Here is a 40,497-nt window from a genome sequence, read left to right as displayed (position 1 = left end):
GGCCAGGCCAGACACGCAACTGGGAGCCGATAGGCACGGTGCTGCTGAACCCGGATCGGGAGCAGCCAGCCGAGAAAAGAGCAGCATAGTTAGACGGTGACGCGACAACTACCTTGAAAAACGCCGTTAGTGCCAAGACTCACTTCTGGCATTAACTGGCGCAGATCTGTGGCATTGCTGTTTTGGTATAGAAATAGGTCCTCGGTTACTGCCAAGCTTTGTAAGCATCTGGCTGCAAAAGCATCATCGTGTGACTTGTCTCTTGCGGCATTCTCGTCTTTCAGGCCGTCCTGAACTCCTTCAATGTTCTCCATCAACGCCAGATGCTCCTTCTATCGAGTCAGCAAACCCATTTGGCATCTGGGCAATCCCAAGACTATGAACGCCCCCACAAAAATCACGCAATAGATTGATGCGCAGGCCAATTCCCAACGATATGTAGGACCTTTCTGTAGCCCCACCCCCCATTTTCGCCTTTCATCCCCCATTTGCCCCTCGACGCATCCCACAATCCAATCGCGCATTCCCATCCGGCGCGGGATAATACGGTTCTGCTTGGGGTCACAAGCTTTCCCCCTCGTTGGTATCGGCGTATCAGAAGGATCGAACGCAATGACAGATTGGCTCCAGAGCTATGGAGAAATGGCTGGGCGGGTTCGCCGCCATCCTTGGGAGGACACGCCGCTCGGGCCGCCTGCGCAGTGGCCTGACGTATTGAAGACCACCGTGGCGCTGAGCCTCGCCTCGCATTTTCCCCAGGCCATTGTATGGGGACCGGACCTGATCACGTTGTACAACGATGCGTTTCTGCCGATCCTCGGCAACAAGCCAGAGGCGCTGGGCCGGCGGTTCGATGAGGTGTGGCAGGAGGCCTGGAGCGATATCGGGCCGATCGTGCAGGGCGCCTTCGATGGGCAAGCGACTTATATAGAGAACTTTCCCTTGGTCATCGAGCGCGGCGGCGGTCTTGAGCAGGCTTATTTCACGTTTTGCTACAGCCCCATCCGTGACCAGTTCGGCAAGGTCGTGGGCATGCTGGATACGGTCACCGAAACCACTTCCACGGTGTTCATGACCCAGCGGCTGGCGGTGCTCGATGCCATCGGCAATGCCGTGGCGAACGCCTCCGACCCGCAGAGCATCATGGCAGCCACCACACGGATCCTGGCGGCGCACCTGAACCTGTCCAATTGTGCCTACGCGGACATGGATGAGGACGAGGACGGCTTCACTATTCGTGGCGATTGGGCCAGGGTGGGTTCGCCGCATATCCTTGGGCGTTATCGGCTGACTGATTTTGGCCGACTGGCCGTCACGAATCTGCGTGCCGGCAAGCCGTTGGTGCTCAACGATAACCTCAAGGAACTGGCGCCGGAGGAAGCGGCGACGTTCCAGGCCATTGGCGTCTCGGCTACCATCTGCGTGCCGTTGATCAAGGGCGGGCGATTGACCGCGTTGATGGCGATCCATGATAAAGCGCCGCGGGTCTGGTCATCCAACGACCTGGCGCTGCTGATGGAAGTCACCGAGCGATCCTGGGCCCACATCGAGCGCGCCCGTGCCGACGCTGCCGTGCGTGAAGGTCTCGCGGCCCTGGCCGAATTGAACGCGACGCTGGAAGAACGGGTCGAGGAGCGCACCGCGCGTTTGAAACAGACCGAAGCGGCGCTGCGCCAATCGCAAAAACTCGAAGCCATCGGCCAGCTCACCGGCGGCGTGGCCCATGATTTCAACAACCTGCTGACCATCATTCGTTCTTCGGTCGACTTCCTGCGCATGCCCAGCCTGTCCGAGGAGCGTCGGCAACGCTACATGACGGCGGTGTCCGAAACCGTGGAGCGTGCCGCCAAGTTGACCAGCCAGTTGCTCGCGTTTGCCCGACGTCAGCCGTTGACGCCGCAAGTCATCGATGTGGGCAAGCAGGTGCAGAGCCTGGGGGACATGCTGCAAACCGTCACCGGGGCACGGATCCGAGTCAACGTCGAGTTGTGCGATCAGCCTTGTTACATCCGGGCGGATTTGAGCCAGTTCGAGACCGCGCTGATCAACATGGCCCTCAATGCCCGGGATGCCATGAATGGTCAAGGCACGCTGTGGCTTCGGCTCAGTTGCGGCGGTGGCATGCCGCCCATCCGTGGTCATGCCGGGGCCGGGCAACCCTTTGCCGCCATTGCCTTGGCGGACACCGGTACCGGAATTGACTCGCCAGTGCTCGAGCACATCTTCGAACCCTTCTTCACCACCAAGGAGGTGGGCAAGGGCACGGGGTTGGGCTTGTCCCAGGTGTTTGGCTTTGCCAAGCAGTCCGGTGGCAACGTCGATATTTCGACCGTGGTGGGCGAGGGCACGGTGTTTACCTTGTACCTTCCAGAAGTGGCGCCCGAGAAAAACCATGAACCTGCCCGGGAAGAACACACCCATCAGCTACCGGAAAAGGGCACGCGTCGGGTGTTGATCGTGGAAGACAACCTGGAGGTGGGGCGTTTTGCCAACCAGATACTCCAGGACCTGGGCTACGAAACCGCCTGGGCGACCAACGCCGAAGAGGCGTTGGAAATGGTCGGCCCGGATGTGATGGCATTCGACGCGATATTTTCTGACGTGCTGATGCCGGGGATCAGCGGCATTGCCCTGGCCAGGGAACTGCGCCAGCGTCGCCCGGATTTGCCTGTGGTGCTGACCTCTGGTTACAGCGAAGAGTTGGCCCACAGCGGCCACGAGGGCTTTGAGTTCTTGTCCAAACCCTATTCGGCCGATCAGGTTTCCCGGGTTCTAAACCGGACGATACTGGGGGCCGAATGAGTGTTTCCATGTTTTTGAAACAGTGAGTTCCATTCGTCGGGCAAGGGCTTTGTTGAATCAGCAGTCTGTTGATGACCGACTAGTCTAACTGTCGTGAAGGCCGATATTGTCAGGCAACCGGTTGTTGCCGGTATGGGCCTCGATGAAAGGGGAAAGGCAATGGGTGCACCGTATAGCGAGGAGAACACAGCTGCGTATCCGATCAATGAAGGGTTGCAGTGTGGCCAGTCGACCTATCATGCGGACTTTGGTGAAGAACCGATCAAGTCCATCAAGACGAAGGTGGCCAAGGTGCAGCGAGGCGAGAAAGCCAAGTTCTTGCCCAGGGTCCCGGTCAGAAAGTGACGGCGGACGGTGGCCAGAGTTTGCTCCCACCGGACTGGTGGGAGCTGTGTAGGAGCTGTCGAGTGCAACGAGGCTGCGATCTTGTTCCAGACAATTGAATCGAGAGCGAAAGATCAAGATCAAGATCAAAAGATCGCAGCCTTCGGCAGCTCCTACAGGGGCATTTCGGCTCTTGCGTAAATTTTCTCAACTGGCGTTTTCTTTCACGTTTCTTTCACAAGCAGGTACGTACTCTGAGCTCATCCGTTAGAAAGCAGTACCTGCCCGTTTCCCCAGCGGGCTTTTTTTTGCCTGTCATAAAATAAATCGCCGTTTCGTTGTCCAACCATCATGGCTGACGCTGTGTGGCGCAAACTCGCGCCCGCGTGCACCGGCCATTTTTCTCCGATGCGGCATTTTTGAGGTTTTTATCATGCGTTTGACTTTGTCCACCTTGGTACTGGGATTGGTGGTTGCCCAGGGCGCGATGGCTGCCGGCGACGGTACTGCCGCGGTCGGCGGTGGTCTGGGCGGTGTATTGGGCAACGTGGTCGGTCAGCAGATGGGCGGCAGCACCGGTGCCGCGATTGGTGCGGGCGTTGGCGGCGCAGCCGGCAGTGCGGTGGGCGCTCGCAAGGGCAGCCGCACCGAAGCGGCCATTGGCGGTGGCTTGGGTTCGGCCGGTGGTTCGATTGTCGGTAACCGTTTGGGCGGCTCCACCGGCTCGACCATCGGCGCAGGCATCGGCGGCGCGGCGGGCGGCGCGTTGGGCAGCAACCTGTCCAATGACAACGACCGTCACTCCGGAGGCAAGAAGCACAAGCACAAGAGAAAACATCGTTAAGCGCAAGCTTGGATGAATAGGTCCGGCCTTGTGCCGTGATGCTGTTTACTTGGAAAAAACGGCGCTTCTTTCAGAAATGGGAAGCGCCGTTTTTTTAGGCCTCTTTTGGTTGAAGACGCGTCGAGCTCAAGAGCCCAAAGCAAGAGCAACAGACAGATCCAGCCGCTATGCAACGGCATCACCGCTTTCGCGAGCAAGCCCGCTTCCACAGGAGAAACGCGGTCTCCACCAAGAACCAGGCCGGCTATCAGGCCGCCTCGCGGCGGACGTTGATCGCGGCGGACCCACGGAGCAATGCATTCGTTCTGGCACACCGAGCCTAAGCGAGGTGCCGAGTGGTGGGGCATAAAGCGTTTTGCTGACTTTTGACTGGGCCGGCTCCTGGGCTTCTCAAAAGTGAGCCGCCGTTAAGGGCGGAACCCTAAGCCGCCGTTACCACAAAAACGGATATACACTCCAATCCTGAGGCCCCCAAAAAAACGGCAAATCAAAATCTTCGGAACGATTGCCATCCCCCCGCTTCGAACTCATACATCCATCAACAATTGCGAGGTGTACCATGACGCCGCAAACGCAAGACAAGGAAGAGAACGACTCCTCGGGTGCACCTGTCGTCAATGATCCGGGCAATGAAGACCCCGGTTCCCTGATGGATGACGCCCAGGTTCCCTTGATCGAGGAGGATGAAACCCCGGAGTACCCGCTGCCTTCGCCCACCAACTCGCTGAGTCGCGACCAGCGTCCACCCGATGATGAGGCGGGCGTCGAGCAGGTATCGCGCGACGATGAGCATGTCGAGGCGTCCTCGGAAGATCCGGACATCGCCGGTGACGATGCCTCTGGCAAGCCGAGCTGATCGGCAGGCCCGCCTGTCGATTCAGCGGCACCATCGTCCCGCCACGCGTGCCACACATCAGGTAAGGATCTTGAAAAGGAGACTCACCATGATGAAGTCCAACATGACAGCGCTGACACTCGCCGGAATTCTTTCGCTCAGTTCACTGGCTGCCTTGGCAGAATCTTCGGGTGGTACGCCCCCCGTGGACAAGGGCGGGATGCCACCTTCCACAGAAATGCAGGCCGGCTCCAATTCCGGTGCCGACGGTAACGCCTTGCCCCCGGGCTCTGTGAGCGGTGGGAACGGCGGCGATGCCAGCGGCAGCAGCACCAGCCCCGGTACGGGCAGTGGTTCGATGAGTGGAGGCAGCACGATGGGCGGTGCCGACGCCGGCGGTGGGACCAATGGCGGAGGCGGTACCAGCGACAGCGATGGCAGCTCGGGCGGCAGTGGCTCGGGGTCGGGCGGCTCCGGCAGCTCGGGTCAATAACCGCTGCGTCCCCAATCCACCGCTGTGGCGAGAGAGCACGCTCCCTCGTCACGAGACCTCTTCCACCGATTTCCCATTGCCGCCTCAAAGCCCCCTCGTTATCCTGCTGAATCCTTTAAGGCGAACACGCTGCCCTGGCTGCACCTGAGCCATCTCTGGCATGTTGTGTTGATAACGGATCAGATGCGATGAATGCACCGCTGAAAGAGTTTGGCCCGATCAAAGCTGTGATTTTCGACATGGATGGGCTGTTGCTGGACACCGAGGGGATCTACACCGAGGTCACGTCCATCATCGCTGAGCGCTACGGGCGCACGTTCGATTGGAGCGTCAAGCAGAACATCATCGGGCGTGGGGCCACGGACCTGGCCAATTACGTCGTCCAGGCGCTGGAATTGCCGATCACCCCCGAAGAGTTCCTGGTCATCCGCGAGCCCTTGATGCGCGAGCGCTTTCCTCACGCGCTGGGGATGCCCGGCGCCGAGGAGCTGGTGCGGCATTTGAAAGCTCACAACGTTCCGATTGCGGTGGGCACCAGTTCGTCGAGCCCCACGTTCGCACTGAAAACCACCTTGCACCGGGACTGGTTCGCGCTGTTCGACTTCATCGTGACAGCGGATGACCCTGAAGTCGGTGCGGCGAAACCGGCGCCGGATATCTTCCTTACTGCTGCCCGGCGTCTGGGTGTTGCGCCGCGCGATTGCCTGGTGTTCGAGGATTCGCCGTTCGGCGTGACGGCCGCAAAAGCCGCCGGCATGACCGCCATTGCTATTCCGGATTCGGCCATGGCGGATGAAAAATACGCCCATGCCGACGGGATCATTCGCTCTTTGACAATGTTCCAGCCGAGCCTTTGCGGTTTGCCGGAATTGGAGAGGGCCTGACACAGTCACGCGGCACGGCAAAACGCCGGTCACGGTTAAAGCCATGACCGGCGTTTTTTCATGCCCGGATCAGGCGCCGAAACCACCGTCGATGGTCAGGCTGGCACCGGTGATGTAACCGGCTTCCGGCCCTGCCAGGTAAGCGACGAAGCTGGCGATTTCCTCTACGTTGCCGTAGCGCCCGACAGCCATCAACGACAGCAAGCTGGGGGCGAAATCGCTGTCGGCCGGGTTCATGTCAGTGTCCACCGGGCCGGGTTGCACGTTGTTGACGGTGATGCCGCGCGGGCCGAGGTCACGGGCCAGGCCTTTGGTCAGGCCCACCAGCGCGGCCTTGCTCATGGCGTAAGGCCCGCCGCCGGCGAAGGGCATGCGGTCGGCGTTGGTGCTGCCGATGTTGATGACCCGACCCCCTTCGCCCATGTGCCGCGCTGCCGCCTGGGTGGCGATGAACACGCTGCGCACGTTGACGGCCAGGGTCTGGTCGAAATCTTCGAGTTTGAATTCATCCAGCGGCCCCATCGCCAGCACGCCAGCATTGTTGACCAGGATGTCCAGCCGGCCAAAAGCCTCGACGGTGGACGCGACTGCGTTACGGATGGCATCGGCGTCGGCACTGTCCGCCTTGATCGCCAGGGCTTTGCCGCCTGCTGCGGTGATGCTGTTCTGCAATTCTTCAGATTTTGCGCCAGAGCTGACGTAGGTGAAGGCCACGGCGGCGCCTTCTGCTGCAAGGCGTTTGACGATGGCGGCACCAATACCGCGAGAACCGCCTTGGATCAAGGCGACTTTACCGCTCAGTGCTGGGTTACTCATGATGTTCTCCAAAAAGTGCCGGGGCGAGATACCGCGGTGATGGAGCGAGTATCAAGAAGGTACCGTAGGCTGTGTAGACCGTCATTGCTATAGTCTGTCTAAACCAAAAGTTTAGAGTGGTGCCCATGGAGACCTTCAACAGTATCGAATGCTTTGTGCGCAGCGCCGAAGTCGGCAGCTTTGCCGAGGCGGCGCGACGTCTGAGCGTAACCCCGGCAGCGGTCGGTAAAAGCGTCGCCAAGCTGGAGGCGCGAATGGGTGTACGCCTGTTCCAGCGCAGCACCCGCAGTCTGAGGCTGACCGAAGCCGGCCAGTTGTTCTTGAGGGAGGTCGGCAGCAGTTTCAACACCATCCAGAACGCCGTCGCCAACCTGGCCAGCGCCGGAGGGCAACCCACGGGGACGCTGAAGGTGAGCATGGGCACGGCGTTCGGTCGATTGTATGTCGTGCCGTTGCTGGGGGAATTTCTGCGACGCTACCCGGCGATCAACCCGGACTGGCATTTCGATAATCGCCAGGTGGACCTGATCGGTCAGGGCTTCGATGCCGCCATCGGTGGCGGTTTCGAGCTGCCCCAGGGGGTGGTGGCGCGTAAATTGACGGTGGCACATCGGGTGCTGGTTGCCTCAACCGACTACCTGCAAACCCATGCCGCGGTGACAGAACCGGAAGATCTGTCACAGCATCAAGGCATCCTGATTCGGTCACCACAAACCGGGCGCGTGCGATCCTGGCAACTGACCAACCGCAATCGGGAACACAGCCCACTGATGCTCAAGACGCGCATGACCATGAGCGATTCGGAGGCTGACTGCGCGGCCGCCGCCCAAGGGTTGGGCATCGGCCTGGTGAGCATGCCGATCGCCGTTCCCTTCCTGGAAACCGGAGTGCTGCAGCGGGTGCTGCCGCAGTGGTATGTCGACGATGGCAACATCTCCATCTACTACGCCGAACACAAACTGTTGCCGGGCAAGACCCGGGCGTTTGTGGATTTCATCATCGAGCAGTTTACCGAGCAGGGGTTGGCGCGGCGGTTCAGTGCGGTATGAGCTGGGGCTCCAGACCGAGCTGGGCCCAATCGCGAGCAGGCTCGCACATTGGATTGTGTTGATCAGAAGATTTTTGACACAGATATCCAGTGGGAGCGGGCTTGCTCGCGAAGGGGGCGATGCGGTTTGAAGCCATGAACTCATCGCCCAAACCGCCCCGGCCAGCCAATGATGGTCTTGGGCCGGGGCGTCGCGTAGGTGCGCACTTTCGACGTCGACAACCCCAGCCGCACCAGCGACTCGGCAATGGTCACCGCCGCCGTCACCCCATCGACCACCGGCACGCCGGTGCGCTGGCGGATCTGCTCATCGAGCCCGGCCATGCCGCCGCAGCCCAGGCAGATCACTTCGGCCTTGTCCTGGCTCACTGCCAGTTCGGCCTGTTGCACGATGGCTTCAACCGCCCGTTGCGGGTCTTGCTCCAGCTCCAGCACCGCCAGGCCGCTGGCCCTAACTGAGGCGCAGCGCTCGAACAGGCCGGACAGCTTGAGCCGGTCTTCGATCAGCGGCACGGTGCGGTCCAGGGTGGTGACCACCGAGTAAGCATGGCCGAGGAACATGGCGGTGCTGGCGCCGGCATCGGTGATGTCCACCACCGGCACGTTGAGCAGTTCCTGCAAGCCTTCGCGGCCATGTTCGCCGTAACCGGCCTGGATCACCGCGTCGAACGGCTGATCGTAGGACATCACCCGGTCCATCACCGCGATGGCCGCCAGGTAGCTTTCAAAATTGCCTTCGATGGAGTCAGCACCGAAATGCGGCGTGAGCCCGACGATCTCGGTGCCCGGCGCGGCGACGGCCTGGGCCTGTCGGGCGATGGCCTGGGTGATGGATTCGGTGGTGTTGACGTTGACCACAAGAATTCGCATGAACGGTCCTCCTTAACACATAAAAGTCAGCGGCCCGAACCTGGCGGGCCGTTCGCGCAATCAATGATTGACGTTATCCACCGCGATGGATTCGCCGCTGACGTCCTCGTAATGCGCTTGGCGCTTGGCGATGATCAGGTATAGCAGCCCTGCAATTGAAGCGCCAATCAGCCAGGAGAACGGTGAAACGCTGTCAAAACCAGGCACCAGCGCCAGGACAATCGCGATCAGCGCCGCCGGAATGAACGCCGCCACCGCGCGCAGGTTGATCCCATTGCTGTAGAAATACGCACCGTTTGGATTCTCGCTATACAGTTGCGGCACGTTGATGCGGCCTTTTCGCAGCAGCCAGTAGTCGACCATGATCACCCCATACAGCGGCCCGAGCAGGGCACCGAGGCCGGACAGGAAGTACACGATCACCAGCGGGCTGTTGTAGAGGTTCCACGGCAGGATCAGCACGGCAATGGCGGCGCTGATCAGCCCGGCGCGGCGGAAGGTCAGGTACTTGGGCGCCAGGTTGCTGAGCACGAAGGCCGGGGCGACGAAGTTGGCCATGATGTTCACCGCCACAGTGACGATCAGGAAGGCCAGGCAACCTAACACGAGGAAGAAAGTGTTGGGGATCGAGGCAATCACCTGGGTCGGGCTTTCAATGATTTGCCCATTGATCTGGAACTGCGCACCGCAGAGCAGGATGGTGATCCCGGCAAACACCAGGATGTTCACCGGCAGGCCCCAGAAATTGCCGATGATGATGGTTCGGCGGCATGGCGAGGAGCGGGCGAAGTCGCAGAAATTAAGGATCAGTGTGCCGTAGATCGACAGCCACAGAGCGCCACCGGCAAAGATATTGCGCCACATATCGCCACCGGTCAGCGGCTCGCGGATCGACCAAGCAATGGTGGCGTCGACCTGGGTGTACATCCAACCGGCCAGGGCCGCGACGGTCACCAGGATCACCGGACCGGCAAAACCTTCGTAACGGCGCACCGTTTCCATGCCGTAGGCCAGGATCACCAGTTGCACGAACCAGATCGCCACGAAGCACACCCAGCCCAGGCTCGACAGGCCGAGGATCGAGTCGTGGTCGTAGTCGGCGAAGCCCGGGTGGATCGCCACCAGCAACACGCGCAACACCACCGACGCCAGGTAGGTCTGAATACCGAACCAGGCAATGGCGATGACCGCCCTGATCAAGGCAGGAATCTGCGCGCCGTGGATCCCGAAGCTGATCCGGCTGATCACCGGGAACGGCACCCCGGTTTTCTGGCCCATGTAGCCGGACAGGTTCATGAAGCCATACACCAGCACCGCGCCTATCCCTAGGGACAGCAAGATCTGCCAGCCACCCAGGCCCAGCGCATACAGGCCGATGGCGAAGGAGTAGTTGGCGATGTTATGCACGTCGTTGGTCCACAGGGCAAAGATGCTGTAGCGGCCCCAGCGTCGACCTTCGGCCTTGGTCGGCGCCAGGTCCTTGTTGTGTAGTCTCGGGCTCAGGGCCAGGGGCAAGGCAGTGTTGTCATCGAGGGCAGTGGAGGAGGAGGGCAGATCCAGCGCGATGTTATTGGAGAGACTTGTACGCATTCCGGCAGGCTCCTGATTCTCGGCGCAGCGATGACTGTGCTTGAGCGCGGGGCTCGACAAATCTTCGTCGCGGCGGGCGAGCATCATTGATTACGGGGCATCTGCAGCCTGTACGGGATAGGGCGCTTCAGGCTTGCGGATCTAAAGTGTGTGTATGTTTTATATAAGTTGTATACAAAACATAAGTCGACTAAAGCCAAATTTATGCCACTTACGGATCTATCCAATGAAGCACTAATTTCGTTTCGTTATGGTCTTTGGATAACTAACTGAAATACCGTGATTTAAAACTGACCGTTTAAACAGGTATTTACTTTTTGGCGAATGCCAGTGGAGTTAGGAGGGCAGGCAAGGTGGGAAGGTGTGTGTAACTTTTAGGGGCGGTAACGTGGTAATTGAACACAAAAATGCCACTTGTGGTGACATTTTTGTGTACAAAGGTGCGGCGGGCGCTTAGACGGTCTTGGATTTAGCGATGATGTTCCCGGCGTGCAGCCCGCATTCTTTCTGCGTGGCTTCTTCCCACCACCAACGGCCTTCGCGCTCGTGCTGGTTTGGCAGTACCGGGCGGGTGCAGGGCTCGCAGCCGATGCTGATGAAACCGCGTTCATGCAGGCTGTTGTAAGGCAGCTCCAGCATGCGGATGTAACCCCAGACTTCTTCGCTGGTCATCTGCGACAGGGGGTTGAACTTGTACAGGGTGCGCTCCGGGGTGGAAAACGCCGTGTCGATTTCCAATACCGCCACCTGGCTGCGGGTGCCGGGACTCTGGTCGCGGCGCTGACCGGTGGCCCAGGCGCGGACATCGGTCAGCTTGCGGCGCAGCGGCTCGATCTTGCGGATGCCGCAGCATTCGCCGTGACCGTCCTTGTAGAAGCTGAACAGGCCTTTTTCCTTCACGAAGGGTTCAAGTTTCGTGTGGTCCGGCGAAACCAGCTCGATGTCGATCTTGTAGTGCTCGCGCACCTGGTCGATGAAACGATAGGTCTCCGGGTGCAGGCGACCGGTGTCGAGGCTGAACACCTTGACGTTCTTGTTCAGTTTCCAGGCCATGTCCACCAGCACCACGTCTTCGGCGCCGCTGAAAGATATCCATAGCTCGTCGCCGAATTCGGCGAAGGCCAGTTTGAGGATGTCCTGTGGGGACTTGTTGGCATAGGTCGTGGCGAGTTCCACGACGTCAAACGATGGGCTCATCAGGGCGGTTTCCTACAGGTCGGTGGCGCTGGGCGCTCTATATGGGGCTGATGGTAACAAATGCTGTCGGGGCTGGCGCGTTCCTGTGCGTTGCGCAGGCTTCGACGAATGGCTAGAGTCGGTAAGCCTTTTATTCGCTCAACCGATAAACATCAGAAAAAATGGGAGTGTCTTGTGGAAATTGCCTGTCTCGACCTGGAAGGTGTACTGGTCCCGGAGATCTGGATCGCCTTCGCTGAAAAAACCGGGATTGACGCCCTCAGGGCAACCACTCGGGACATTCCCGACTACGACGTGCTGATGAAGCAACGGTTGCGCATCCTCGATGAACATGGCCTCAAGCTTTCCGACATCCAGGAAGTCATCGCCACCCTCAAGCCGCTGGACGGCGCCATCGAGTTCGTCGACTGGCTGCGCGAGCGCTTCCAGGTGGTGATTCTTTCCGACACGTTCTACGAATTTTCCCAACCGTTGATGCGCCAGCTGGGTTTCCCGACGTTGCTCTGTCATCGCTTGATTACCGATGATAGCGGGCGGGTGACTGGCTATCAGTTACGTCAGAAAGATCCCAAGCGCCAGTCGGTTTTGGCTTTCAAGAGCCTGTACTACCGGGTGATTGCGGCGGGGGATTCCTACAACGACACCACGATGCTGAGTGAAGCCGACGCCGGGATTCTGTTCCATGCGCCTGAAAACGTGATCCGCGAATTCCCGCAATTCCCGGCGGTGCACAGCTTTGCAGAGTTGAAGCAGGAATTCCTCAAGGCTTCGAACCGCAATCTGAGCTTGTAAACCAGTTAGATCTGGACAGGCACAGGATCTGTGGGAGCGAGCCTGCTCGCGATAGCGTTGGTTTAGCCAGCATTGATGTTGACTGACACGACGCCATCGCGAGCAGGGGGTATAGCGTCAACCTGTGGGAGCTCGGCTTGCCCGTGATGCCTTAAAGGTTCTGCAAGGTTTCCAGCAGTACCTTCACCTTGGTAATCGACTCCTGATACTCGGCTTCCCAGTCCGAGTCCGCGACAATCCCGCCGCCGCCCCAGCAGCACACCTGCCCATCCTTGACCAGCAAACTGCGGATGGCGATGGAGCTGTCCATTTCCCCGCGCACGTCCAAGTACAGCAACGAGCCGCAATACAGGCCGCGTCGGGTCGGTTCGAGTTCGTCGATGATTTGCATGGCGCGAATTTTCGGCGCGCCGGTGATCGAGCCGCCGGGAAAGCTGCCGGCGATCAGGTCCAGGGCGTCCTTATCCATGGCCAGTTCGCCGGTCACGCTGCTGACCAGGTGATGCACGTTCGGGTAGCTTTCCAGGCTGAACAACTCCGGCACCCGCACCGAGCCGATGCGGCAGGTGCGGCCCAGGTCGTTGCGCAGCAGGTCGACGATCATCAGGTTCTCCGCCCGGTCCTTGGGGCTGGCCAGCAGCTCGGCGGCGTGGGCCGCGTCTTCGCTGGGTGTTGTCCCGCGGGGCCGGGTGCCCTTGATCGGCCGGGTTTCCACATGGCCTTCGCTGACCTTGACGAAGCGCTCGGGAGACAAACTCAGTACCGCGCCACCCTCGGGCAGGCTCTGGAAGCCGGAAAACGGTGTCGGACACGCCGCCCGCAGCGCCTGGTAAGCGGCCCAGGCATCGCCTTGGCAGGTGGCGCGGAAGCGCTGGGCAAAGTTGACCTGGTAGCAGTCGCCGGCCTGGATATACGCCTGGATACACTCGAAGGCCTGTCGATAGGCTTCGGCGCTGAGGTCGGGGGTCATCGGTCCTTCGAGGCTGAAGGCGCCAACGGATGCCGCAGTCGGCTGGCTGAACAGCGCGATCAGGCGCTGGCGTTCGCCTTCGCCACAATGGGGGTGGAAGATCAATTGGCTGGTGCCGGCCTGGTGATCGCTGATCAGCGCCCAGTCGTACACGCCAAAACGAGCGTCGGGTAGTTGCAGGTCGTCCTTGGCGTGGGATGGCAGGGCTTCAAGGTGTCGGCCGAAGTCATAACTCAAGTAGCCGATCAGGCCGCCGGCGAAGGGCAATTGCACCGTGGCCGGCAGTTCTGCGTCACCTAGCTGTGTCAGCTGAATGCGCAGGCGTTGCAGGAAATCGCTGCCGCTTTCGTCCGGCAACACTGCCAGTTGCGCCAACGGCCAGGCGCTGAGCAGGTCGTAACGGCCGCGCTCGGCACTCGGCCGGCCACTGTCGAGCAGCACGCTGCCGGGGGCATGACGGATCGCCGCGAAATATTCGGCGGGGTTGGTGCGGTAGGGCAGCGGGTGTACGGAGCAGGTTGGCATGGGCGGGGGTGGGTCAGCCGTTCAGGCGGGGGAGCGATTGTAATCCCTCTGTAGGATTTGCTCCTAGAGGGATGTCGGAGATGAGTACGTCTGTGGCTATCAAAGCTACTGGTTGTGGCGCGGGAGATCCCGCTGGGTTGTGCCCGTAGGAGCTGTCGAGTGCAACGAGGTTGCGATCTTTCCACCAGCCATTGAGTTCTAAGCGAAAGATCAAAAGATCGTCCGAGCGCGGCCCGAGCCTTCGCCAGCTCCTACAGACCCCGCGGGAGCAAGCGCCCTCGCCGCAGGGTTTTACATTTCAGCCCTCAACCCTCAACCGGCGGAATATGCCCAAACAACGCCTGGACGAATGCCACGCGCTCTTCCGCGGTTTCCACGACGCCGCGGGCCTTGAGTTCTTCCAGGTGGGCTTCCACCGCGTGGGTGCGCAAGGTCAGGCCGCAGTCGTTGGCGATCTGGATGTTCAGGCCTGGCCGGGCGTTCAGTTCCAGAATCAACGGACCCTTTTCCTGGTCCAGCACCATGTCGACGCCGATGTAGCCCAGCCCGCACAGTTCATAGCAACCGGCGGCCAGTTTCATGAAACCGTCCCAGTAGGGCAGTTGCACGCCGTCCACCGCGTTGGTGGTGTCGGGGTGTTTGGTGATGATGTTGTTCAGCCAGGTGCCGCGCAGGGTCAGGCCGGTGGCGAGGTCGACGCCCACGCCGATGGCGCCCTGGTGCAGGTTGGCCTTGCCGCCGGACTGGCGGGTCGGCAACCGCAGCATGGCCATCACCGGATAGCCCATCAGCACGATGATGCGGATGTCCGGCACGCCTTCGTAACTGATGCTCTTGAAGATCTGGTCCGGCGTCACGCGATACTCGATCAGCGCCCGGTCACGGTGCCCGCCCAAGGAGTACAGGCCGGTGAGGATGCTGGAGACATGGTGCTCGATTTCCTCGTGGCTGATGATCTTGCCGGACACCGTGCGATAACGGCCTTCGAAGCGGTCGGCGATGACGATGATGCCATCGCCGCCGGCGCCCTGGGCTGGCTTGATCACGAAGTCGGTGCGCCCGCCGATGATCTCGTCGAGTTTGTCGATTTCCTTTTCGGTGGAGATCACCCCGTACAGCTCCGGCACATGAATGCCGGCGGCGATGGCCCGCTCCTTGGTGATGATCTTGTCATCGACGATGGGGTACAGGTTGCGCTTGTTGTACTTGAGCACGTAGTCGGCGTTACGCCGATTGATGCCCATGATGCCCCGGGCCTCCAGGGCCTTCCAGGTCTTCCAGAAGCCGAACATCAGGAGTCTGCCTTGAGGAAGGCCTTGAACCGCACCAGCTCGGTCAGGCGGTAGCCGCGATAACGACCCATGGCCAGCATGAAGCCCACCAGGATCAGTAGGATCGCCGGGAAAGTGAAGACGAAGTAGATCAGTTCCGGCACGCTCATGATCAGGTGCGCCAGGGTTGCGGCGAACAGGGTGCCGATGGCGACTTTCATCGCGTGGCCGGCGCCGCGCTCTTCCCAGGTGATGGACAGGCGTTCGATGGTCATGGTCAGGATCACCATCGGGAACAACGCCACCGACAGGCCGCGTTCCAGGCCCAGCTTATGGCTGAACAGGCTGATGGCGGCGATCAGAACCACCACGAACGTCAGCACCACCGAGAGTCTCGGCAGCATTTGCAGCTTGAGGTGCTCCAGGTATGAACGCAGCGACAGGCCCAGCGCGGTGATCACCGTGAACAGGATGATGCCAAAACCCAGTTGGGTCTCGCGGAAGGCCAGGGCGATCAGCACCGGGGTGAAGGTCCCGAGGGTTTGCAGGCCGATCAGGTTGCGCAGGATCAGGATGACCAGCACGCCGATCGGGATCATCACCATGATCATGAAGGTTTGCTGGGTCTGCAGCGGCAGTCCGTAGAGCGAGTATTCGAGGAAGCTGGCGTCGGTGTTCTCGTCCGTCAGCTTGGCCAGGCGAATGGCGTTCATTTCGCTGTTGTTCATGCTGAAGGTGACGGTGGCCTTCTTGCCACCATCGACGGAGATCAGGTTTTCATCGCCGGTCCACCACAGCAGGCGGTCGCTGGGCAGCCCCTGTTCGCCAGTGTCCGGGTTGAAATACAGCCAGTCGGTGCCGTTGAAACTGCGCAGCCACAGCTCAGGTGTCTGCGGCTGCCCGGTCACCAGGCGGATGGTGTGGACCTTTTCCACCGGCACGTGGGCGATGGACAGCACCAGTTCGACGATTCGCGCCTTGTTGGCCGAGGAAGGGTCGCCGGCCAGCAACAGCTTGACGTTGTCGTCGTTGAGGTTGTTGACCCGCTTGATCGCTTCGCTGATGAACGTCTCGACATCGGCCGAATGCTGGCGGATCGGCGCGAGCAGGGCTTCGGAGGCCAGCTTCTCCGGGCCTTCGACGGCGATGCTGTCGCGGAAGGTCGGGCCCTTGACCTTGGATTTTTCGGTGCTGTAGCGCTTGGTCAGCACCAGGCGGTAGTAAAGGGTCTGGTTGCCCTTGGCGCGACGGGCCGACCACGTCACCTTGCGGTTACCGTCGACCCGGTTCACCGATACGCCGTAATTATTGGAAATGAAACTCTCGTTGAGGCTCACGTAGTCGAGGCTCAGCGGTGGCACGAACATCTGGATCTTCACCGGATCCTTGGCATTGGGCACGAACTCGACCTTGGCGTCGATGTTCCACAAGTCGTCGGTGGCGTCTTCGTTGACCGGGATGCCGAGCACGAAAATCTGATAGGCCGTCACCGACAGGCCCACCGTCACCAGGATGGCGATCAGTATTTTCAGATGGAGGGTAAGAGAGCGCATTGGAAATTACTCTGCGGTATGAGCGGCATTGGTGCAGGCAGGTTTGCCGGCGGCGTATTTAAGGCTGGGGTCGACCAGTGCGTCGAAGCGCTTGAGCGCCTCGGAGCCGATCAGCAACGGATATTGGAAGGCGCTGCGGTCGGTCAGGTTCACTTCGATGCTGCGCAAGGCCGAGCCCATGCAGATGTCCAGTTCGATGACCGGTCGGGCCGTGTATTTCTTGCCCTCTTCCGGATCGTAGTCACCGGCGCGGCGTTTGATCTTGCTGACCCGGGCCAGCGGACGTTCGATGGGGTGCGAGTGGGCCGCGTCGATGGCCAGGTAAAAGCGCACCCAGGATTCGCCATTGCGCTTGAAGCGCTTGATGTCCCGGGCACTGAGGGAAGCGGTCTTGGCGCCGGTGTCCAGTTTGGCGGCGACCTCCAGGTCGATGCCCTGCAGGGCAGCGTATTCGTTGAGGCCGTACACGGTTTTTTCACCCGCCGCGGCAAGCCCCGGCAGGCACATGAAATATAGAACAGCGGTGAAGGGCTTGAGTGTCATAGATCCTGGTGCGCAGCGTTCCGTTTATCGGTTCAGGCCCTGGCATTGCTGCACAAGCTCCCTGGGTAGCCTTCCCTATAAAAGGAGAGTGGCAAATCGCGCGGCATTCTAGCACGGTGGTTTTCTGACGCCACCGCTGGCCGGACGCTACGACGCATTCAAACGAGCGGTTATGGTAGGTGGGCTTATTAGACGATTGTCGACAATGTTTATTTTTGTTTTGACGTTAACGCCGCTATTGGTTAGTTTTTGCCGTATTGATTTGCAAGGTGTCGACAATATGCTCGATCAGCTCGAAACCCCGGTGATGGCCCAGGACGATTCGGAGACCCTCTCCGAAAACGTCTTCCGACGTATCCAGGCCGCCATCGTCAAAGGCGAGATCGCCCCTGGCAGCAAGATCTCCGAGCCGGAGCTGGCACGTACCTACGGCATCAGCCGCGGGCCGCTGCGCGAGGCGATCCATCGCCTGGAAGGCCAGCGCCTGCTGGTGCGGGTGCCTCACGTCGGCGCCCGGGTGGTGTCGCTGAGCCATGCCGAGCTGCTGGAACTCTACGAAATCCGTGAGTCTCTCGAAGGCATGGCCTGCCGTCTGGCGGCCGAACGCATGACCCTGGAAGAAATTGACGAGCTGCGCCGGGTGCTGGAAACCCACGAACGCGATGCGGCGTTCCAGGCCGGTGTTGGTTATTACCAGCAGGAAGGCGATTTCGACTTCCATTATCGGATCATCCAGGGCAGCGGCAACCGCACCTTGACGCAAATGCTTTGCGGCGAGCTGTACCAATTGGTGCGCATGTACCGCATCCAGTTTTCCACCACGCCCAACCGTCCGCGCCAGGCCTTTGCCGAGCACCATCGGATTCTAGACGCCATCGCCGACCGTGACGGCGAGCTGGCTGAATTATTGATGCGCCGACACATCGGCGCTTCCAAACGCAACATCGCGCGTCATTTCCAGGACAGCGCCGCCACTGAACGAGGTGAGTCATGAGCAACAGCACTCCAGGCCAGCGTTTCCGCGATGCGGTCGCCAATGAGCATCCGCTGCAAGTGGTGGGCACGATCAACGCCAATCACGCGCTGCTGGCCAAACGCGCCGGTTTCAAGGCGATCTACCTGTCGGGTGGCGGCGTGGCGGCTGGCTCCCTCGGCGTGCCGGACCTGGGCATCACCGGCCTGGATGACGTGCTGACCGATGTGCGCCGTATCACCGACGTGTGCGACCTGCCGCTGCTGGTAGACGTGGACACCGGTTTTGGTTCCTCGGCGTTCAACGTGGCGCGCACGGTCAAGTCGATGATCAAGTTCGGCGCGGCGGCCATCCATATCGAGGACCAGGTCGGAGCCAAGCGTTGCGGCCATCGTCCGAACAAGGAAATCGTCTCGCAGCAAGAGATGGTCGACCGCATCAAGGCTGCCGTCGATGCCCGTACCGATGACAGTTTCGTGATCATGGCCCGTACCGATGCCCTGGCGGTGGAAGGCTTGGAATCAGCCTTGGACCGCGCCGCGGCCTGCATCGAGGCCGGTGCCGACATGATTTTTCCGGAGGCCATCACCGAGCTTGAAATGTACAAGCTGTTCGCCAGCCGCGTGAAAGCGCCGATCCTGGCCAACATCACTGAATTCGGCGCGACCCCGCTGTACACCACCGAACAGTTGGCCGGTGCCGACGTGTCCCTGGTGCTCTACCCGTTGTCGGCCTTCCGGGCCATGAACAAGGCCGCCGAGAACGTCTACACCGCGATCCGCCGCGACGGCACGCAACAAAACGTCATCGACACCATGCAGACCCGCATGGAGCTTTACGATCGCATCGACTACCACACCTTCGAGCAGAAGCTCGATGCGTTGTTCGCGGCGAAAAAATGAAAAGATCGCCGCCTCGCTTCGCTCGACAGCTCCAGAGTTGGACCGCGTAGGTGCTGTGTAGGAGCTGTCGAGTGCAACGAGGCGGCGATCGTTCCCCCCCATTCTCTACAAATCTAAAAAATGGAGACAGCAAATGGCCGAAGCAAAAGTACTCAGTGGCGCCGGGCTCCGTGGCCAGGTGGCCGGGCAAACCGCATTGTCCACCGTAGGCCAGTCGGGCGCCGGCCTGACCTATCGCGGCTACGACGTTCGCGACCTGGCGGCAGATGCGCAATTTGAAGAAGTGGCCTACCTGTTGCTATACGGCGAGCTGCCGACCCAGGCCCAGCTGGATACCTATACACGCAAGCTGAGCCAACTGCGGGACCTGCCCCAAGCCTTGAAAGAAGTGCTGGAGCTCATTCCCGCCGACGCCCACCCGATGGATGTGATGCGCACCGGCTGCTCGTTCCTGGGCAACTTGGAGCCCGAGCAGGACTTTTCCGAGCAACACGACAAGACTGACCGTCTGCTGGCCGCGTTCCCGGCGATCATGTGCTACTGGTATCGCTTCAGCCACCAAGGCCAGCGCATTGAGTGTATGACCGACGAAGTGTCCATCGGCGGCCATTTCCTGCACCTGCTGCATGGCAAGAAGCCGAGCGAGCTGCACGTCAAGGTGATGAACGTGTCGCTGATCCTCTACGCCGAGCACGAATTCAACGCCTCGACCTTCACCGCCCGGGTCTGTGCCTCCACGCTGTCGGACCTGTTCTCCTGCATCACCGCCGCCATTGGCTCGTTGCGCGGCCCGCTGCACGGCGGCGCCAACGAAGCGGCGATGGAAATGATCGAGCGCTTCAGCTCGCCGCAGGACGCCATCGAAGGCACCCTCGGCATGCTCGCGCGCAAAGACAAGATCATGGGCTTTGGCCATGCGATCTATAAGGACAACGACCCGCGCAACGAGGTGATCAAGGGCTGGTCGAAAAAACTCGCCGACGAAGTGGGCGACACCGTGCTGTTCCCGGTCTCCGAAGCCATCGACAAGACCATGTGGGAGCAGAAGAAACTGTTCCCTAACGCCGATTTCTACCATGCCTCGGCGTACCACTTCATGGGCATTGCGACCAAGCTGTTCACGCCGATCTTCGTCTGCTCGCGCCTGACCGGCTGGGCCGCCCACGTGTTCGAGCAACGCGCCAACAACCGCATCATCCGACCGAGCGCCGAATACACCGGCGTCGAACAGCGCAAGTTCGTGCCAATCGAACAACGCTGAGCTGGAGGGTTCTAGCCGCAGGCACTGGATAAACCCTGAACCCTGTGGGAGCGAGCCTGCTCGCGATAGCGTCGGGTCAGCAGCATCAATGTTGGCTGACACACCGCAATCGCGAGCAGGCTCGCTCCCACAAGGGAACATGTTCACTTCAGTAGCTGCGCCACCCTTCTGAAACCACCGTGACCCGAGTCCTGACGATGAACACAGAATTTCGCAAACCGCTGCCCGGCACTTCGCTGGATTATTTCGACGTTCGCGAGGCCGTGGATGCCATTCGCCCCGGCGCCTACGACGGCCTGCCGTACACCTCCCGCGTGCTGGCGGAGAACCTGGTGCGGCGCTGCGACCCGGCCACGCTGGGCGAGTCGCTGCTGCAACTGATCGAGCGCAAGCGCGACCTGGACTTCCCGTGGTTCCCGGCCCGCGTGGTGTGCCATGACATTCTCGGCCAGACCGCGCTGGTGGACCTGGCTGGCCTGCGCGACGCCATCGCCTTGCAGGGCGGTGACCCGGCGCAGGTCAACCCGGTGGTGCCAACCCAACTGATCGTCGACCACTCCCTGGCGGTAGAAAGCGGTGGGTCCGATCCCCAGGCCTTCGCCAAGAACCGCGCTATCGAAGACCGGCGTAACGAAGACCGTTTCCACTTCATCAACTGGACCAAGAAGGCCTTCAAGAACGTCGACGTGATTCCGCCGGGCAACGGGATCATGCACCAGATCAACCTGGAAAAAATGTCCCCGGTGATCCAACAGCGTGACGGCGTGGCGTTCCCCGACACCTGCGTGGGCACCGACAGCCACACGCCCCACGTCGATGCCCTGGGCGTGATCGCCATAGGCGTCGGTGGCCTGGAAGCTGAAAGCGTCATGCTCGGCCGCGCCTCGTGGATGCGCCTGCCGGAAATCATCGGCGTCGAGCTGACCGGCAAGCTGCAACCGGGCATCACCGCCACCGACATGGTGCTGGCGCTGACCGAGTTCCTGCGCAAGCAAAAAGTTGTCGGTGCCTGGCTGGAGTTTTTCGGCGAAGGCGCCAGTGCCCTGACCTTGGGCGACCGCGCGACCATTTCCAACATGGCCCCGGAGTACGGTGCCACGGCGGCGATGTTCTACATCGACCAGCAAACCATCGATTACCTGAAACTCACCGGTCGCGAAGACGACCAAGTGCGACTGGTCGAGACTTACGCCAAACAGGCCGGCCTGTGGGCCGACAAGCTCAAGGGCGCGCAATACGAGCGGGGTCTGACCTTCGACCTGTCGTCTGTGGTGCGCAACATGGCCGGTCCCAGCAACCCGCACGCCCGTGTCGCGGTGTCGGATCTGGCTGCCAAAGGCATTTCCGGGCAGTGGGACGATGTGCCCGGGCAAATGCCCGACGGTGCGGTGATCATCGCCGCCATCACCAGTTGCACCAACACCAGCAACCCGCGCAACGTGATCGCCGCCGGTCTGCTGGCGCGCAACGCCAACCGCCTGGGCCTAGTCCGCAAGCCGTGGGTCAAGTCGTCCCTGGCGCCGGGTTCGAAAACCGTGGCGCTGTACCTGGATGAAGCGGGCCTGACGTCCGAGCTTGAGACGCTGGGCTTCGGCGTGGTGGCGTTCGCCTGCACCACCTGCAACGGCATGTCCGGCGCGCTGGACCCGGTGATCCAACAGGAAATCATCGACCGCGACCTGTACGCCACCGCCGTGTTGTCGGGTAACCGCAACTTCGACGGGCGTATCCATCCGTACGCCAAGCAGGCGTTCCTCGCCTCGCCACCGCTGGTGGTCGCTTATGCCATCGCCGGGACCATCCGCTTCGACATCGAGAAGGATGTACTGGGCGTGGTGGACGGTCGGGAAATCCGCCTCAAGGACATCTGGCCGAGCGACGAAGAAATCGACGCGGTGGTCAAGGCCTCGGTGAAACCGGAGCAGTTCCGCCAGGTGTACATCCCGATGTTCGCCATCCAGGAAGACACCGGGCCGAAAGTGACGCCGCTGTACGACTGGCGCCCACAAAGCACCTACATCCGTCGTCCGCCGTATTGGGAAGGCGCGCTGGCCGGTGCGCGGCCGCTCAAGGGCATGCGCCCGCTGGCGGTGCTGCCGGACAACATCACCACCGATCACCTGTCGCCGTCCAACGCCATCATGCTGGACAGCGCCGCGGGTGAATACCTGGCGAAAATGGGCCTGCCGGAAGAAGACTTCAACTCCTATGCGACTCACCGCGGTGACCACCTGACCGCGCAACGTGCCACCTTTGCCAACCCGAAACTGTTCAACGAAATGGTCCAGGAAAACGGCAAGGTCAAGCAGGGCTCCCTGGCCCGGGTCGAGCCCGAAGGCAAGGTCATGCGCATGTGGGAAGCCATCGAGACCTACATGGAGCGCAAGCAGCCGCTGATCATCATTGCCGGCGCCGACTACGGCCAGGGTTCGTCCCGGGACTGGGCGGCCAAGGGCGTGCGCCTGGCCGGTGTCGAGGCGATCGCTGCCGAAGGTTTCGAGCGCATCCACCGCACCAACCTGGTGGGCATGGGCGTGTTGCCGCTGGAGTTCAAGCCCGGCACCGATCGCAAGACCCTGGGCATCGACGGCAGCGAAATCTATGACGTGATCGGCGAGCGCACCCCGCGTGCGACGCTGACGTTGGTCATCACTCGCAAGAACGGCGAGCGCGTCGAAGTGCCAGTGACCTGCCGCCTCGATACCGCTGAAGAAGTGTCGATCTATGAAGCCGGGGGCGTGCTGCAACGCTTTGCCCAGGATTTCCTTGAATCGGCGGTTGCCGTCTAAATCACAACTGCGGACACCCGGCGTGTCCGCTTGAGGAGCATCATGGCTCACGCACCGCAAATCAAAATTCCCGCTACCTACATGCGTGGTGGCACCAGCAAAGGCGTGTTCTTCAGCCTGCAAGACCTGCCCGAAGCGGCCCGCGTCCCAGGCGCTGTCCGGGATGCCTTGCTGCTGCGGGTGATCGGCAGCCCCGACCCGTACGAGAAACAGATCGATGGCATGGGCGGCGCGACGTCCAGCACCAGCAAGACCGTGATCCTGTCCAAGAGCCCCCGGGCCGACCACGATGTCGATTATCTGTTCGGCCAGGTGTCCATCGACAAGCCGTTCGTGGACTGGAGTGGCAACTGCGGCAACCTGTCGGCGGCGGTCGGTTCATTCGCTATCAGCAGTGGTTTGGTTGACGCCGGTCGCATTCCACAAAACGGCGTGGCCGTGGTGCGGATCTGGCAGGCCAACATCGGCAAGACCATCATCGCCCATGTGCCGATCACCGACGGCGCGGTTCAGGAAACCGGTGACTTCGAACTCGACGGCGTGACCTTTCCGGCGGCCGAAGTGCAATTGGAATTCATGGACCCGGCGGCAGAAGAAGAGGGCGTTGGTGGCTCGATGTTTCCCACCGGCAATCTGGTGGACGATTTGCAAGTGCCAGGCGTTGGCACCTTCAAGGCGACGCTGATCAACGCCGGGATCCCGACGATTTTCATCAATGCCCGGGACGTCGGCTACACCGGCACCGAATTGCAGGGCGCCATCAACGGTGACCCCAAGGCGTTGGCCATGTTCGAAACCATCCGCGCCCATGGCGCCTTGCGCATGGGCTTGATCAAGCACCTGGACGAATCCGCCCAGCGCCAGCACACCCCGAAAGTGGCGTTCGTCGCGCCGCCGGCGGACTACGTTTCATCCAGCGGAAAAGCCGTCGCGGCCGGGGACGTTGACCTGTTGGTACGGGCGCTGTCCATGGGCAAGCTGCACCACGCCATGATGGGCACCGCAGCGGTGGCCATCGGCACCGCCGCGGCGATTTCCGGCACTGTGGTCAACCTCGCGGCCGGCGGCATCGAGCGCAACGCCGTGCGTTTCGGCCACCCCTCCGGCACCCTGCGCGTCGGCGCCGAGGCCAGCCAGGTCAACGGCGAATGGACCGTGAAAAAAGCCATCATGAGCCGTAGCGCGCGGGTGTTGATGGAAGGGTTTGTGCGGGTGCCGGGGGATGTTTTCTAACTCGATGCTTCAGGAACAATACAAAACCTGTGGGAGCGAGCCTGCTCGCGATGGCGGTGTATCAGTCGACGCCAATGTTGAATGTGCCGACCTCATCGCGAGCAGGCTCGCTCCCACAGGTTGATCGTATTTCTTCCGTCAGTCTGCCGTCAGTGCGGTGACCACCAGTCCTACATTGCTTTCCAACTCCGCCACCGGATCGGTCCCATCGGTGCCCAACACCAGCAACCGGCTACCTCCCTCTGTGATGGCTGCCTTCAGCGCATCCGAAGGCTGGCGATGATGCAGCACCAGCGCCACGTCATTGTCTTTCAACGTTGTGCTCAACTGCTTGAGGGCTTCACCTGTCCATTCGGCGTCGGGCCGGGCATCGGTGCTGATTGCGTCCAGATTGAGCCCGCTGATCAGGTAGCCGAAATGCTCGCTCAGGCTGACCACGCTCAGGTTATCGGCGCTGGCGAGGCGTTTTTCGCTGTCGGCACTGAGTTTGAGCAGGCGCTGCTTGAGGGCCGCGAGGTTGGCGTCGATCTTCGGTTTGTCCGCCGGGGTCAGGCGTACCAGATCGGCGGCGATCACGTCGGCCATGCGCCCCAGGTTATGGCTGGCCATCCACGGCTGGCTCGCCAGGCCGTCGGCCTTGCCCGGTTGCACGGCGATACCGGGCAGGGCGCCGTCCACCGGGCGCGCGGCATCGACTTCGACGATGCGGATATTGCTGCGTCGCGCCATGGGGTACAGCGGATCGTCCGGCCATAGCGAGCGCAGGCCGATCACCCCGTCAGCATCGCTGGCCAGTTTGCTCAAGGCCGGTGCGCCACGGCCGCTGAAGTAGGCACTTTGCCGGGTGCCTGGCAGATTGACGGGCGCCGCCCGCTCCAGGCTGACCTCGGTGCCCTTGAGCAAGGCCTCGCCCAATCCGTAGGTGACCGGCAACGATGCCAGCAGCCGGACCTTTTCGCTGGCAAATGATGAGGTGACGGCCACGCCGCACAACGCCACGGCCAGGGTCAGTTGTCGCAATGAAAAAACCATTTATCCAAGATTCCCTTTGAGGCTGGGGACGACACCGCGGGCGATGGCGCTCAGGGCGAAGGCGATGCCGGCCACCAGGATGATCGCAGCGCCTGACGGGATCGGCAGGTCGAACACGATCGGCGCGAGAATCCCGCACAAGGTGCTGGCGGTGGCGATCAGCACTGAACACCAGAAAAAGCCTTTCAATGATTGGCTGAGCAGGCGCGCCGCCGCCGCCGGAATCACCAGCAACGCACCCACCAGAATGGCGCCAATGACTTTTACCGCCGCCACGGTGATCAGCGTCACCAGCACCACGAACAAGTAGTCCAGGGTCTTGACCGCCACCCCGCGCACCGCCGCCAGTTGCGGGTTGAAGCTGGCGAGCATGATGCGGTTGTACAGCGGCAAGGCCAGGGCCATTACCAGCGAGCCGACCACCGCCAGCACCAGCAGGTCATTGCCATTGACCGTCAGCACCGAACCAAACAGTACGTTCTCCAGGATGTGCACGTTGATCTTGCCCGCCAGGATCAACAGCAGGCTGGCGCCCAGGGCCAGGGACACCGACAGGAAGACGCCGATCAGCGTGTCGGGCGCCAGGCCAGTGCGGTTGCGCAGGTAATTGAGCAGGATGCCGAACAACAGGCAGTAGCCGAACAGGCTGCCGTAAGGCCCGGTGTAGGGTTCGCCGAGCAGGATGCCGATGGCCACGCCAGTCAGCGCCGCATGGCCCACCGCCTCGGAGAAAAACGCGAAGCGCTTGACCACCACCAGCGTGCCGAGGCCGCCCAGCACAGGGCCGATCAACAACCCGGCCAGCAACGCATTGACCACGAACCCATAGGCCAGCGCTTCGGGCAGGTAACCGGCCGAAGCCCAGCCCTGGACCATCAAACGAAAGGCTTCATAGCTCATCAGGCAGCGCTCCCGTTCGTGCGCGGATGGGTGGAGAACAGCGTCAGCAGGCGTTCTGGCGTCAGGGTTTGGCGGGGCGGACCGTCGAACAGCACCCCGCGGTTCAGGCCGGTGACACGGTCGGCCAAGCGCCCGACGGCTTCCAGGTCATGTTCGATCCAGAGCACGGTGATTCCTGCTCGGCGCCAGTGCTGCAGCAACCGTTCGAACACCTGGATGCCGGCCTCGTCCAGGGCCGACATCGGTTCATCCAGCACGAGCAGTTGCGGCGAGGGAATCAACCCCTGGGCCAGCAACACGCGTTGGCGCTCACCGCCGGACAGCGCACCCATGCGCCGTTTGCGCTTGTCCTCCATGCCGACCCGTTCCAGGGCCTGACCAATGGCGCCAGCGTATTGCTTGCTCAAACCGAGAAAGGCCGGCCGCCGCTGACACATCGCCGCCATGAAATCCTCCACCGTCATGGGCAAGCCTCGGTCGAACTCCAGCGCTTGGGGCACGTAGCCGATCACACCGGGCTCGCCTGGCCATTGCAGGCTCAGACGTCCCTGGTGCGGCATCTGCCCGAGCAAGGTCTTGATCAGCGAGCTCTTGCCGCCGCCATTGGGGCCCACCAAGGCATGGATGCTGCCGGGCTCCACATGAAATGCCACGTTGTCGAGAATGGTGGTGCGGCCCAGGTTCAGGCTGACGTCGGCGAACTCAATCAAGGGGCCGACGCGGTGCAGGGTGAGGGTTTCCTGGACGGTCATGCGCCAGCCTCCTGGATTGCCCGGACCACGGTGTCGAGGTTACCGGCCATTTCCTTTTCGTACTTCTCGGGGCTGTAGGCGCCGTAGGAAATGTGCGAGAGCGGGTACAGCTTCACACCCGATTCACGCTGAATGGTGTCGACGTAGGTGGACGGGAAATCCATTTCCGAGAAGATCACCTTTACGTCGAGCTCGCGCAGTTGGTCGATGGTTTTCTTCAACTGGCTGGGGCTCGGTTCGATACCGTGGGCCGGCTCGACCACGGCGGTCACCTCCAGGCCGAATTCGCGCAACAGGTAGTCGTAGGCGGCATGCACCGTGGCGACCCGCAACTCGGCATTGGGGGCCTGGGTCAGCTTCGCCAGGGCGGCGGCTCGCATCTGCCGCAAGCGCTTGCCATAGGCGCGGGCGTTCTGGGTGTAGGCCTTGGCATTGTCCGGGTCGAGCTTGCCCAACTCCCGGGCGATGTTATTGACCTGGGCAATGGAAGCGCTGATGGACAGGAAGGTGTGTGGGTTCACGACCTTGCCCGCGCCACGGGCCGCCGTGCCGGTGGCGGCTAGCAGGGGCACGTTTTCATTGGCCTCGATCACTTTCATGTTCGGGGTTTCGCTGGCGGCGATCATGCGGTCGGCGAAGTCGTCGTGGCCCACACCGTTGAGCACGATCACGTCGAGACCGCTGATGCGCTTGATGTCCTCGGCCCGTGGTTCATAGGCATGGGGGTTGAAACCGGCCGGGATCAACGGCACGACCTCGGCCTTGTCGCCGACGATGTTGGTCACATAGCTGTAATAAGGGTGCAGGGTAATGCCGATGCGCAGGCGCTTGGCTGTTACGGCGTACGCCTGCGAGGTAAACAGGCAGGCCAGCAGGCCGATCAACAGTAGGCGCCGCAAGGGGCGGCGGGGGGATGCAATAGGCATGGGCAAACGGTCTTCTCTCGAATGAAGGCGTGGGGTCAGTGTCGGTGCTGGCGGGTTACGCCGGCATCGAATTGCGCGACGATCTGTTGCCAGCCAGCGGCGGACAAAGCAGCGTCGTCCAGCGCAGCAGGTGTCGCGAGGCCATTGCGGCGGTTGAGCCAGATGTCCGGCGCGGCGTCGGTTGCTTCGCCGATGCGCATCAGAAACGAACCGGCCACGGAAGAATTGGCACTGACGCCGAAGTAGGCCTGGTCCTGCAGTTGTTGCCAGGTGTGGCCGCCCCGGCTGACGGAGCTGGCGTCCTGGGCGAACGGCGCGAAGCCTTCTTCGGCCAGGGTTTTCGGGCCGGGCAGGGTGGGTTGGTCTTCGCGCAGCAAGCGGATTTCATCCAGGGTCACCCGCAGGTCGGCGTAGATGCCTTGCTCGGCGGCGCTGAGGTCGCGGCGGGCGTCGAGTTGGTTCGAGGCCAGCTGAGGGGGGGCTTCGGCTTTGCCATGCCAGGCCACCACAGACCCGGCGACCAGTACGATGAGCAGACACAGCAGTAACACATACAGGGTTTCATGGCCCGCGCCAGCGGGGCGGATGACTTGAGTTGTGGTGTTGGTCATGGGGCCTCGATGTCGGCTTGGTCGATTTCCACAACGTGGCCGGGGCCGGCGTCGAAGAGCACGTAGAACTCAGCGTCCGGCTTCTTGAAGGTCAGCTTCGAGTCGGCACCGAGCTTGCCCGGGACGAGGATGGTCTCGTCATAGCCGATCACGTCCAGGGTCACTCCGGGCGCGCCGCTGCCGTCGGAAAAACCGCCGGTGCATTGGATCTGCTCGGCGTCGATGGCTTTGCATTCGCACAATGGGTTGTGAGCCAAGGCGCTGGTGCTTGCACCTGCGCAGAACAGCAATGCCAGGCCGTTGGATAAAGTGCGCAAGGTCATGGTTTGGGTCCTTGGTTCTTCAGCCAGGCGACGGTGGCCGGGGAGGCCTGGCTCAGGGGAATGGAGGCCTGATGCATCGAACCGTCCCAACCCTCGAGGGTTATCCACAGTTCGGCATCGGGATGGGTCTTTGGCGGGACCGGCAACACGGCGCCCATGCGATAGGGGGAGCCGAAGAAAATCACCCCGGCGGCCCTTAGGCTGCGAGGTTTGCCGACGCGCAGGTAGGTGGCCTTGACCTGACCGATACAGCGTTCGCACAGGGCCGCGTTGAAATGCTTCATGGGGCCGGCAGGCCCTTGGACGCGTGGGGCTTCGTTGCGAAATTCCGCCAGGCGCAGACTCCAGGGTCCGACCTGGACTTCACCGACTTCCCGCTCGCCAAGCCCGGTGTCCCCGCGGAACAGCGCGGCTTCGGATAAATATTTGGGCATGAACCCCAGGGGGATCAGCAGTAACAGCACGTTGAGGTGAAAGCGCCATTTACGCCAGAACGGGCTCAGGCGTGACGGTGATGAAGCGGCATTGGACGGATTCACAGGTAGCCCTCCGACGACTCACGGTGGACCGACGGCTGCAATGCCTGCGCGATGCGGGGTTCACGGGAGGGTTTCTGACTACGCTTGAGGGCATTGGCGGTGGCCAGGGCCGTGCGTTTGGTCCAGATCAGCAGCCCGCTGAGCACCATCAAGCTCAGGACCAAGCCGAAGAAAAACCAGATGAGCTTGATCCACAGGCCGCCGAAGTCGCCGGTGTGCAACGGGCGCATGGATTCGGTGACAAATTCCAGCGTCGTGCGGTCGGACAGCAGCCGCGAGGCGGCCACGTCACCGTTATAGGGATTGATGGTGGCGGTCTGGAACATCAGCGGATACCAACCACGGCCGCCGACTTCCAGATGGCTGTAGGCATTGCCGGGCAGGCTGATGAAACTTGCTTCCAATCCCGGGATGCGTTGCTGGGCGATTTCGATGGCTCGGTCCAGGTTCAACTGCGGGGGCGGCAGGCCGTCGACGGACAATGGCACGTTTTCACGGGCCACCACCGGGATGACCGGTTCGCTGGAAATGGAGATCTGGTTGTCGCCCAGCAAGGCCTGAATCAGGAACCAGGTGCCGGTAACGGAGATGACCGCGATGAACCAGATCGACCAGATCCCGCTGAGCCGGTGGAAATCACCCCAGAAAATCCGCGCGCCATGGCGAATTCGCAGGGTCGGACGGAAGAAGCCTTTCCAGAAACGCTTGTAGACCACCAGCCCGGTCACCAGGGATGCGAGCAACGGCAGGCCCAGGAACGACACCAGGTACCAGCCCCAGCTGTAGCCATTGGTGAACGGCACCAGCCACCAGCCATGCAGGGCGCGGGTGAAGGCCTGGAAGTTGAATGTCGGCGCCGAGCCTTGGATGACGCCGCTGTACGGGTTGACGTAGACCGTGTCGGGGCGTCCGTCAGGGTAGGTCACGCCGACTTCCAGGGCAAAGTGCGACTCGTCCGGGCGAATGATGCTTTGCACCTGGGTTTGCGGCTGGTTCTGCTTGATCGCGCTGATGATCTGGTCGTAGCTGAGCAGGGCGGCATCGTCCGAAGGCTTGCTGGCGCGCATCTCAGGGTTGACGAGCCAGACAATCTCCTGGCTGACCACCGCCAGGGTGCCAGTGACGCAAACGATGAGCACGAAAAACCAGACGGGCAATGCCAGCCAGCTATGGACCAGGAACCAGAGTTTGGAGCGGGATTTCTTCGACATGATTGAACGTCTTGATTCGATGAAAGGTTCGGTATTACGGGCTTCGCAATACCTTGAACCGCAAAAAGCAGACGGTGGCTTTTGCCGACGCGGCCTACTGCATCTAATTAAGACGAACGAGCGATCGCAATCCTGAAGAGGAAGATGAAAGAAAATGTTTCGCGTGGTCGGAGCTGCCTAAGGCTGCGATCTTTTGATCTTTTGATCTTTCGCTTGAGGCTCAAGTGTCAGGGGAAAGATCGCAGCCTCGTTGCACTCGACAGCTCCTACGGGGCGTAACCCCGCGGGAGCAAGGGCAAATCAGCCTTGCTGTTGAAGCATTTCCCTGGCCCGTTGTTCGATCTGTTCCTGGCTCAAATCCTCCTTGTGCGTTGCCAGGAACCACAGATGCCCATAGGGATCTTTCAAGGTGCCGGTGCGATCGCCGTAGAACTGGTCCTTGACCTCGGAAATCAACGTGCCACCGGCAGCGATGGCCTGGGCAAATGCGCTGTCCACGTCCTCGACATATAAATGCAGGCCGACCGATGGCGATTGGTCCGGGTTGCTCAGCGGGCCTTGGTCGCAAGGCGTACCGAGCATGATCGGAAAACCGTTGATCCGCAGTTCGGCATGCCCGATGCGGCCGTCGGGCATGGCCAGGCGCATGACCTCGGTGGCATTGAAGGCTTTTTTGTAGAAGTCGATGGCTTCGGCAGCTTTTTGAATGCCCAGGTAGGGCGTGATGTTATGGAAACCTTCGGGAATGGCTTTGACGCCCATGACGGTTCTCCTTGTTGTTATGGGAGGCGAAGAGAGTCTTCGTCGGTTTACGCCCACCCACTATAGGTCAGCCGCCGTGGACGGGGTCATGTTCCGACGAACGCTTCACGGCTGCTCCAACAGGTGAGCCCCTGGCCCGTGTTTGCCCAGCACATCGCCCTGATTGCGCAGCGGGCAAGCGTCCATCGACAGGCATCCGCAGCCGATGCAGCCGGTGAGTCGATCGCGCAGCGCCATCAATTGGTTGATGCGCTCGTCCAGGTCCCGGCTCCACTGCGCCGACAAGGTCTGCCAGTCGGCGGCCGTTGGCGCACGGTTGTCCGGCAGGTTTTTCAACGCTTCGCCGATTTCCGCCAAGGGAATGCCCAGGCGCTGGGCAACCTTGATCAGCGCCACACGGCGCAACACTGTCCGTGAGTAACGACGTTGGTTGCCCGGGTTGCGTGTGCTTTTGATCAGCCCCTTGGATTCATAAAAGTGCAAGGCCGTGACCGCCACGCCGCTGCGGGCGGCTACTTGGCCGACGGTGAGTTCCTTGTGGACATCGATCTGCGTCACCGCTCAATTCTCTGCTTGACCTAGAGTTAACTTTAGGTTTTACCCTGCCTGCGTTCGGATCGCAAGATCCGCCTTACGTGCAGAGGGGACCTTTCATGCAATTACCAAGGAACAATCGCAGTTTCACCCAGTTGATGGAGTTCGATATCGAGCCTCAATGGCAACAGGCGCTGGTAACGGCCTTGTCGGAGCAGACCGAGCGCCTGGCTCGGGACCACCGGGGGTTCCTGAGTGCCAGTATCCAGGCCAGCGAGGATGGTCGGCGCGTACTCAACTATCTGCAGTGGCAAACCCGCGAGGCAGGCGAGGCGGCGCTTCGAAGTTTCGAAAGTGGCGAGCAGAATTTCTGGCGGCTGATCCAGGCTCATCGAGCCAAAGCTGTGACGTTTGGCTCGTTCCAAGTGCTGCGCAACATCGAACGCAGCCTGGACAACGCGCTGCATTGCCAGTTGGTCGACTGAATGCAGCGGCTGATCCACAAAGGCAATAGCCACTATTGAGAGGGTTGATTTCTGCCGTGCAGGGCTGGTGGGTAGCCTTTGTTCATCGCCCAACTCCAGAACGCCGGACACTCGTCATGAACCGTACCCTTGCTGTTTTGCTGCTGTTGACCGCCACCCTCCTGAGCGGCTGCGCCAGTTCCTCCCCGGAGCTGCGCCCTTACACGGCCGATGAGACCCGCGAGCTGGCCCTTGAAGCCTTGAATCGTCGAGGCCTCTCGTTTGATGAGTACCACGCGAAAAAAGCCGAGTTGCTCGGTTCGTCGCAGAAAAATGTGGGTTTCGACGATCAGGGCCAAATGAGCGCCGAGCAGGTCGTGCCGCAACCTGGCCGGTCAAGCTGAGGGACTGTACCGCTTAAAGTTTCGCCCAACTGTCCGTGGGTTTGCGCCAAGGCGTGGGGTAGGGTCATGGCTTGACTGACCGCCCTGATGGACTGACTTGAAATGACCCTTTCGCTTGACCTGCTGCTGGGCTTCGCCCTGTTTGCCCTGGTGACCTCGATCACGCCTGGACCTAACAACACCATGTTGTTGGCCTCGGGTGTCAATTTCGGTTTCAACCGCACCATTCCTCACATGCTGGGTATTACCTGCGGCTTCTTTTTCCTGGTGCTGGCGGTGGGTCTTGGCCTGGGCGCGGTGTTTCAGACTTATCCACTGCTCTATACCGCGCTGCGCTACATCGGCGCGGCGTACCTGTTGTACCTGGCGTGGAAAATAGCCCACTCCGGTCCGGTTTCGGAAAGTCAGGCGGGAGACAATACGCCGATCAGCTACTGGGGGGCGGCAGCGTTCCAATGGGTCAATCCCAAGGCCTGGATCATGGCCATCGGTGCCATCAGTACATACACGCCACTCCAGGGTTATTTCTTCAACGTGTTGGTGATTGCGGCGGTGTTTGCTCTGATCAACCTGCCCAGCGTGAGCCTGTGGGTGGTGTGCGGCAGCCTGTTGCGCAACCTGTTGCGTGATCGTCGTTGGTTGCGTGTGTTCAACTGGGGCATGGCACTGTTGTTGGTCGCTTCGCTGTATCCGTTGTTGCTCGAAAGCATCAGTTGAGGGCTGAGCTTCGCCGCGATGCCTGCTAAGCTCGCTGTTCAGGAGCGTTCCTACGCACTTTTAAACGAAGTCCGACTTCTTTAAGGTCTTTGATCAGGTATTGCTAGTCTCGAATCCAACGAGGGCGCCTGATCCCGGAGCAGGCTCTGCGAGTTTCCTATGAATAAACGTCCTTTGTATTTTGACTACGCCGCCACCACACCGGTGGATGAGCGGGTCATCCGGGTCATGGTCGAATGTCTGGGCTTTGACGGCAATTTTGGCAACCCGGCTTCCAGCGCCCATGCCTTCGGCCAGGAGGCCCGGCGCTCGGTGGAGTGCGCCCGCCAGCAGGTGGCGCAATTGGTGGGGGCTCAGCCCGAACAGATCGTCTGGACGTCCGGCGCCACCGAATCCAATAACCTGGCCCTCAAAGGGGTGGCCCAAGGGCGCAGAGGTTCCGCCGGCCATGTCATCACCAGCCTGATCGAACACAAGGCGATTCTCGACACGGCGCGCCAGCTCGAAGAGAGCGGCGTCGCGGTGACCTGGCTGGCACCCGACGCCGAGGGCCTGATCAGCCCGCAAGCGGTTCGCGAGGCGTTGTGCGAAGACACGTTCCTGGTATCGCTAATGCTGGTGAACAACGAGTTGGGCACCGTCAACGACGTCATCGCCATCGGCGATATCGTTCGTGAGCACGGTGCGCTGTTTCATGTGGACGCAGCCCAGGGCGCCGGTAAGGTACAGATCGACCTGTCTCGTTGGCCGGTGGACCTGATGTCTTTTTCCGCGCATAAGATCTATGGCCCCAAGGGCATCGGTGCGCTCTACGTCGGCGACCGTGCTCGGCCACGGCTGTCGGCGCAGATTCACGGCGGTGGGCATGAAGGCGGTTTGCGCTCCGGAACCCTGGCGACCCATCAGATCGCAGCCATGGGCGCGGCATTCGAACTGGCAGCCGGGGTATTCGACGAAGAACTCGCTAAGATTGCCCGGTTGCGCAATCGTTTGCTTGAACCGCTGCTGGCCTTGCCCGGTGTGCGTCTAAACGGCAGTGCGAGCCACCGGATTCCCCACACGCTGAGCCTGACGTTCAGCGAAGGTGAGTTCAACCCGGCGACGTTGGGCGCATCGATTGCATTTTCCGCGACCTCGGCCTGCAATTCGGCACAGAACACTCCGTCCCACGTGCTGCTGGCCCTGGGGCACGATGCGCGTGCAGCCGGCCGGACCATTCGCTTGAGCCTGGGCCGCTTTACCACTGAGCAAGATATCGACAAGGCGGTGCAGCTGATCCAGGCGGCGTGCGCGACTGCGCCAGCGTTCTGGGCCACGCTCCCATAAACCGTCTTCGGCATCGAACAACAATATCAATGAGCAGGAGAAACAATGAGCACCGAGCCTTTGCCTCATGGACTGGTTCCCCAGCGCCTGGCCCAAATCCGCCAACTGATGAGCCGAGAGGGCATTCATGCGCTGTTGGTACCATCGGCCGACCCGCATCTGTCTGAATACCTGCCAGGCTATTGGCAGGGACGGCAATGGCTGTCGGGGTTCCACGGCTCGGTGGGGACCTTGATCGTGACCGACAGTTTCGCCGGCGTCTGGGCCGACAGCCGTTATTGGGAGCAGGCCACCAAGGAGCTGAAGGGCAGTGGTATCGAGCTGGTCAAGCTCATTCCCGGCCAGCCTGGGCCCTTGGACTGGCTGGCGGAACAAACGCCTGAGAGTGGAGTGGTCGCCGTTGACGGTGCGGTCATGGCCGTGGCATCGGCTCGCACCCTGGGCGGCAAGCTTGCGGAGCGCGGTGCGCGGTTGCGTACCGACATCGATCTGCTCAAGGCGGTCTGGAGCGATCGCCCAAGCTTGCCGGATCAGCCGGTCTACGCCCATTTGCCTCCCCAGGCGACCGTCAGCCGGGTCGAGAAACTCGCCAAAGTGCGTGAATCCCTCAAGGAGCGTGGTGTCGACTGGCATTTCATCGCCACGCTGGATGACATCGCCTGGTTGTTCAACCTGCGCGGCGCGGATGTGTCGTTCAACCCTGTGTTCGTCTCCTTTGCCTTGATCGGCCAGCAACAGGCAACGCTGTTCGTGGCCCTGGATAAGGTTGACGCATCGTTGCGCGCCGTTCTTGAACAGGACGGTGTGACCCTGCGCGATTACAGCGAAGCCGCCGCCGCGTTGAGTGAAGTGCCGAGTGGTGCGAGCCTGCAGATCGATCCGGCGCGGGTGACGGTCGGCTTACTGGATAACCTGGGCAGCGGCGTGAAGCGGGTCGAAGGGCTCAATCCAACGACGCTGGCCAAGTCCCGCAAAAGCCTGGCCGACGCCAAGCACATCCGTCGGGCCATGGAGCAGGATGGCGCGGCGCTCTGTGAGTTCTTCGCCTGGTTGGAAGGGGCCTGGGGGCGCGAGCGCATCACCGAGTTGACCATCGACGAGCACCTGACTGCCGCCCGCACGCGCCGGCCGGACTTCGTCTCCCTGAGCTTCAACACCATCGCCGCGTTCAACGCCAACGGTGCGATGCCTCATTACCACGCCACGAAAGAAGCCCATGCGGTCATCGAAGGTGATGGTCTGTTGCTGATCGATTCCGGCGGCCAGTACTTGGGTGGCACCACCGACATCACTCGCATGGTGCCGGTCGGCACACCCACCGCTGAGCAGAAACTTGATTGCACGCGGGTGCTCAAGGGTGTGATTGCCCTGTCCCGGGCCAAATTCCCGCGGGGCATTCTTTCGCCCTTGCTGGATGCCATCGCTCGTGCGCCGATCTGGGCGGAGCTGGTGGATTACGGCCACGGCACCGGCCATGGCGTCGGCTATTTCCTCAATGTCCATGAAGGCCCGCAGGTGATTGCCTATCAAGCTGCTGCGGCGCCGCAAACGGCGATGCAGGTTGGTATGATCACCTCCATCGAACCGGGCACTTATCGTCCAGGTCGCTGGGGGGTGCGCATCGAGAACCTGGTGTTGAACCGTGAAGCCGGAAGCAGCGAGTTTGGCGAGTTCCTTGAGTTCGAAACCCTAACGCTGTGCCCGATCGACACCCGTTGCCTTGAACCTTCGCTGCTGACCCAGGACGAAAAAGACTGGTTCAACGCCTACCACGCCGAGGTTCAGCGTCGCTTGAGCCCGTTGCTGGACGGTGATGCGCTGCAATGGCTCAACACGCGAACGATGGCGATTTGAAGTAAAGGATCAGGCGAGGGCTTCACGGACGAAGTCCAGTCGATCCTGGCCGAAGAACAACTCGTTGCCGACAAACATGCTCGGGGCGCCGAACACGCCCCGTGCGATGGCTTCTTCAGTGGCGGTCTTGAGTGTTTGCTTGACCTGCTCGTCGTTCATCAGGGTCAGCACATAGTCAGCATCGAAACCGCCCTCGTTCAGGACCGCTGCGACAGTCGTCGGGTCATTGAGGGGGAGGCCGTCCACCCAAAAGGCGCGGAACAGGCAATCGACGAAGGCCTCGAAGCGTTCAGGTTGGCGCAATTGCATGCCAGTCACCGCACGCATCAGTGGGAGTGTATTGATGGGGAAATGTGGATTGAACTTGAAGGCAACGCCGTAGCGCTTGGCGAAGCGATGCAGATCCTTGAACAGGTAAGGGTTCTTGGCCGGCACTGTCGCCGGTGATGCATTGCCGGTTGCCTTGAAGACGCCGCCCAATAACATCGGACGATAGATCAGTTGGCTGTTTGTCTGCGTACACAGCGTTGGCAACTGGGTGTAGGCAAGGTACGTGGTCGGGCTGCCGAGATCGAAGTAAAACTCCACCGATTTGCTCATGGTATCTGCTCTCTTGTTGTTGTGAGGGGAGGGTTTACCAGCGCTCGCTCCAGGGCCGAAGGTCCAGTTCGAAGGTCCAGGCGTCGCGGGGTTGACGGTGCAAGTACCAGTAACTGTCGGCGATGTGTTCAGGGTTCAGGATGCCGTCCTGATCCTTGGTGGCATATTTTTCCGGGAAATTATCGCGGATGAAGTCGGTGTCGATGGCGCCGTCCACCACCACATGGGCCACGTGAATGTTCAGCGGCCCTAGTTCGCGGGCCATGCTCTGGGCCAGTGCGCGGATGCCATGCTTGGCGCCTGCGAATGCGGCGAACCCCGAAGCACCGCGTAATCCCGCCGTTGCCCCGGTAAACAGGATCGTCCCGCGCTGGCGCTTGACCATGCGCTTGGCGACTTCCCGTGCATTGAGAAAGCCTGAGAAGCAGGCCATTTCCCAGATCTTGAAATACTTGCGTGCGGTTTCTTCGAGGATGCTACAGGGGACGTTGGCGCCGATGTTGAATACAAAGGCTTCGATGGGGCCGATCTGGTTCTCGATTTGCTCGATGAGTGCGATCACGTCGTCTTCTTTACGCGCATCACAGGCAAACCCGTGGGCGTCGCCGCCTTGGGCGCGGATTCCAGCCACCAAGGGCTCGAGTTTGTCGGCGCTGCGACGGGTAACGCAGGCAATAAAACCTTCCTGTGCAAAGCGTTTGGCAATCGCTCCGCCGGTGGAATCGCCCGCGCCAACGACCAGTACGACCTTCTTGTTCTTCATGGTTAGCCTCATTGGTAAACGATCGTTAACTAAACGGACGTTATGCTAAGGTTCGGCGAGCGTCAAGGTGAGCAATCAGGGGCAGGACCATGCGTTATTCAGCCAATCACAAAATGGAAACCCGGGAGAAACTGCTCGCTAGCAGTGCCGTCTCCGCCAAGAAGTCGGGTTTCTCCACGGTCGGTGTCGATGGCTTGATGAAAGCGATCGGGTTGAGCGGCGGCGCGTTTTATAGCCACTTCTCATCGAAGGATGAGCTTTTCAAGGCCATTGTTGAGCGGGAGTTGGCCCAAAGTCTGGATCGTCTGAGCGGAGACGGTGCCATGGACTCAATGAAGCTGGAGCGCTGCCTTAAGCAGTACTTGAGCATGAGCCACGTTGAGCAGCCCGAAGCTGGGTGTGCGTTGTCGGTGCTGGGTGCCGAGATCGCGCGATCGGATGTCCAAGTGAGGGAGACGGCGCAAGCGTGGATCTGTCGTTTGCACGAAAGCTGGGCGCAGATATTGGGGAGTGACAGTTTGGCCTGGGCCATGCTGTCTCAATGCGTGGGAGCATTGGTTGTTGCACGAATGCTGGTCACGCCGCAGGTCCAGCGTGACGTCCTCAGGTCCAGCCATGAGGAAATTAGGCGCCGAATGGCCGAGCAAGGGCTCGACTGACGTGGCCTATTTACAAATGACGATCATACTGCGGCTGGTATAGCCAGCGGGATTGAGCCCGAAGAGATAATCCCCGGGCTCCTCGACGGCGTCGCCGGACTTGGCAATGACCTTGTAACCCTTGGGAGCACATGAGTTGGCGGCTCTGGCGGCGCACTGCCCCCAGGATGAGGACAGGCCGGAGCAGTTGATGTGCAGGCCTTTTTTGCCGCGCTTGACTTCTGTTTTCGATGTTGCCGCACAGCCCGCTATTATTAGTACGGCGATCAGTATCAAAATTCGTTTCATTCCCGTCCTTATAATCGTCGTGGATCTTGTGTCCGCGTACGATTGTGTTCGCTCTTGCTTGAAGCGTTCATGACATCCTGTATGAAAAAATCCATGTCTGACATTGGGTTACCGATCTAAACATGGCCTAAATGCGTGGTAAATACCAGACCTTCGTTAAATCCTGCTTCAATCTGCCGCGACGGCAGGCTTCGCGGTGTTGGTCATGGTCAGCGTTGCGCCGACCGACGCGAGGATGATGCAGGTAATGGCTAACCACTGGGCCAAGGACAAGTACTCCTGTAGAAAGACCAACCCCGACAGGGCCGCGACTGCTGGTTCGACGCTCATCAGGGTGCCGAAAGTGCGGGCTGGCATTCGGGTTAGGGAGATCATTTCCAGGGTGTAGGGCAGGGCCGTAGATAGAATGGCGACGCCGATGGCGATTGGAATCAGACTCGGTGTGAGCAGTGCGGCGCCCGCGTGCACGATACCAATCGGTGCGACGAACAGGGCGGCGATCATCACTCCCAATGCGGCGGTTTGCACACCATTGTCCGCGCCAGCCTTCTGGCCGAACAGGATGTACAGCGCCCAGCAGAAACCTGCGCCCAGCGCATAGCCGGCTCCAAGCAGGTCAATACCGGCATTGGTCGCTCCGGTTGGTATAAGCAGAAGCAGGCCAGCGACTGCCAGGGCGATCCAGAGAAAGTCTATCGCCCGGCGTGAGGCGTAAATGGCGACTGCCAGCGGCCCGGTGAACTCCAATGCCACGGCAATACCCAGTGGAACGGTGCGAACTGACATATAGAAGAGAAAGTTCATGCCCCCCAATGCCATTCCATAAACGATCACGGTGCGCAGGGATTGGGTGGTGAGCTTGGCGCGCCAGGGGCGTAGCAATATCAGCATGATGAGGCTGGCAAAAATAAGTCGCAGCGTCGTAGTGCCCTGTGCCCCGACTACCGGGAACATGCTTTTGGCAAGGGAGGCTCCTGATTGGATGGAGGCCATGGCTATTAATAGCAGGGCAACCGGGTACAGGGTGGAGGCCAGGTTGCGTTGTGAAGGGGGCGTCATTACGAAGTGTCGTCCAGAAATAAGGCGGGAGGCTGTATTGAGCAGTATATTGCGCATATGCAGCGATTCCGTCTATATGCCGGGCAGATTTAAGTGTCTTGTCGGGTTATGGATAGAAAAATCAAATTAAGGATTGACGGCAGATTCTGGAAGTCTATAATTCGCCCCACTTCCGGCGCAGTCGAAACGGAAAACTCCTTGAGATTCAATGAGTTAAGTAGGTTTCGAAAGTGTTGGGCTTCAGGTCATCGAAGTCCG

The 40,497-nt window shown here is 60.8% G+C and carries 42 protein-coding genes; 19 read left to right on the top strand and 23 right to left on the bottom strand.

Annotated features, from left to right (window positions below; genetic code table 11):
- Positions 1 to 89: 89 nt before the first annotated feature.
- A complete protein-coding gene (locus AACY42_RS26145; protein WP_339483305.1) occupies positions 90 to 314 on the bottom strand; it encodes a hypothetical protein in 225 nt (74 codons plus the stop codon).
- 298 nt (positions 315 to 612) lie between these two features.
- On the opposite strand from AACY42_RS26145, the gene AACY42_RS26140 reads away from it, so the two are divergent.
- From AACY42_RS26140 to AACY42_RS26115, 6 genes are all read left to right on the top strand, one after another.
- Complete coding sequence (locus tag AACY42_RS26140) at positions 613 to 2,802, top strand: GAF domain-containing hybrid sensor histidine kinase/response regulator (protein ID WP_339483303.1); 2,190 nt, start codon at positions 613 to 615, stop codon at positions 2,800 to 2,802.
- A gap of 93 nt (positions 2,803 to 2,895) precedes the next feature.
- Positions 2,896 to 3,147 carry a hypothetical protein gene (locus AACY42_RS26135; RefSeq protein WP_339483301.1) on the top strand — a complete coding sequence of 84 codons (252 nt, stop codon included), beginning with the start codon at positions 2,896 to 2,898 and terminating at the stop codon, positions 3,145 to 3,147.
- 412 nt (positions 3,148 to 3,559) lie between these two features.
- On the top strand, positions 3,560 to 3,970 hold the full coding sequence (locus AACY42_RS26130) for a glycine zipper domain-containing protein (protein WP_339483299.1): 411 nt from the start codon (positions 3,560 to 3,562) through the stop codon (positions 3,968 to 3,970).
- Positions 3,971 to 4,640: 670 nt separating this feature from the next.
- Positions 4,641 to 4,826 (top strand): hypothetical protein, encoded by a 186-nt coding sequence (locus AACY42_RS26125; protein ID WP_339483308.1) that lies wholly within the window; start codon positions 4,641 to 4,643, stop codon positions 4,824 to 4,826.
- A gap of 88 nt (positions 4,827 to 4,914) precedes the next feature.
- Positions 4,915 to 5,298 (top strand): hypothetical protein, encoded by a 384-nt coding sequence (locus tag AACY42_RS26120; RefSeq protein WP_339483297.1) that lies wholly within the window; start codon positions 4,915 to 4,917, stop codon positions 5,296 to 5,298.
- A gap of 188 nt (positions 5,299 to 5,486) precedes the next feature.
- On the top strand, positions 5,487 to 6,182 hold the full coding sequence (locus AACY42_RS26115; RefSeq protein ID WP_339483296.1) for an HAD-IA family hydrolase: 696 nt from the start codon (positions 5,487 to 5,489) through the stop codon (positions 6,180 to 6,182).
- 69 nt (positions 6,183 to 6,251) lie between these two features.
- Here AACY42_RS26115 and AACY42_RS26110 read toward each other — a convergent pair whose 3' ends face one another.
- Positions 6,252 to 6,998, bottom strand: a complete 747-nt coding sequence (locus AACY42_RS26110) for a 3-oxoacyl-ACP reductase family protein (protein ID WP_339483294.1) — start codon at positions 6,996 to 6,998, stop codon at positions 6,252 to 6,254.
- A gap of 125 nt (positions 6,999 to 7,123) precedes the next feature.
- Between AACY42_RS26110 and AACY42_RS26105 the strand changes: the two genes are divergently transcribed.
- A complete protein-coding gene (locus AACY42_RS26105; RefSeq protein WP_339483291.1) occupies positions 7,124 to 8,047 on the top strand; it encodes a LysR family transcriptional regulator in 924 nt (307 codons plus the stop codon).
- Between the two features lie 140 nt (positions 8,048 to 8,187).
- Here AACY42_RS26105 and AACY42_RS26100 read toward each other — a convergent pair whose 3' ends face one another.
- The 3 genes from AACY42_RS26100 to AACY42_RS26090 all read right to left on the bottom strand — a co-directional run bounded on the left by AACY42_RS26100 (position 8,188) and on the right by AACY42_RS26090 (position 11,703).
- The gene (locus AACY42_RS26100) at positions 8,188 to 8,916 is read right to left on the bottom strand and encodes an aspartate/glutamate racemase family protein (RefSeq protein WP_245138428.1); all 729 of its coding nucleotides are present in this window, start codon (positions 8,914 to 8,916) and stop codon (positions 8,188 to 8,190) included.
- 60 nt (positions 8,917 to 8,976) lie between these two features.
- The gene (locus AACY42_RS26095; protein WP_339483290.1) at positions 8,977 to 10,506 is read right to left on the bottom strand and encodes an NCS1 family nucleobase:cation symporter-1; all 1,530 of its coding nucleotides are present in this window, start codon (positions 10,504 to 10,506) and stop codon (positions 8,977 to 8,979) included.
- Positions 10,507 to 10,959: 453 nt separating this feature from the next.
- The gene (locus AACY42_RS26090) at positions 10,960 to 11,703 is read right to left on the bottom strand and encodes a phosphoadenylyl-sulfate reductase (RefSeq protein WP_024616589.1); all 744 of its coding nucleotides are present in this window, start codon (positions 11,701 to 11,703) and stop codon (positions 10,960 to 10,962) included.
- 174 nt (positions 11,704 to 11,877) lie between these two features.
- Between AACY42_RS26090 and thrH the strand changes: the two genes are divergently transcribed.
- Complete coding sequence (gene thrH, locus AACY42_RS26085; protein ID WP_339483289.1) at positions 11,878 to 12,495, top strand: bifunctional phosphoserine phosphatase/homoserine phosphotransferase ThrH; 618 nt, start codon at positions 11,878 to 11,880, stop codon at positions 12,493 to 12,495.
- Between the two features lie 151 nt (positions 12,496 to 12,646).
- Here thrH and pabB read toward each other — a convergent pair whose 3' ends face one another.
- The 4 genes from pabB to rloA form a co-directional block, all read right to left on the bottom strand.
- Positions 12,647 to 13,990 (bottom strand): aminodeoxychorismate synthase component I, encoded by a 1,344-nt coding sequence (gene pabB / locus AACY42_RS26080; RefSeq protein ID WP_339483288.1) that lies wholly within the window; start codon positions 13,988 to 13,990, stop codon positions 12,647 to 12,649.
- 305 nt (positions 13,991 to 14,295) lie between these two features.
- On the bottom strand, positions 14,296 to 15,282 hold the full coding sequence (locus tag AACY42_RS26075) for an alpha-L-glutamate ligase-like protein (protein ID WP_339483287.1): 987 nt from the start codon (positions 15,280 to 15,282) through the stop codon (positions 14,296 to 14,298).
- Positions 15,282 to 16,814 (bottom strand): osmotic stress tolerance membrane protein RloB, encoded by a 1,533-nt coding sequence (gene rloB / locus AACY42_RS26070; RefSeq protein WP_339483286.1) that lies wholly within the window; start codon positions 16,812 to 16,814, stop codon positions 15,282 to 15,284. Before rloB ends, AACY42_RS26075 begins: the two co-directional genes overlap by 1 nt.
- Positions 16,815 to 16,820: 6 nt before the next feature.
- Entirely contained in the window at positions 16,821 to 17,357 is a 537-nt protein-coding gene (gene rloA, locus AACY42_RS26065; RefSeq protein WP_339483285.1) for a retropepsin-like aspartic peptidase RloA, read from the bottom strand.
- A gap of 280 nt (positions 17,358 to 17,637) precedes the next feature.
- Between rloA and AACY42_RS26060 the strand changes: the two genes are divergently transcribed.
- From AACY42_RS26060 to prpF, 5 genes are all read left to right on the top strand, one after another.
- On the top strand, positions 17,638 to 18,351 hold the full coding sequence (locus tag AACY42_RS26060; protein ID WP_003204063.1) for a GntR family transcriptional regulator: 714 nt from the start codon (positions 17,638 to 17,640) through the stop codon (positions 18,349 to 18,351).
- Entirely contained in the window at positions 18,348 to 19,232 is an 885-nt protein-coding gene (prpB, locus tag AACY42_RS26055; protein ID WP_047228278.1) for a methylisocitrate lyase, read from the top strand. Before AACY42_RS26060 ends, prpB begins: the two co-directional genes overlap by 4 nt.
- A 133-nt stretch (positions 19,233 to 19,365) precedes the next feature.
- Positions 19,366 to 20,493, top strand: a complete 1,128-nt coding sequence (prpC, locus tag AACY42_RS26050) for a bifunctional 2-methylcitrate synthase/citrate synthase (RefSeq protein ID WP_339483284.1) — start codon at positions 19,366 to 19,368, stop codon at positions 20,491 to 20,493.
- A 197-nt stretch (positions 20,494 to 20,690) separates the two neighbouring features.
- Complete coding sequence (acnD, locus tag AACY42_RS26045) at positions 20,691 to 23,282, top strand: Fe/S-dependent 2-methylisocitrate dehydratase AcnD (protein ID WP_339483283.1); 2,592 nt, start codon at positions 20,691 to 20,693, stop codon at positions 23,280 to 23,282.
- 42 nt (positions 23,283 to 23,324) lie between these two features.
- Entirely contained in the window at positions 23,325 to 24,515 is a 1,191-nt protein-coding gene (gene prpF, locus AACY42_RS26040) for a 2-methylaconitate cis-trans isomerase PrpF (RefSeq protein WP_339483282.1), read from the top strand.
- A gap of 138 nt (positions 24,516 to 24,653) precedes the next feature.
- Here prpF and AACY42_RS26035 read toward each other — a convergent pair whose 3' ends face one another.
- The 10 genes from AACY42_RS26035 to soxR all read right to left on the bottom strand — a co-directional run bounded on the left by AACY42_RS26035 (position 24,654) and on the right by soxR (position 32,129).
- Positions 24,654 to 25,547 carry a metal ABC transporter solute-binding protein, Zn/Mn family gene (locus AACY42_RS26035; RefSeq protein WP_339483281.1) on the bottom strand — a complete coding sequence of 298 codons (894 nt, stop codon included), beginning with the start codon at positions 25,545 to 25,547 and terminating at the stop codon, positions 24,654 to 24,656.
- Positions 25,548 to 26,447, bottom strand: a complete 900-nt coding sequence (locus tag AACY42_RS26030; protein WP_339483280.1) for a metal ABC transporter permease — start codon at positions 26,445 to 26,447, stop codon at positions 25,548 to 25,550. It abuts the gene before it with no gap.
- Positions 26,447 to 27,199, bottom strand: coding sequence for a metal ABC transporter ATP-binding protein (locus AACY42_RS26025; RefSeq protein ID WP_339483279.1), 753 nt, complete (start codon positions 27,197 to 27,199; stop codon positions 26,447 to 26,449). Before AACY42_RS26025 ends, AACY42_RS26030 begins: the two co-directional genes overlap by 1 nt.
- A complete protein-coding gene (locus AACY42_RS26020; protein ID WP_339483277.1) occupies positions 27,196 to 28,125 on the bottom strand; it encodes a metal ABC transporter solute-binding protein, Zn/Mn family in 930 nt (309 codons plus the stop codon). Before AACY42_RS26020 ends, AACY42_RS26025 begins: the two co-directional genes overlap by 4 nt.
- 35 nt (positions 28,126 to 28,160) lie before the next feature.
- Positions 28,161 to 28,736 carry a DUF6162 family protein gene (locus AACY42_RS26015; RefSeq protein WP_339483275.1) on the bottom strand — a complete coding sequence of 192 codons (576 nt, stop codon included), beginning with the start codon at positions 28,734 to 28,736 and terminating at the stop codon, positions 28,161 to 28,163.
- Complete coding sequence (locus AACY42_RS26010) at positions 28,733 to 29,059, bottom strand: hypothetical protein (RefSeq protein WP_339483274.1); 327 nt, start codon at positions 29,057 to 29,059, stop codon at positions 28,733 to 28,735. Before AACY42_RS26010 ends, AACY42_RS26015 begins: the two co-directional genes overlap by 4 nt.
- Complete coding sequence (locus tag AACY42_RS26005; protein WP_339483273.1) at positions 29,056 to 29,598, bottom strand: thiamine pyrophosphate-binding protein; 543 nt, start codon at positions 29,596 to 29,598, stop codon at positions 29,056 to 29,058. The genes AACY42_RS26010 and AACY42_RS26005 overlap by 4 nt, the downstream gene beginning before the upstream one ends.
- The gene (locus AACY42_RS26000; RefSeq protein ID WP_339483272.1) at positions 29,595 to 30,809 is read right to left on the bottom strand and encodes a PepSY-associated TM helix domain-containing protein; all 1,215 of its coding nucleotides are present in this window, start codon (positions 30,807 to 30,809) and stop codon (positions 29,595 to 29,597) included. The genes AACY42_RS26005 and AACY42_RS26000 overlap by 4 nt, the downstream gene beginning before the upstream one ends.
- A 300-nt stretch (positions 30,810 to 31,109) precedes the next feature.
- The gene (locus AACY42_RS25995) at positions 31,110 to 31,571 is read right to left on the bottom strand and encodes a VOC family protein (RefSeq protein WP_339483271.1); all 462 of its coding nucleotides are present in this window, start codon (positions 31,569 to 31,571) and stop codon (positions 31,110 to 31,112) included.
- Between the two features lie 105 nt (positions 31,572 to 31,676).
- On the bottom strand, positions 31,677 to 32,129 hold the full coding sequence (soxR, locus tag AACY42_RS25990; RefSeq protein ID WP_339483270.1) for a redox-sensitive transcriptional activator SoxR: 453 nt from the start codon (positions 32,127 to 32,129) through the stop codon (positions 31,677 to 31,679).
- Between the two features lie 95 nt (positions 32,130 to 32,224).
- Between soxR and AACY42_RS25985 the strand changes: the two genes are divergently transcribed.
- From AACY42_RS25985 to AACY42_RS25965, 5 genes are all read left to right on the top strand, one after another.
- The gene (locus tag AACY42_RS25985; protein WP_339483269.1) at positions 32,225 to 32,590 is read left to right on the top strand and encodes an antibiotic biosynthesis monooxygenase; all 366 of its coding nucleotides are present in this window, start codon (positions 32,225 to 32,227) and stop codon (positions 32,588 to 32,590) included.
- A 116-nt stretch (positions 32,591 to 32,706) separates the two neighbouring features.
- Positions 32,707 to 32,973: a hypothetical protein gene (locus AACY42_RS25980; protein ID WP_339483267.1), complete on the top strand. Its 267-nt coding sequence runs from the start codon at positions 32,707 to 32,709 to the stop codon at positions 32,971 to 32,973.
- A 102-nt stretch (positions 32,974 to 33,075) separates the two neighbouring features.
- Positions 33,076 to 33,690: a LysE family translocator gene (locus AACY42_RS25975; protein ID WP_339483266.1), complete on the top strand. Its 615-nt coding sequence runs from the start codon at positions 33,076 to 33,078 to the stop codon at positions 33,688 to 33,690.
- A gap of 159 nt (positions 33,691 to 33,849) precedes the next feature.
- Positions 33,850 to 35,016, top strand: coding sequence for a cysteine desulfurase family protein (locus AACY42_RS25970; protein WP_339483264.1), 1,167 nt, complete (start codon positions 33,850 to 33,852; stop codon positions 35,014 to 35,016).
- A 45-nt stretch (positions 35,017 to 35,061) separates the two neighbouring features.
- The gene (locus AACY42_RS25965) at positions 35,062 to 36,870 is read left to right on the top strand and encodes an aminopeptidase P family protein (protein ID WP_339483262.1); all 1,809 of its coding nucleotides are present in this window, start codon (positions 35,062 to 35,064) and stop codon (positions 36,868 to 36,870) included.
- Between the two features lie 9 nt (positions 36,871 to 36,879).
- On the opposite strand, the gene AACY42_RS25960 is transcribed toward AACY42_RS25965, so the two are convergent.
- Positions 36,880 to 37,470, bottom strand: coding sequence for a 2-hydroxychromene-2-carboxylate isomerase (locus tag AACY42_RS25960; protein WP_339483261.1), 591 nt, complete (start codon positions 37,468 to 37,470; stop codon positions 36,880 to 36,882).
- A gap of 34 nt (positions 37,471 to 37,504) precedes the next feature.
- Positions 37,505 to 38,233, bottom strand: a complete 729-nt coding sequence (locus AACY42_RS25955) for an SDR family oxidoreductase (RefSeq protein WP_339483260.1) — start codon at positions 38,231 to 38,233, stop codon at positions 37,505 to 37,507.
- Positions 38,234 to 38,322: 89 nt separating this feature from the next.
- On the opposite strand from AACY42_RS25955, the gene AACY42_RS25950 reads away from it, so the two are divergent.
- A complete protein-coding gene (locus tag AACY42_RS25950; RefSeq protein ID WP_339483259.1) occupies positions 38,323 to 38,892 on the top strand; it encodes a TetR/AcrR family transcriptional regulator in 570 nt (189 codons plus the stop codon).
- 6 nt (positions 38,893 to 38,898) lie between these two features.
- Here the strand turns inward: AACY42_RS25950 and AACY42_RS25945 are convergent, their stop codons facing one another.
- A complete protein-coding gene (locus AACY42_RS25945) occupies positions 38,899 to 39,180 on the bottom strand; it encodes a hypothetical protein (RefSeq protein WP_339483258.1) in 282 nt (93 codons plus the stop codon).
- Positions 39,181 to 39,348: 168 nt separating this feature from the next.
- Positions 39,349 to 40,239 carry a threonine/homoserine exporter RhtA gene (gene rhtA / locus AACY42_RS25940; protein ID WP_339483306.1) on the bottom strand — a complete coding sequence of 297 codons (891 nt, stop codon included), beginning with the start codon at positions 40,237 to 40,239 and terminating at the stop codon, positions 39,349 to 39,351.
- Positions 40,240 to 40,497 lie beyond the last annotated feature (258 nt).

It is taken from the genome of Pseudomonas sp. RL_5y_Pfl2_73, assembly GCF_963970515.1.
Taxonomy (GTDB): Bacteria; Pseudomonadota; Gammaproteobacteria; order Pseudomonadales; family Pseudomonadaceae; genus Aquipseudomonas.
The sequence above is the reverse complement of the archived record's forward strand: the minus strand, read 5'-3'. Positions and strand labels throughout refer to the sequence as shown.

Excerpts from the sequence above, each read along its gene's own strand:
- AACY42_RS26145 (WP_339483305.1), bottom strand. The coding sequence starts at position 314 with ATGGAGAACATTGAAGGAGTTCAGGACGGCCTGAAAGACGAGAATGCC.
- AACY42_RS26140 (WP_339483303.1), top strand. The coding sequence starts at position 613 with ATGACAGATTGGCTCCAGAGCTATGGAGAAATGGCTGGGCGGGTTCGC.
- AACY42_RS26130 (WP_339483299.1), top strand. The coding sequence starts at position 3,560 with ATGCGTTTGACTTTGTCCACCTTGGTACTGGGATTGGTGGTTGCCCAG.
- AACY42_RS26120 (WP_339483297.1), top strand. The coding sequence starts at position 4,915 with ATGATGAAGTCCAACATGACAGCGCTGACACTCGCCGGAATTCTTTCG.
- AACY42_RS26115 (WP_339483296.1), top strand. The coding sequence starts at position 5,487 with ATGAATGCACCGCTGAAAGAGTTTGGCCCGATCAAAGCTGTGATTTTC.
- AACY42_RS26110 (WP_339483294.1), bottom strand. The coding sequence starts at position 6,998 with ATGAGTAACCCAGCACTGAGCGGTAAAGTCGCCTTGATCCAAGGCGGT.
- AACY42_RS26105 (WP_339483291.1), top strand. The coding sequence starts at position 7,124 with ATGGAGACCTTCAACAGTATCGAATGCTTTGTGCGCAGCGCCGAAGTC.
- AACY42_RS26100 (WP_245138428.1), bottom strand. The coding sequence starts at position 8,916 with ATGCGAATTCTTGTGGTCAACGTCAACACCACCGAATCCATCACCCAG.
- AACY42_RS26095 (WP_339483290.1), bottom strand. The coding sequence starts at position 10,506 with ATGCGTACAAGTCTCTCCAATAACATCGCGCTGGATCTGCCCTCCTCC.
- AACY42_RS26090 (WP_024616589.1), bottom strand. The coding sequence starts at position 11,703 with ATGAGCCCATCGTTTGACGTCGTGGAACTCGCCACGACCTATGCCAAC.
- pabB (WP_339483288.1), bottom strand. The coding sequence starts at position 13,990 with ATGCCAACCTGCTCCGTACACCCGCTGCCCTACCGCACCAACCCCGCC.
- AACY42_RS26075 (WP_339483287.1), bottom strand. The coding sequence starts at position 15,282 with ATGTTCGGCTTCTGGAAGACCTGGAAGGCCCTGGAGGCCCGGGGCATC.
- rloB (WP_339483286.1), bottom strand. The coding sequence starts at position 16,814 with ATGCGCTCTCTTACCCTCCATCTGAAAATACTGATCGCCATCCTGGTG.
- rloA (WP_339483285.1), bottom strand. The coding sequence starts at position 17,357 with ATGACACTCAAGCCCTTCACCGCTGTTCTATATTTCATGTGCCTGCCG.
- AACY42_RS26060 (WP_003204063.1), top strand. The coding sequence starts at position 17,638 with ATGCTCGATCAGCTCGAAACCCCGGTGATGGCCCAGGACGATTCGGAG.
- prpB (WP_047228278.1), top strand. The coding sequence starts at position 18,348 with ATGAGCAACAGCACTCCAGGCCAGCGTTTCCGCGATGCGGTCGCCAAT.
- prpC (WP_339483284.1), top strand. The coding sequence starts at position 19,366 with ATGGCCGAAGCAAAAGTACTCAGTGGCGCCGGGCTCCGTGGCCAGGTG.
- acnD (WP_339483283.1), top strand. The coding sequence starts at position 20,691 with ATGAACACAGAATTTCGCAAACCGCTGCCCGGCACTTCGCTGGATTAT.
- prpF (WP_339483282.1), top strand. The coding sequence starts at position 23,325 with ATGGCTCACGCACCGCAAATCAAAATTCCCGCTACCTACATGCGTGGT.
- AACY42_RS26035 (WP_339483281.1), bottom strand. The coding sequence starts at position 25,547 with ATGGTTTTTTCATTGCGACAACTGACCCTGGCCGTGGCGTTGTGCGGC.
- AACY42_RS26030 (WP_339483280.1), bottom strand. The coding sequence starts at position 26,447 with ATGAGCTATGAAGCCTTTCGTTTGATGGTCCAGGGCTGGGCTTCGGCC.
- AACY42_RS26025 (WP_339483279.1), bottom strand. The coding sequence starts at position 27,199 with ATGACCGTCCAGGAAACCCTCACCCTGCACCGCGTCGGCCCCTTGATT.
- AACY42_RS26020 (WP_339483277.1), bottom strand. The coding sequence starts at position 28,125 with ATGCCTATTGCATCCCCCCGCCGCCCCTTGCGGCGCCTACTGTTGATC.
- AACY42_RS26015 (WP_339483275.1), bottom strand. The coding sequence starts at position 28,736 with ATGACCAACACCACAACTCAAGTCATCCGCCCCGCTGGCGCGGGCCAT.
- AACY42_RS26010 (WP_339483274.1), bottom strand. The coding sequence starts at position 29,059 with ATGACCTTGCGCACTTTATCCAACGGCCTGGCATTGCTGTTCTGCGCA.
- AACY42_RS26000 (WP_339483272.1), bottom strand. The coding sequence starts at position 30,809 with ATGTCGAAGAAATCCCGCTCCAAACTCTGGTTCCTGGTCCATAGCTGG.
- AACY42_RS25995 (WP_339483271.1), bottom strand. The coding sequence starts at position 31,571 with ATGGGCGTCAAAGCCATTCCCGAAGGTTTCCATAACATCACGCCCTAC.
- AACY42_RS25985 (WP_339483269.1), top strand. The coding sequence starts at position 32,225 with ATGCAATTACCAAGGAACAATCGCAGTTTCACCCAGTTGATGGAGTTC.
- AACY42_RS25980 (WP_339483267.1), top strand. The coding sequence starts at position 32,707 with ATGAACCGTACCCTTGCTGTTTTGCTGCTGTTGACCGCCACCCTCCTG.
- AACY42_RS25975 (WP_339483266.1), top strand. The coding sequence starts at position 33,076 with ATGACCCTTTCGCTTGACCTGCTGCTGGGCTTCGCCCTGTTTGCCCTG.
- AACY42_RS25970 (WP_339483264.1), top strand. The coding sequence starts at position 33,850 with ATGAATAAACGTCCTTTGTATTTTGACTACGCCGCCACCACACCGGTG.
- AACY42_RS25965 (WP_339483262.1), top strand. The coding sequence starts at position 35,062 with ATGAGCACCGAGCCTTTGCCTCATGGACTGGTTCCCCAGCGCCTGGCC.
- AACY42_RS25960 (WP_339483261.1), bottom strand. The coding sequence starts at position 37,470 with ATGAGCAAATCGGTGGAGTTTTACTTCGATCTCGGCAGCCCGACCACG.
- AACY42_RS25955 (WP_339483260.1), bottom strand. The coding sequence starts at position 38,233 with ATGAAGAACAAGAAGGTCGTACTGGTCGTTGGCGCGGGCGATTCCACC.
- AACY42_RS25950 (WP_339483259.1), top strand. The coding sequence starts at position 38,323 with ATGCGTTATTCAGCCAATCACAAAATGGAAACCCGGGAGAAACTGCTC.
- AACY42_RS25945 (WP_339483258.1), bottom strand. The coding sequence starts at position 39,180 with ATGAAACGAATTTTGATACTGATCGCCGTACTAATAATAGCGGGCTGT.
- rhtA (WP_339483306.1), bottom strand. The coding sequence starts at position 40,239 with ATGACGCCCCCTTCACAACGCAACCTGGCCTCCACCCTGTACCCGGTT.